49 protein-coding genes and 2 tRNA genes (2 of these 51 running past the window's edge) are annotated in these 56,570 nt (G+C 68.3%); 22 read left to right on the top strand and 29 right to left on the bottom strand.

Features of this window, described 5'->3' with window-relative positions; all coding sequences use genetic code 11:
- Positions 1 to 545 carry the 5' portion of a 3-oxoacid CoA-transferase subunit B gene (locus BV908_RS02715; protein ID WP_103737144.1) on the bottom strand. 109 nt of this gene lie to the left of the window's left edge, so only the first 545 of its 654 coding nucleotides appear in the window; the start codon lies at positions 543 to 545; its stop codon lies beyond the left edge, outside the window.
- 27 nt (positions 546 to 572) lie between these two features.
- Complete coding sequence (locus BV908_RS02720) at positions 573 to 1,268, bottom strand: 3-oxoacid CoA-transferase subunit A (protein WP_103737145.1); 696 nt, start codon at positions 1,266 to 1,268, stop codon at positions 573 to 575.
- A gap of 115 nt (positions 1,269 to 1,383) precedes the next feature.
- Between BV908_RS02720 and BV908_RS02725 the strand changes: the two genes are divergently transcribed.
- The gene (locus tag BV908_RS02725; protein ID WP_047349744.1) at positions 1,384 to 2,187 is read left to right on the top strand and encodes an IclR family transcriptional regulator; all 804 of its coding nucleotides are present in this window, start codon (positions 1,384 to 1,386) and stop codon (positions 2,185 to 2,187) included.
- 66 nt (positions 2,188 to 2,253) lie between these two features.
- Here the strand turns inward: BV908_RS02725 and BV908_RS02730 are convergent, their stop codons facing one another.
- Positions 2,254 to 2,475, bottom strand: coding sequence for a hypothetical protein (locus tag BV908_RS02730; protein ID WP_015914177.1), 222 nt, complete (start codon positions 2,473 to 2,475; stop codon positions 2,254 to 2,256).
- Between the two features lie 151 nt (positions 2,476 to 2,626).
- Here BV908_RS02730 and BV908_RS02735 point away from each other — a divergent pair, with 151 nt between their 5' ends.
- Positions 2,627 to 3,061: a DUF1841 family protein gene (locus tag BV908_RS02735; protein ID WP_041836092.1), complete on the top strand. Its 435-nt coding sequence runs from the start codon at positions 2,627 to 2,629 to the stop codon at positions 3,059 to 3,061.
- On the opposite strand, the gene BV908_RS02740 is transcribed toward BV908_RS02735, so the two are convergent.
- Positions 3,022 to 3,924 carry a universal stress protein gene (locus tag BV908_RS02740; protein WP_103737146.1) on the bottom strand — a complete coding sequence of 301 codons (903 nt, stop codon included), beginning with the start codon at positions 3,922 to 3,924 and terminating at the stop codon, positions 3,022 to 3,024. The genes BV908_RS02735 and BV908_RS02740 overlap by 40 nt on opposite strands.
- Before the next feature lie 460 nt (positions 3,925 to 4,384).
- Complete coding sequence (locus BV908_RS02745) at positions 4,385 to 5,044, bottom strand: c-type cytochrome (RefSeq protein ID WP_103737147.1); 660 nt, start codon at positions 5,042 to 5,044, stop codon at positions 4,385 to 4,387.
- Positions 5,045 to 5,152: 108 nt separating this feature from the next.
- On the opposite strand from BV908_RS02745, the gene BV908_RS02750 reads away from it, so the two are divergent.
- The 7 genes from BV908_RS02750 (at position 5,153) to BV908_RS02780 (ending at position 14,402) form a co-directional block, all read left to right on the top strand.
- Complete coding sequence (locus BV908_RS02750) at positions 5,153 to 5,995, top strand: MoxR family ATPase (protein WP_015914181.1); 843 nt, start codon at positions 5,153 to 5,155, stop codon at positions 5,993 to 5,995.
- Positions 5,996 to 6,008: 13 nt separating this feature from the next.
- Entirely contained in the window at positions 6,009 to 6,236 is a 228-nt protein-coding gene (locus BV908_RS02755) for a hypothetical protein (protein WP_011806654.1), read from the top strand.
- 17 nt (positions 6,237 to 6,253) lie between these two features.
- Positions 6,254 to 6,856 (top strand): GNAT family protein, encoded by a 603-nt coding sequence (locus tag BV908_RS02760; RefSeq protein WP_103737211.1) that lies wholly within the window; start codon positions 6,254 to 6,256, stop codon positions 6,854 to 6,856.
- 18 nt (positions 6,857 to 6,874) lie between these two features.
- Positions 6,875 to 8,062, top strand: a complete 1,188-nt coding sequence (locus tag BV908_RS02765) for a VWA domain-containing protein (RefSeq protein ID WP_103737148.1) — start codon at positions 6,875 to 6,877, stop codon at positions 8,060 to 8,062.
- A 5-nt stretch (positions 8,063 to 8,067) separates the two neighbouring features.
- Entirely contained in the window at positions 8,068 to 9,972 is a 1,905-nt protein-coding gene (locus BV908_RS02770; RefSeq protein WP_103737149.1) for a BamA/TamA family outer membrane protein, read from the top strand.
- Between the two features lie 107 nt (positions 9,973 to 10,079).
- Positions 10,080 to 14,222, top strand: a complete 4,143-nt coding sequence (locus BV908_RS02775) for a translocation/assembly module TamB domain-containing protein (protein ID WP_103737150.1) — start codon at positions 10,080 to 10,082, stop codon at positions 14,220 to 14,222.
- Between the two features lie 105 nt (positions 14,223 to 14,327).
- Positions 14,328 to 14,402 (top strand) — tRNA-Arg (locus BV908_RS02780).
- Positions 14,403 to 14,429: 27 nt separating this feature from the next.
- Here the strand turns inward: BV908_RS02780 and BV908_RS02785 are convergent.
- The 4 genes from BV908_RS02785 to BV908_RS02800 all read right to left on the bottom strand — a co-directional run bounded on the left by BV908_RS02785 (position 14,430) and on the right by BV908_RS02800 (position 18,877).
- Positions 14,430 to 14,792: a hypothetical protein gene (locus BV908_RS02785; protein WP_011806659.1), complete on the bottom strand. Its 363-nt coding sequence runs from the start codon at positions 14,790 to 14,792 to the stop codon at positions 14,430 to 14,432.
- 290 nt (positions 14,793 to 15,082) lie between these two features.
- The gene (locus BV908_RS02790) at positions 15,083 to 16,486 is read right to left on the bottom strand and encodes a phospholipase D-like domain-containing protein (protein ID WP_103737151.1); all 1,404 of its coding nucleotides are present in this window, start codon (positions 16,484 to 16,486) and stop codon (positions 15,083 to 15,085) included.
- Between the two features lie 330 nt (positions 16,487 to 16,816).
- Positions 16,817 to 17,173, bottom strand: a complete 357-nt coding sequence (gene arsC, locus BV908_RS02795; protein ID WP_103737212.1) for an arsenate reductase (glutaredoxin) — start codon at positions 17,171 to 17,173, stop codon at positions 16,817 to 16,819.
- A 69-nt stretch (positions 17,174 to 17,242) separates the two neighbouring features.
- Entirely contained in the window at positions 17,243 to 18,877 is a 1,635-nt protein-coding gene (locus tag BV908_RS02800; RefSeq protein WP_210433984.1) for an iron ABC transporter permease, read from the bottom strand.
- Positions 18,878 to 19,122: 245 nt separating this feature from the next.
- Here BV908_RS02800 and BV908_RS02805 point away from each other — a divergent pair, with 245 nt between their 5' ends.
- Positions 19,123 to 20,199, top strand: coding sequence for an ABC transporter ATP-binding protein (locus BV908_RS02805; protein ID WP_103737152.1), 1,077 nt, complete (start codon positions 19,123 to 19,125; stop codon positions 20,197 to 20,199).
- Positions 20,200 to 20,243: 44 nt separating this feature from the next.
- On the opposite strand, the gene BV908_RS02810 is transcribed toward BV908_RS02805, so the two are convergent.
- The 13 genes from BV908_RS02810 to BV908_RS02870 form a co-directional block, all read right to left on the bottom strand.
- Positions 20,244 to 21,470: a Yip1 family protein gene (locus tag BV908_RS02810; protein ID WP_011806664.1), complete on the bottom strand. Its 1,227-nt coding sequence runs from the start codon at positions 21,468 to 21,470 to the stop codon at positions 20,244 to 20,246.
- Positions 21,471 to 21,600: 130 nt separating this feature from the next.
- Positions 21,601 to 22,341 carry a lysophospholipid acyltransferase family protein gene (locus BV908_RS02815; protein ID WP_011806665.1) on the bottom strand — a complete coding sequence of 247 codons (741 nt, stop codon included), beginning with the start codon at positions 22,339 to 22,341 and terminating at the stop codon, positions 21,601 to 21,603.
- 19 nt (positions 22,342 to 22,360) lie between these two features.
- Positions 22,361 to 23,656 carry a dihydroorotase gene (locus BV908_RS02820; RefSeq protein WP_011806666.1) on the bottom strand — a complete coding sequence of 432 codons (1,296 nt, stop codon included), beginning with the start codon at positions 23,654 to 23,656 and terminating at the stop codon, positions 22,361 to 22,363.
- A gap of 212 nt (positions 23,657 to 23,868) precedes the next feature.
- Positions 23,869 to 24,831, bottom strand: a complete 963-nt coding sequence (locus BV908_RS02825) for an aspartate carbamoyltransferase catalytic subunit (RefSeq protein WP_011806667.1) — start codon at positions 24,829 to 24,831, stop codon at positions 23,869 to 23,871.
- Positions 24,832 to 24,833: 2 nt separating this feature from the next.
- Positions 24,834 to 25,367 carry a bifunctional pyr operon transcriptional regulator/uracil phosphoribosyltransferase PyrR gene (pyrR, locus tag BV908_RS02830; RefSeq protein WP_011806668.1) on the bottom strand — a complete coding sequence of 178 codons (534 nt, stop codon included), beginning with the start codon at positions 25,365 to 25,367 and terminating at the stop codon, positions 24,834 to 24,836.
- Positions 25,364 to 25,783: a Holliday junction resolvase RuvX gene (ruvX, locus tag BV908_RS02835; RefSeq protein WP_015914192.1), complete on the bottom strand. Its 420-nt coding sequence runs from the start codon at positions 25,781 to 25,783 to the stop codon at positions 25,364 to 25,366. The genes pyrR and ruvX overlap by 4 nt, the downstream gene beginning before the upstream one ends.
- Positions 25,780 to 26,379 carry a YqgE/AlgH family protein gene (locus BV908_RS02840; protein WP_011806670.1) on the bottom strand — a complete coding sequence of 200 codons (600 nt, stop codon included), beginning with the start codon at positions 26,377 to 26,379 and terminating at the stop codon, positions 25,780 to 25,782. The genes ruvX and BV908_RS02840 overlap by 4 nt, the downstream gene beginning before the upstream one ends.
- Before the next feature lie 125 nt (positions 26,380 to 26,504).
- The gene (locus tag BV908_RS02845) at positions 26,505 to 32,639 is read right to left on the bottom strand and encodes an Hpt domain-containing protein (protein WP_103737153.1); all 6,135 of its coding nucleotides are present in this window, start codon (positions 32,637 to 32,639) and stop codon (positions 26,505 to 26,507) included.
- Positions 32,640 to 32,685: 46 nt separating this feature from the next.
- Positions 32,686 to 34,950, bottom strand: coding sequence for a methyl-accepting chemotaxis protein (locus tag BV908_RS02850; protein ID WP_103737154.1), 2,265 nt, complete (start codon positions 34,948 to 34,950; stop codon positions 32,686 to 32,688).
- Between the two features lie 21 nt (positions 34,951 to 34,971).
- Positions 34,972 to 35,499, bottom strand: coding sequence for a chemotaxis protein CheW (locus BV908_RS02855; RefSeq protein ID WP_011806673.1), 528 nt, complete (start codon positions 35,497 to 35,499; stop codon positions 34,972 to 34,974).
- Between the two features lie 16 nt (positions 35,500 to 35,515).
- Positions 35,516 to 35,881: a response regulator gene (locus tag BV908_RS02860; RefSeq protein ID WP_011806674.1), complete on the bottom strand. Its 366-nt coding sequence runs from the start codon at positions 35,879 to 35,881 to the stop codon at positions 35,516 to 35,518.
- Positions 35,882 to 35,892: 11 nt separating this feature from the next.
- Complete coding sequence (locus tag BV908_RS02865; RefSeq protein WP_015914196.1) at positions 35,893 to 36,285, bottom strand: response regulator; 393 nt, start codon at positions 36,283 to 36,285, stop codon at positions 35,893 to 35,895.
- 51 nt (positions 36,286 to 36,336) lie between these two features.
- Positions 36,337 to 36,489, bottom strand: a complete 153-nt coding sequence (locus tag BV908_RS02870) for a rubredoxin (protein WP_011806676.1) — start codon at positions 36,487 to 36,489, stop codon at positions 36,337 to 36,339.
- A 115-nt stretch (positions 36,490 to 36,604) separates the two neighbouring features.
- Here BV908_RS02870 and BV908_RS02875 point away from each other — a divergent pair, with 115 nt between their 5' ends.
- The 3 genes from BV908_RS02875 (at position 36,605) to BV908_RS02885 (ending at position 40,780) form a co-directional block, all read left to right on the top strand.
- On the top strand, positions 36,605 to 37,549 hold the full coding sequence (locus tag BV908_RS02875) for a bifunctional hydroxymethylpyrimidine kinase/phosphomethylpyrimidine kinase (protein WP_011806677.1): 945 nt from the start codon (positions 36,605 to 36,607) through the stop codon (positions 37,547 to 37,549).
- Entirely contained in the window at positions 37,533 to 38,837 is a 1,305-nt protein-coding gene (gene hemL, locus BV908_RS02880) for a glutamate-1-semialdehyde 2,1-aminomutase (protein WP_103737155.1), read from the top strand. Before BV908_RS02875 ends, hemL begins: the two co-directional genes overlap by 17 nt.
- A 182-nt stretch (positions 38,838 to 39,019) precedes the next feature.
- Positions 39,020 to 40,780, top strand: a complete 1,761-nt coding sequence (locus BV908_RS02885) for an alkaline phosphatase D family protein (protein WP_103737156.1) — start codon at positions 39,020 to 39,022, stop codon at positions 40,778 to 40,780.
- Positions 40,781 to 40,865: 85 nt separating this feature from the next.
- Here the strand turns inward: BV908_RS02885 and BV908_RS02890 are convergent, their stop codons facing one another.
- The 4 genes from BV908_RS02890 to dusB form a co-directional block, all read right to left on the bottom strand.
- Entirely contained in the window at positions 40,866 to 41,333 is a 468-nt protein-coding gene (locus tag BV908_RS02890; RefSeq protein ID WP_103737157.1) for a c-type cytochrome, read from the bottom strand.
- A gap of 19 nt (positions 41,334 to 41,352) precedes the next feature.
- Entirely contained in the window at positions 41,353 to 42,954 is a 1,602-nt protein-coding gene (purH, locus tag BV908_RS02895) for a bifunctional phosphoribosylaminoimidazolecarboxamide formyltransferase/IMP cyclohydrolase (protein WP_103737158.1), read from the bottom strand.
- An 82-nt stretch (positions 42,955 to 43,036) separates the two neighbouring features.
- Positions 43,037 to 43,270: a Fis family transcriptional regulator gene (locus tag BV908_RS02900; RefSeq protein WP_011806682.1), complete on the bottom strand. Its 234-nt coding sequence runs from the start codon at positions 43,268 to 43,270 to the stop codon at positions 43,037 to 43,039.
- On the bottom strand, positions 43,251 to 44,312 hold the full coding sequence (dusB, locus tag BV908_RS02905) for a tRNA dihydrouridine synthase DusB (protein ID WP_103737159.1): 1,062 nt from the start codon (positions 44,310 to 44,312) through the stop codon (positions 43,251 to 43,253). The genes BV908_RS02900 and dusB overlap by 20 nt, the downstream gene beginning before the upstream one ends.
- 167 nt (positions 44,313 to 44,479) lie before the next feature.
- On the opposite strand from dusB, the gene BV908_RS02910 reads away from it, so the two are divergent.
- Positions 44,480 to 45,013 (top strand): YqaA family protein, encoded by a 534-nt coding sequence (locus BV908_RS02910; RefSeq protein ID WP_103737160.1) that lies wholly within the window; start codon positions 44,480 to 44,482, stop codon positions 45,011 to 45,013.
- A gap of 187 nt (positions 45,014 to 45,200) precedes the next feature.
- On the opposite strand, the gene ychF is transcribed toward BV908_RS02910, so the two are convergent.
- Complete coding sequence (gene ychF, locus BV908_RS02915) at positions 45,201 to 46,295, bottom strand: redox-regulated ATPase YchF (RefSeq protein ID WP_011806713.1); 1,095 nt, start codon at positions 46,293 to 46,295, stop codon at positions 45,201 to 45,203.
- A 121-nt stretch (positions 46,296 to 46,416) separates the two neighbouring features.
- Positions 46,417 to 47,286 carry an MOSC N-terminal beta barrel domain-containing protein gene (locus BV908_RS02920; RefSeq protein ID WP_011806714.1) on the bottom strand — a complete coding sequence of 290 codons (870 nt, stop codon included), beginning with the start codon at positions 47,284 to 47,286 and terminating at the stop codon, positions 46,417 to 46,419.
- A gap of 101 nt (positions 47,287 to 47,387) precedes the next feature.
- On the opposite strand from BV908_RS02920, the gene BV908_RS02925 reads away from it, so the two are divergent.
- The 7 genes from BV908_RS02925 to miaB all read left to right on the top strand — a co-directional run bounded on the left by BV908_RS02925 (position 47,388) and on the right by miaB (position 54,200).
- A complete protein-coding gene (locus BV908_RS02925) occupies positions 47,388 to 48,527 on the top strand; it encodes an FAD-dependent monooxygenase (RefSeq protein ID WP_011806715.1) in 1,140 nt (379 codons plus the stop codon).
- Positions 48,528 to 48,571: 44 nt separating this feature from the next.
- A complete protein-coding gene (locus BV908_RS02930) occupies positions 48,572 to 49,282 on the top strand; it encodes a DsbC family protein (RefSeq protein WP_103737161.1) in 711 nt (236 codons plus the stop codon).
- Positions 49,283 to 49,449: 167 nt separating this feature from the next.
- Positions 49,450 to 51,231 (top strand): M61 family metallopeptidase, encoded by a 1,782-nt coding sequence (locus BV908_RS02935; protein WP_103737162.1) that lies wholly within the window; start codon positions 49,450 to 49,452, stop codon positions 51,229 to 51,231.
- Between the two features lie 50 nt (positions 51,232 to 51,281).
- Entirely contained in the window at positions 51,282 to 52,061 is a 780-nt protein-coding gene (locus BV908_RS02940) for an enoyl-CoA hydratase (RefSeq protein WP_015914224.1), read from the top strand.
- A gap of 26 nt (positions 52,062 to 52,087) precedes the next feature.
- A tRNA-Met gene (locus BV908_RS02945) sits at positions 52,088 to 52,164 on the top strand.
- A 102-nt stretch (positions 52,165 to 52,266) separates the two neighbouring features.
- A complete protein-coding gene (locus BV908_RS02950) occupies positions 52,267 to 52,716 on the top strand; it encodes a hypothetical protein (protein ID WP_015914225.1) in 450 nt (149 codons plus the stop codon).
- A gap of 137 nt (positions 52,717 to 52,853) precedes the next feature.
- Complete coding sequence (miaB, locus tag BV908_RS02955; protein WP_047350673.1) at positions 52,854 to 54,200, top strand: tRNA (N6-isopentenyl adenosine(37)-C2)-methylthiotransferase MiaB; 1,347 nt, start codon at positions 52,854 to 52,856, stop codon at positions 54,198 to 54,200.
- A gap of 121 nt (positions 54,201 to 54,321) precedes the next feature.
- Here the strand turns inward: miaB and ffh are convergent, their stop codons facing one another.
- Positions 54,322 to 55,701 (bottom strand): signal recognition particle protein, encoded by a 1,380-nt coding sequence (ffh, locus tag BV908_RS02960; protein WP_103737163.1) that lies wholly within the window; start codon positions 55,699 to 55,701, stop codon positions 54,322 to 54,324.
- Between the two features lie 91 nt (positions 55,702 to 55,792).
- Here ffh and ccsA point away from each other — a divergent pair, with 91 nt between their 5' ends.
- A protein-coding gene (ccsA, locus tag BV908_RS02965; RefSeq protein WP_011806722.1) for a cytochrome c biogenesis protein CcsA crosses the window boundary here: on the top strand, positions 55,793 to 56,570 show its 5' portion. Its footprint extends 23 nt past the window's final position; 778 of the gene's 801 nt are visible here — the first part of the coding sequence; it begins with the start codon at positions 55,793 to 55,795; the stop codon falls past the right edge of the window.

Genomic DNA, 56,570 nt, shown 5'->3' on the forward strand with positions numbered 1-56,570 from the left:
GTGCACAGGTCGGTGTAGATGCGCTTGACGCAGGCCAGGCCCGTCAGGGGGTAGCTGCAGGCCTGGACCACCTTGCATTCGCCGGTCTTGCTGACCAGATCCATCATCACCCAGGTGGACTTGGCGCCCACGGCCAGATCCATGGCGCCGCCCACGGAAGGAATGGCGCCGGGCTCGCCGGTGCTCCAGTTGGCCAGGTCGCCCGTGGCCGACACCTGGAAGGCGCCCAGCACGCAGATATCCAGATGGCCGCCGCGCATCATGGCGAAGCTGTCGGCATGGTGAAAGTAGCAGCCGCCGGGCAGCAGCGTGACGGGCTGCTTGCCGGCGTTGGTCAGGTCGTAGTCTTCCTGGCCCTTGGCGGGCGCGGGGCCCATGCCCAGGATGCCGTTCTCGGAATGCAGCACCACCTCGCGGCCTGCGGGGATGTGGTTGGCCACCAGGGTCGGCTGGCCGATGCCCAGGTTCACATAGGCACCGTCGAAGATGTCCTGTGCCACTCGGGCGGCCAGTTCGTCCTTGGTTCGTTTTTGATAGCTGCTCACGCTGTATCTCCTTGGGCTGAACGGGCTTTACTTCTTGAATCCACCGGCCTGGGTGGCCACGCGCGGCACCTTGACGACCTTGCTCACGTAGATGCCGGGGGTGACCACGGCTTCGGGGTCCATCTCGCCCAGCTCCACCAGCTCATGCACGGTGGCCACGGTGTACTTGGCCGCCATGGCGCACACGGGGCCGAAGTTGCGCGCCGACATGCGGTAGGTCAGGTTGCCCCAGCGGTCGCCGCGCTCGGCCTTGACCAGCGCCACGTCGCCGTAGATGGGGTACTCCAGCACGTAGTGCTTGCCGTTGATCTCGCGGGTTTCCTTACCCTCGGCCAGCTGCGTGCCGTAGGCCGTGGGGCAGAAGAAGGCGCCGATGCCAGCGCCCGCGGCGCGCATGCGCTCGGCCAGGTTGCCCTGGGGCACCAGCTCCAGCTCGATCTTGCCGCTGCGGTACAGCTCGTCGAACACATAGCTGTCCACCTGGCGCGGGAAGCTGCAGATGATCTTGCGTACCTGCCCGCTTTTGAGCAGCGCGGCCAGGCCGGCATCGCCGTTGCCGGCGTTGTTGTTGACCACGGTGAGGTCGCGCGCGCCTTGGGCGATCAGGCCGTTGATCAGTTCAATGGGGTTGCCCGAAGTGCCAAAGCCGCCAATCAGTACGGTGGCGCCGTCCTGCACGCCCGCGAGCGCCTCGGCAACGGAATCCGCAATCTTGTTGATCATGTGTTGCTGGTCCAGTGAGGGGAAAAGGAGCCGGCCCGGGCCGGCTTTCGTGATCGTGTCACTTTGTTCGTATATAGAACAAATGTTCGTATAATGAATTTTAGGACGAACTGCCATGGATGACACCCCCCTTTCCGTAAGTAATACCCACAAGCCGGGGGATAGCTACGTGCAGTCGTTTGCACGCGGGCTGGAGGTGATCCGTTCGTTCAGCGCGGCGGCGCCGCAGCAGACCCTGAGCGAAGTGGCGGCACGTACCGGCCTGACGCGCGCAGGCGCGCGCCGCATCTTGCTGACGCTGCAGACGCTCGGGTATCTAGAGAGCGATGGCCGGCTGTTCCGCCTCACGCCGCGCATCCTGGACCTGGGCTTTGCCTACCTCAGTTCCATGCCCATCTGGGACCTGGCCGAGCCGCTGATGGAGGCCCTCACCGACCGCGTGCATGAGTCCTGCTCCGCCGCCGTGCTGGACGGGCTGGACATCGTCTATGTGCTGCGCGTACACACCCACAAGATCATGAGCACCAACCTGGCCGTGGGCTCACGCCTGCCGGCGTTCTGGACGTCGCTGGGCCGCGTGCTGCTGGCCGAGCTGCCCGAGCAGGACCTGCGCGCCCGGCTGTCCGCGCTGCCGCGCCAGCAGTTCACGCGCCACACGGTGCTGGACGATGCGACGCTGCTCGCGCGCATCGCCCAGGCACGCGCCCAGGGCTGGTGCCTGGTGGATCAGGAACTGGAAGAGGGTTTGATTTCGGTGGCAGCGCCACTCAAGAACCGGGCGGGCCAGGTGGTGGCGGCCCTGAACATCAGCGGCCAGGCCAATCGCACCAGCACCGAAATGCTGCGCGAGCAGTTGCTGCCCGAACTGCTGGCCACGGCCCAGACCATCTCGCGCATGCTGGGCACGCGCCGGCCCTGACGCACGTAGGACCTGGGCCAACGCCCGCGCGCACGGCGCGAACCGTGCGCGGCCATGGAACCTGCGTCAGGGCTTGCGCATGCTGAGCACCAGCACCAGGGCGCCCACGGCGATCGCGCCAATGCTGAGCCATTGCGGCACATTGACGGATTCTTTTTCCTTCACCGACAGCTCCAGCGGCCCGATGCGGGCCTGCGTGGTTTCCTTGGTGAAGCTGAAGCCCCCGGTGAAGAACCCGGCCAGGCCCAGAATCAGCAAGATCACGCCCAGAATGCGCATGCCCGTCATGGTGTCCACCTCTTTTTTATGTTGGTCGTAGGGTCGGCAACCGCCAGCGGCGCCCGCCGCTACTGTAGAGCTGGGCGTAACCCCGCCGGCGTAGGAGGCCACCGCGACATCCCGCGGCAGAGCCGCCACGTTGCATGCTACTCTGGAATCCATGTTCAATCCCACCCAAGCCGACGTACGCCGCTTCTTCTGCGCCACGCATGCCAAGCAGCAGGCCGGCCAGCCCATGGAGGCCATCGAGACGCTGGCCGGCCTGTGGATCGCGGAGCACCCCGAGTACCAGCCCGAGCTGGCCGATGTAGATACCGCCCTAGCGCGCAACTACGACGAGACGCCGGACCGCACCAACCCCTTCCTGCACCTGTCGATGCACCTCTCGATCAGCGAGCAGTGCAGCATCGACCAGCCGCGCGGCATCCGCCAGGCCGTGGAACTGCTGGCCGCGCGCCTGGGGTCGTTGCACGACGCGCACCACGCCGCCATGGAGTGCCTGGGCACCATGCTGTGGGAGGCCCAGCGCGCGGGTCGGGCACCCGACGGCGACGCCTATATCGCCTGCGTCCAGCGGCGCGCCACGCGGGGCTGAGACGTGGTGCCGCGCGGTGCGGCGCCAGCGTAGTCGTGCGGGTACACCAGCACGTCGCAGCCCACGTCCCCCAGCAGCCGCTGGGCTACGCCGCCCAGCAGCAGATCCAGCATCCATCCCCGGCGCCGGTGCGTCAGCGCCACCAGCTCCGCGCCCGAGCGCTCCTGCTGCACGGCCACCTGCCGCGCCACATCGCCCATGCCGACGGTCATTCCCACACGATTGCGCCGCGCCTCGAAGGCATCGGACAGCCGCACCAGCCGGTCGTGCGCATGCCGCTGCATTTGCGCGCGCCACGCGCGCACGGCCTGGGCCGATGCCTCGGCACTGCGCAGCTTGGCCTCATCGCGCAGGTCTACGGCATGGAACAGCTCCACCGCAGCGGCAGTGTCCAGCCCGCTCGCGTAGCGCACCATGGCATCGGCCGCCGGCGAAAAATCCACGGCCAGCAGCACATGCGCATAAGCCTCGCGCGCCGCACGCTGCACCACCAGCACGGGGCACGGACTGCGCCGCAGGATCTGGCTCAACGTGCCACCGCGCCACAACTGCTCCACGCCCTGGTGCGCGCGCTTGTCCAGCACCAGCAGGTCGGCGCCCTCGGCCGCGCGCAAGACCTCATCCACCACGCCGGCGCCGCGGTACGCCAGGGCCTTGACCGGCAGGTCGTGGCGGCGCGCCAGTTGGCGCGCGCGCTGCTCCAGCCGCGCCTGCGGGTCGACGAACTTCGGGTCCGGCTGCTCCGCACCAAACAGAAGATGCAGGCGCGCCTTGTGCTCGGCAGCCAACAGCGCGGCACGGTCAAGCGCATGCTCCGCCGCGGTCGAGAAATCGGTGAGGGCCACAATGGTCTGAAGGCGCATGGTCAAAACTCCTGGTCAACAAGCGGGAACAACGGCGCACAAAGCGACCGTCAGCGGCGCGTCATCGGCGGGAAGAAGGTGCGCATCCGGGGTGCCGCACGGCGGGGCGCGCGGCAAGCAGGCCCCAGCGCACCGGAGCTGGCTGCCCGGCGGTACGCGTGACGCTTGGATGAAAGGAGTGGAGAACCGCCGGGCCTAGTGATCTGCGGCCGGCGAAGCTGGTTTCAGAACACCCATCCTGCGCATGGCGCGCGCCATCACGACGGCTGCAGATGCAAGCCGCGCGATACGGACGCACGGGGTGGAAACCAGGAAACGCATAGTGCCGATTGTAGGAAGTCCCTCCCTCCGGGGCAACCATTCCGTACCTGGGCGTGCCAGATAAGGGAACCCGGCCCGCGTGCCTCACCCGGGCGTAAAAAAACCCGCGCTGGCGGGCTTCTTCGGGTGCGTGCCACGGTCAGCGAAAGCGCGGCTGCGGAACGACCTGCAGGTCTCCATCGAGCGAACCCAGGTAACCCGCCAGCGCCTTCAGCTCGGCGTTGGAAAACTGCTTGGCGATACCGGCCATCACGCCGTTGCTGCGGCCCACGTATGCGCCCTTGTCGGTCTTGTATGACTTGAGCGCCACGAACAGGTAGTCCGCATGCTGGCCCGCGATCTTGGGATAGGACGGGTCGATGGGCTTGGCGAAGTTCTCGCCGTGGCAGGACACGCAAGCGCCCTTTTGCAGCAGCTGCGCCACCTGGGCATTGGGTTCGCGCGAGGGCTTGGCGGGTGCCCCGGCGCTCGTGCCGTGCTCGGCATAGTAGGCCGACACATCGGTGATGTCCTGCTCGGACAGCGAATCGGCGATGCCGCGCATGGTGGGATGCTTGCGATCGCCCTTCTTGTAGGCGTCGAGTGCGGAGGCGATGTACTTGGCACCCTGGCCGGAAATCATCGGCACCTTGTGCACTTCGGGGAAGCTGGCCTGGTAGCCCGGGATGCCGTGGCACCCGATGCACATGGCGATCTTTTGCGCCCCAGCTTTGGCATCTCCCTTGATCTCCTCGGCATGGAGAAAACCGGTCGCACAAGCGACAGACAGGCCGAATATCGTGGTCAGTGTCTTCTTCATTTTGCGCGCACAATCAGGCGATTGGTTGTCTCCGCGTTCTAGTTCGTGGACGATTATAGCCAGCGCTTGTCAAGCCCTTTCATCAACGATTTCCCTATTCCCAGGCCCATGAAATTCCAAGGATCCCAGAATTACGTTGCCACCCAGGACCTGATGCTCGCGGTGAATGCAGCCATCACACTGCAGCGCCCGCTGCTGGTCAAGGGCGAGCCCGGCACGGGCAAGACCATGCTGGCCGAGGAAGTGTCGCAGGCGCTGGACATGCCGCTCTTGCAGTGGCACATCAAGTCCACCACCAAGGCGCAGCAGGGCCTGTACGAATATGACGCGGTGAGCCGCCTGCGCGACTCGCAACTGGGCGACGAGCGCGTCAAGGACATCCACAATTACATCGTCAAGGGCGTGCTGTGGCAGGCCTTCACGGCCGACAAGCCGGTGGCCCTGCTGATCGACGAGATCGACAAAGCCGACATCGAATTCCCCAATGACCTGCTGCGCGAACTCGACCGCATGGAGTTCTACTGCTACGAAACGCGCGAGATGATCCGGGCCAAGCACCGCCCGCTGGTGTTCATCACCTCCAACAACGAGAAGGAGCTGCCCGACGCTTTCCTGCGCCGCTGCTTCTTCCACTACATCAAGTTCCCCGAGGCCGAGACGATGAAGAAGATCGTCGACGTGCACTTCCCCACGCTCAAGAGCGAACTGCTCACCGTGGCGATGAAGACCTTCTACGACGTGCGCAACCTGCCCGGCCTGAAGAAGAAGCCCTCGACCAGCGAACTCATCGACTGGCTCAAGCTGCTGGTGGCCGAGGAGATCCCGCTCGAAGCCCTGCAAAGCGCCGACAACAAGGTGGCCGTGCCGCCGCTGGTGGGCGCGCTGCTCAAGAACGAGCAGGACGTGAGCCTGTTCGAGAAGCTGGTCTTCATGAACCAGCGCAACCGCTGAGCCAGAGCCCGTCATGAGCACTGCACAGCGGCTTCTGATGGAAGGTGCGTCCGACGCGATAGGGTTCGTGGGCGGCGCGCTCGCGGGCTATGGCGTGGGCCTGCTGCTGGGGATGGATATCTTCAGCGAGGGCTACGGGGCGGCCAGCATTGCAGGCATCGCCTTGGTGGGCATTGGGGGCGGGCTGGGCCTGCACCTGGCACGGCGCTGGCGCGCGGCCCGCAGCGCACGGAAAGAATGAGCAAGGAGCAACAGTCCATGGCCTTCGTCGAGCCCGTCACCCTGCGCCAGAGCGGCGTGCGGCTGGAGCCCCTGGCCCTGGCGCATGAAGCCGGCCTCGCCGCCGCCGCGGCCGACGGCGAGCTGTGGAGACTGCGCGTCACCAGCGTGCCCGAGCCGCAGGACACGCGCGCCTACATCGAGACGGCGCTGCGCATGCGCGACGAAGGCAACCGTTTCGCGTTTGCCGTGCTCGACGATGCCACCGGCCGCGTGCTGGGCACGACGAGCTACCACGACATCCTGCCCGCCGTGAAGCGGGTGGAGATCGGCTACACCTGGTATCGCCAGAGCGTGCAGCGCACGCATGTGAACACCACTGCCAAGCTGCTGATGATGGGCCATGCCTTCGACACGCTGGGCTGCCACGTGGTGGGCTGGCGCACGGACAACTTCAACTTTGCATCGCAGCGCGCCATCGAACGCCTGGGCGCGAAGAAGGACGGCGTGATCCGCGGCCATGCGCTGCGCCGCGACGGCACCATCCGCGACACGGTGATGTACAGCATGCGCAGCGGCGAATGGCCCGAAGCGCGCGCGCAGTTGCTATACCTTCTGCAGCGCCATGCGCCCGCTGAATAAGCGCTGGAGGCCTGTTTCATGTTGATCGACTTCTTCTACACCCTGCGCGCCGGCAAGCTGCCGGTGTCCGTGAAGGAATTCCTCACGCTGCTGGAGGCGCTGCAGGCCGGCGTGGTCGGCCCCAAGTCCGACGACGCCTGGAGCCTGGACGACTTCTACTACCTCGCGCGCACCGCGCTGGTGAAGGACGAAAAGCACTTCGACAAGTTCGACCGCGCGTTCGCTGCCTACTTCAAGGGCGTGGAGATGCTGGCCGACTTCCGCAAGGAGATCCCCGCCGACTGGCTGCGCAAGATGCTGGAGCGCGAGCTGACGCCCGAGCAGAAGGCCGCCATCGAGAAGATGGGCTGGGACGAGCTGATGGAGACGCTCAGGAAGCGCCTGGAGGAGCAGAAGGAGCGCCACGAAGGCGGCAACAAGTGGATCGGCACGGGCGGCACCAGCCCCTTCGGCCACGGCGGCTACAACCCGCAGGGCATCCGCATCGGCGGCGCGGGCAAGAACAAGAGCGCCGTGAAGGTGTGGGAGCAGCGCGCCTACCGCGACTACGACGACACGCAGGAGCTGGGCACGCGCAACATCAAGGTGGCGCTGCGCCGCCTGCGCAAGTTCGCGCGCGAGGGGCATGAGCTGGAGCTGGACCTGCCGGACACCATCCGCGCCACGGCGGCCAACGCGGGCTGGCTGGACATCAAGATGGTGCCCGAGCGCCACAACAACGTGAAGGTGCTGCTGCTGATGGACGTGGGCGGCACCATGGACGAGCACATCCAGCGCGTGGAGGAACTCTTTTCTGCCGTGAAGAGCGAGTTCAAGCACCTGGAGTTCTACTACTTCCACAACTGCGTTTACGACTTCATGTGGAAGAACAACCGCCGCCGCTTCGCGGAGAAGTTCCCGACCTGGGACATCATCCGCAAGTACAACAAGGACTACAAACTCATCTTCGTGGGCGACGCCACCATGAGCCCGTACGAGATCCTGCAGCCCGGCGGCAGCGTGGAATACAACAACGAGGAGCCCGGCGCCGAGTGGTTGCAGCGCCTCACGCACGCCTTCCCCCGGTTCGCGTGGATCAACCCCGAACCCCAGGGCGTGTGGCAGTACCGCCAGAGCATTGGCATCATCCAGCAGCTCATGGGCGATCGCATGTACCCTTTGTCACTCAAAGGCCTCGAAGAAACGATGCGGCTTTTGTCAAAATAGCCCGCATGACCAAGCCAAGCTCAGCGCCGGCCCGGCGGCCGGCGTTGCTGTTTCTGCTGATCGGCCTGGCCCTCTTGCAGGGCTGCAGCCTGCTGCAGCGCCCCTCCCCCGCGCCGCACGACGCACCCTCTTCCATCACCTCCGAGGCGGGCCCGGACTCCGGCCCCGATGCGTTCGCGCTGGATGTGCAGGTGGAGGACGACACCCTGCGCGAGTACCTCACGCGCCATCTGGAGCTGCAGCGCTTTCGCCAACTGCCCGACCTGCAGGCGCATGAACTCACGCGGCTGCTGGGTTCGGCCGACGCGAACGCCCGCGACCTGCTGGCCACGCAGGGCTACTTCAGTCCCGAGATCACCATCGAGCTGCGCGAGCAGGCCACCGACGCCGACGCGCCGCCGCGCACCGTGCTGGTCAGCGTGTCGCCCGGCCCGCGCACCCACATCGCCAGCGCCGACATCACGCTGATGGGCGAGGACGGCCACGGTGCCGACGCGACCGAGCTCGCGCGCCGCCAGGCCCGGTTGCAGCGCGGCTGGTCGCTGCCGCCCGGCGAGCCGTTCACGCAGGAGGGCTGGGACAGTGCCAAGAACCAGGGCCTGCGCGATCTGCAGGCGCGCCGCTACCCCACGGCGCGCATCGCCAGCAGCCGCGCCGAGGTGGACGCCGACCGCGCCGAGGCCAAGCTGCAGGTGGCCTACGCGCCTGGCCCGGCTTACCGTTTTGGCACCCTGCAGATCCAGGGGGGCGAGCGTTACGACAACGAGGGCATGCGCCGCATTGCGCGCCTGCCCACGGGCGAGGACTACAGCGAGGCGCGCCTGCTGGACACCCAGCAGCGCCTGGCCAGCAGCGGCTATTACGACGCGGTGTTCCTCACGCTGGACACCGAGCACGGCGATCCGCAGTCCGCGCCCGTGATTGCCCAGGTGCGCGACGCGCCGCTGCAAAAAATGGTCTTCGGCGTCGGTATCTCCACCGACAGCGGACCGCGCCTGTCCATGGACCACACGCACAACCGCCTGCCGGGCTTGGGCTGGCGCGCCGTGAGCAAGGTGGCGGTGGACAACAAGCGCAAGCTGCTGTCCACCGACTGGACCGGGCTGCCGCATGCGAACGGCTGGCGCTGGTTCACCGGCCTGCAGCTGCAGCGCGAGGCCACGGGCAGCTACGACGTGGACAGCTCGCGGCTGCGCGCCGGGCGCACCAAGAGCACGGACCGCATCGACCGCAGCTACTTCCTGCAGCACGACACGGCCAAGAACCGCGGCGAGGACGCGCCGCCATCCAGCAGCGCGATTTCCGCCAACTACGGCTGGACGGGGCGCTACTTCAACAGCAATACCAACCCCACGCGCGGCTGGGGCCTGGCGGCCGAGCTGGGCGTGGGCACCACGCTGCGCCCGGAGCGCGACCCCTTCGTGCGCACCCTGCTGCGCTGGCAGTCCTTCGTCGGGCTGGGCCGCGTGGACCTGGGGAACAACGTGCGCCGCGGCAGCCGCCTGTCGCTGCGCCTGGAGGGCGGCGCGGTGCTGGCGCGCGACGGCGCCGACATCCCCGTCACCCAGCTGTTCCTCACCGGCGGCGACACCACGGTGCGCGGCTACGGCTACCGCAGCATCGGCGCGCGCACCGATGCGGACAAGCTCTTCGGCGGGCGCTACATGGCCGTGGGCAGCGCGGAATGGCAGCGCCCCATCACCGTGCGCGGCAACCGCACCGACTTTGAGAGCGCCCTGTTCATCGACGCCGGCGCCGTGGCGGACAAGCCCGGTGAGCTGACCGCGCGCGTGGGCGTGGGCGCCGGCCTGCGTTGGCGCAGCCCGGTGGGCCCGCTGCAGGCAGACCTGGCCTACGGCCTGCACACGCACCAGGTACGGCTGCACCTGCGGCTGGGCTACACGTTCTGACATGCAAAAAAGTGAGCTGCCAGCGCTTGATACACAAGGGATTCTGATGGTTTTCATTCCGAATTCCTTTTCTGGCAAGCGCTAGCAGCTATTGTTTTTAAACCTCCATGACCCACCCCTCCAGCCACCAGCCCTACGCCGCAGGCGCGACGCCCACGCCGCGGCCGCCGCCGCGCCGCCGCGTCGGGCGCTGGGTGCTGGCTGCGCTGGGGGGCCTGCTCATGGCGGCGCTGGTGCTGCTGGGCGGGCTGTGGTGGTGGGCCGGCAGCAACACCTCGCTGGCCAGCGCACTGGCACGCGCGGCGCAATACCTGCCCGAGGGGCAGAGCCTGCAGGCGCGCGACGTGAGCGGCTCGCTGCGCTCGGGCGGCACGATTGGCTGGCTGCGCTGGAGCAGCCCCACGCTGGCCGTGGAGGTGCACGACGCGCGCATCGCCTGGAGCGTCGCGCCGCTGCTGCGCCGCCAACTGCGCCTGGGCGAGGTGCGGGCCGCGCAGGTGCTCATCACGCCGCAGGACGCGCCCGGCCCGCAGGAGCCGCCCACCCCGCCGCTGCAGCAACTGGTGCTGCCGCTGCGGATCGAGTTGCCCTTCCACGCGGACCGCATCGACTGGGCCGGCAACACCGTCGCCGAGCAACTGGAGGGCACCTACCGCTACGACGGCGAGCAACACCGCCTGGCGGTGGACCAGGTCACGCTGGCCCAGGGCCGCTACGCGCTGCTGGCCACGTTGCAGGCCCAGGCGCCCATGGCGCTCACCGCCACGCTCAACGGCACGCTGCGCACGCCGGTGCCCGGCAGCGCGCAACCCTTGCAGGCCCTGGCCCAGGCCAGCGCGCAGGGCACGCTGGCCGGCGCGGGCGCACAGATCCAGCTCACGGCCCAGCTGCGCGGCACCGATGGCGCAGGCCCCACCCATCCACCGCTGCGTGCCGACCTGCAAGCGCGCGTCGCCCCCTGGGCCGGTCAACCGCTGCTGCAGGCCGCGGCCGAGGTGCAGGCCCTGGACCTCGCCGCGCTGTGGCCGCAGGCGCCCGCCACCCAACTCAGCGGCACCGCCGCGCTGGAGCCCGCCGAGGCCAACGCGCCCGGCTGGCAGTTCCAGGCCGCGCTGCGCAACGCCCTGCCCGGCCCGTGGGACCAGCAGCGCCTGCCTGTCAACACACTGCAGGCCCGCGCCGCGTTCGACGGCGCCACCTGGACCGTGTCCGAATCGCTGGCGCGGGTGGGCAGCGGCAGCGTCGCACTGCAGGGCGCCTACACACCCGCCACGCGCGCACTGCAGGGTCAGGCCGAGGTGCGCGCCCTCAACCCTGCGGCGCTGCACACCCTGCTGGACGCTGCGCCCGTGAACGGCACCGCCAGCGCCGAAAGCCGCGATGCTGCCGAGGGCGGCGCCGTGCGCTTCAGCGCCGACCTGCGCGCCGCGGGCCGCCCCGCCCCCACGGCCGCGGCGAAGGCGGGCGCCCCCGCGCCGCTGCGCCTGGACCAGTTGACCGTGCAGGGCCAGTGGCAGGGCGATCGGATCGACATCGCCCGCCTGCAGCTGGACGCCCTGCGGGCGCAAGTGCGCGCCCAGGCGCTGCGCATCGACCTGGCGGGACCGGCCGTGCAAGGCGCGCTACAGGCCACGCTGCCCGGCGCCAGCGCGCAGTTCGACGGGCAACTCGCACCCCAGCGCGGCAACGGCACGCTGGACCTGCGCATGACGGACGCGCAACGCGCGCAGCGCTGGCTGCAGGGCCTGCCGGGCCTGCCCGCCGCATTGGCGGGCTGGAGCCTGGACGGCAACGCCACGCTGGCCGCCACCTGGCGCGGCGGCTGGCACGACCTGCAGCGCCAACTGCAGGCCGCGGGCCTGCCGGCAGGCACGGCCGTGGCCGCCGCAACCGCGCCGCAGCGCTTTGACCTGCAGGCCCAGCTGTCCGCGCCGCGCCTGCAGATCGCGCGCGCACCCCAGCCCGGCACGGACGCGGGCCCCCTCACGCTGGAACTGCGGCGCACCACCGCCACGCTGCAGGGCTCGTTGGCGCGCGCCGCGCTCGACTGGGATGGCGAGCTGCGCCACGGCCCGCAGCCTGACGAGGGCCCTTCCGCCCGCAGCGCCACCCTCACGGGCCAGCGTGCCCAGCTGCGCCTGCGCGCCACGGCGGCCAGCCGCGGCGCGGGCCAATGGCAGGCCCAGTTGGAATCCCTGCAGATGCAGGCCGACGCGGCCGGCCAGCCCGGCCCGTGGAAGCTGCGCCTGGCCGAGCCGGTGGCCATCCAGCTGCGCCAGTCCCCCCAGCTGGTGGTGGAGGCCGGCGCCGGCCAGGCCTTCGTCGAAGGGCCGCGACCCGGTCATCTGCAACTGCGCTGGCAACCCCTGCGCTATGCCCAGGGCGCGCAGGGTGCCCTGCAGCTGCGCAGCCAGGGCGAACTGAAGGGCCTGCCGCTGGACTGGGCCAACGCCTGGCGCATGGACGGCGACGGCATGCTGGAGCGGGCGGGCCTGGCGGGCGACCTGCTGCTGGACGGCACCTGGGACATCGACGCCGGCGACACGCTGCGCGCCAGCGCCAGCCTGCGGCGCAGCGGCGGCGACCTGCGCATCCTGACGCTGGATGCCGCGCCCACCACCGTGGTGCACAGCAGCGGCCAGGGCAAGGGCGCCCAGGCGGCCCAAGCCACGCCCACGCGCGGCACACCCGCCGGCGTGCGCCGGGCCGAACTCACGGTCAGCGCCGAAGGCCCGGCGTTGCGCGCCCGACTGGACTGGGACAGTGAGCGCGCCGGCCAATTGCACGCCGAAGGCAGCACCCAACTGGCGCGCACGCCCGACGGCTGGACCTGGCCCGCCGAGGCTCCGCTGGCCGCCACCGTGCGTGCCGAACTGCCCGACGTGGGCGTGTGGTCCGCCCTGGCGCCGCCGGGCTGGCGCGTGCGCGGCACGCTGAGCGCCGACGCGCGCCTGTCCGGCACGCGCACCGCGCCGCAGTGGAGCGGACAGCTGGCGGCGGACCAGTTCGCCATCCGCTCGCTGCTGGACGGCGTGGACCTGCAAGACGGGCGCCTGCGCGCCGCGCTGCAGGGCGACCGGCTCACCATCACCGAGCTGAGCCTGCACGGCGGCCAGGGCAGCCGCGCACGCATCGCGGGCTACAGCGGCAACCGCACCGCGGCGCCGCAGGACGGCGGCACGCTCACCGGCGGCGGCACCGTATCGTGGGGCGCGGCGGGCGCAGGCGGCGCCGGTATCCGCATGGACCTGCGCGCGCAGGCACGGGCGCTGCAGCTGCTGGTGCGCGCCGACCGGCAGGTCAGCGTCTCGGGCGACCTCACGGCGCGGCTGCAGGGCGGGCAATTCACGCTGCGCGGCCAGCTCACCACCGACCGCGCCACCATCATCCTGCCCGAGGCGGGCGCGCCCACGCTGGGCAGCGACGTGGTGGTGCGCTCCGCCGCATTGGACAAGCAAGCCGCCGCCAAGGCCGCGCGCGACGCGCAGCAGGCCCAGAAGGCCGAGGCCGGCGGGCAGGTGCAGGCCGCGCGCCCGCCCGACATCGCCGTCACGCTGGACCTGGGCAACGACTTCGCCCTGCAGGGCCACGGCATCACCACACGCCTGACGGGGCAGCTGGACATCCGCAGCAGCGGCACGGCCGGCGCCCCGCCGCGCGTGACCGGCGAGGTGCGCACCGTGCAGGGCCGCTACCGCGCCTGGGGCCAGGCGCTGGACGTGGAAACGGGCTTGCTGCGCTTCAACGGCCCCTACGACAACCCGTCGCTGGACGTGCTGGCCATCCGGCCCAACATCAGCGTGCGCGCCGGCGTGCAGGTCACCGGCACGGCCCAGTCGCCGCGCGTGCGCCTGTATGCCGACCCCGACCTGCCGGATGCCGAGAAGCTCTCGTGGGTGGTGCTGGGCCGCAGCGCCGCCAGCGGCGGCGCCGAGGCCGCGCTGCTGCAGCAGGCCGCGCTGGCTCTGCTGGGCGGGGGCTCCGGCAGCGGCACCGGCGGTATCGCCAAGCGCGTAGGTCTGGACGAGATCGGCTTCAAGGGCCCCGGCACGGGCGAGGACGCGAGCGCCGCTGCCCTCACCTTCGGCAAACGCCTGTCCAAGGACCTGTACGTGACCTACGAGCGCAGCCTCTCGGGCGTGCTGGGCACGCTGTACATCTTCTACGACCTGTCGCAGCACCTTACCCTGCGCGGCCAGACGGGCATGCAAAGCGCGGTGGACCTGATCTACACGGTGCGCTACGACTGAAGTTCTATGCCAAAAATCGGCCGTAACGCTTTCCCTTCAAGCGCATGCAGCTATTAAATAAATAGCATAAGGGCGGCATGGCACCGCCCTTACAATCTTGCCTCACTCTCCGTAGTTCAATGGATAGAACGAGCGCCTCCTAAGCGCTAGATACAGGTTCGATTCCTGTCGGAGGGACCACTTTCCGGGCAAATGCCGGCGCAGGAACTAGCGCTCGCCGTCCGTCCCAGCCTTGGTGTCGGTTTCCGGTGCCGTGGGGTCGGTGTCCACCAGCCGGCCCGCCGCAGCGCCGCCCAGCGCCCCCGCCACACTGCCCGCCAGGGTGCCCACAAAGACGCCCACCGGCCCCGCCGTGGCAGCGCCTACGGCCGCGCCGGCAGCTGCGCCCGCCATCGCGCCGCCGCCCATCAGCACCGATTTGGATTCGCGCTCCTGGTCTTCGGGCGGCAGGGGCTGCTGTGCCTGCGGCTCCGGGTCTTGCGACGGCACGCCGTGGCCGGGTCGTGCCTGTTCGGCCAGGTCGGGGTCGATGGGTGGGTTTTGGGGAAATCGCGGATCGGTGGCGTTCATGGCGCACTCCTTAAAACAGTGGTGGACGCACGCTGCGTGCGCCCGATACCCCCGTTGTAGTGTGGCGGTGGCTGCGGGCGTGCCCGCCAGCCGGCCGCAGGCGTGTCGGACGAGGGCGCCATCGCATCACTGCACGGCCCCGATCGCGCATCCCACGCCCCATGGGTCCGAAGGGACGTGCGGCGCACCTGTGCCGGGCAACCCGGGCACCACGACTACCCATCGCCGCCGCGCCGCCCAACAGCGAACGCACCGGCCTACCCTTCGCCCTGCACGGGCGCGACAGCCGCCTAGAGCTGAAAGCCCACCGAGCGCACCACGCCTTCGATGACGTCGCGCAGCCAGGAGGGCGCACGCGCGTGGTAGGGGCGCGCGCGGGCCAGCAGCTGGTCGCTCCACTGCGCCAGCCAGTGCAGTTCCTGCGGGCCGTAGAACACGGTCATGGCCTCGTAGTTCAGGAACAGGCTGCGCGCGTCCAGGTTGAGCGAGCCGACGAGAGCCAGTTCGTCGTCGATGAGCACCGCCTTGGCATGCACCATGGCCGGGGACAGCCATACCCGCGCACCCGCGGCGGCCAGCTGGCGCAGCGCGCGCTCGCGGGCCAGGTCCGCCAGGCGGTGGTTGGAGCGCGCCGGCACCACCACGCTGACCTGCACGCCGCGCCGGCAGGCCAGGCACCAGGCGTCCAGCAGCGCGTCGTCGGGCACGAAGTACGGCGTGACGGCCACGATGCGCCGCTGGGCATGGTAGGCAGCCGCCAGCAGCAGCGCATGCACGGTGTCGTCGGCATGGTCGGGACCGCTGGGCAGCCACTGCGCCAACGGGCCGTGTGCGGGCGGCGCGGGCAGCGCCGGCGCGGCGGTGCTCCGCGCCTTGCGGCGGCGGCGCAGCACCAGGCCGCGCGCCACACGCCAGTCGGTGGCGAACTGGGCCTGCGCCTGCGCGGCCAGCGGGCCATGGACCTCGTAGCTCAAGTCCGCCCAGGCGGGGTGGCCCGGCCGGTCGATGAAGTACTCGCAGGCCAGGTTGCGCCCGCCGCTCCACAGCCGCTCGCCGTCGGCCACGACCAGCTTGCGGTGGTTGCGCAGGTTGGTGCGCCCGTGCAGCGGGTTGTGCAGCAGCGGCATGAAGCGGCGCACCTGCAGGCCCTGGCGCCGCAGCGCGCGCAGCATGCCGGGCGGCGTGCGCATGCTGCCCAAGGCGTCCACCAGCAGGCGCACGCGCACGCCGCGGTGCACGCAGTCCAGCAGCGCGCGCGCCACCTCTCGCCCCACCTCGTCGTAGGCAAACACGTAGGTGCACAGGTCCAGCCGGTGGCGGGCCGACGCAATGGTGGCCAGCAGCCCCTGCAGCGCCTGCGTGCCGTCGGCATGCAGCACCACCCGCGCATTGCGCACGGCGGGCGCCAGCTCCAGGCTGGCCAGCAGCCGCGTTGCCCAGGGCGGCCCGCCTTCCGTTGCCTCCAGCGGCGGGCCGTGCGGGCGACGTGCGGGCCGCGCGAACTTGCGCGTGCCGAACAAGAGGAACAGCGGTACGACCAGATAGGGAAACGTGACGATGCCCAGCACCCAGCCCATGGCGGCCGAGGGATGGCGGCGCTGGTGGCCGATGCGCGTGCCCATCACGTACACCAGCAGCCCCACGGCCACGAAGATCGCGTGGCCCAGGCCCGAGAGTACGGCCACGCGGATCATGCGCGGGGGTGGAGCACGCGGCGAGGGCCCGCCGACGACCGTTGCTGCACAGCGCGCGCCGCGGCCGCACGGCCAGCGACCGCATGCATGGGCCCCGCATGCGGGGCGCATTCTTCTGGCGGTACGGGTGGTGTCATGGCGCTCTCCCACGGCCCGGAACAGGCAGCATGCCGCCCAGCATATCGGCCCGGCGCCGCGCGCGACTGTAGGAAAGCGGCGCGGCGCCAGGGAATGGGTCTTTTTGCTATTTATTTAATAGCTATTAGCGCTTTAAACATAAGCGTTACAGGCCAATTTAACCGAAATACCCGAAATTCCGATGGCCCGGTATCAGAGCAACTCCAGCACCCGCTCGGGCGGGCGGCACAGCAGGGCACCGCGCGGCGTCACGACGATGGGGCGGTTGAGCAGCACCGGGTGCGCGGCGATGGCGGCGATGAGCTCGGCATCGGTGCGGCCCGGGTCGGCCAGATCCAGCGCGGTGTAGGCGGCCTCCTTGGTGCGCATGACTTCGCGCACGGGCACGCCCAGGCGCGCCACCAAGGCGGTGAGCTGGACGGCATCCAGCGGCTGGGCGAGATAGTCCACGACGGTGGGCTCGATGCCGCGCTCGCGCAGCAGCGCCAAGGCGCCGCGCGAATTGCTGCAGCGGGCGTTGTGGTAGATGGTGATGTCGGCAGGGGTCATGCGCGCAGTGTAGGCCGCCACGCTGGGCCGTACCGGGGCCACCTCGGTGCCCAATGAGGCGGCGCCGGGTCAGCGCGACGACGCGCGCAGCGTGCGGCTCAGCAGGATCACCGGCACCAGCCCCACGGCCACCAGCGCCAGCGAGGGCAGCGCGGCCTCGCCCAGGCGCTCGTCGCGGGCCAGCTGGTAGGCCACCACGGCCAGGGTGTCGCTGTTGAAGGGGCGCAGCACCATGGTGGCCGGCAGCTCCTTCATCACGTCCACGAACACCAGCAGCGCCGCCGCCGCGGTGGAGCGCTTGAGCAGCGGCCAATGCACGCGCGTGAGCACGCCCAGGCTGCCCACGCCCAGCATGCGCGCCGAGTCGTCCAGGCTGGGCGAGACGCGCGCGTAGCCGCTTTGCACCGACTGCAGCGCTACCGCGCAAAAACGCACCAGGTAGGCCCAGACGATGCCCACGGCCGTGGCGGTGATGATCGCGGGTAGCCCCCAGCCGGGCGCCGCGGCCTGCATCCAGCCCACGGGCAGCAGCAGACCCACGACGATCACGGCACCGGGCACGGCGTAGCCCAGGCTGACCAGCTGCACCACGCCACGCGTGAGCGCATCGCGCCGGCGGCGCACGGCAAACGCCAGCACCAGGGCAATGCCCACGGCCAGCACGGCCGTAATACCCCCCAGCCGCACGCTGTTGCCCGCCCATTCGATGAAACGCGACCAGGGCAGCACCGACCAGTCGGCCGCCAGCGGCCGCAGCATGAACAGCACCGGCGCGACGAAGCCCATCAGTACTGGCAGGGCGCACACCAGCCACGCCGCCACGGCGCTTGCACCGCGCAGCCGCGTGGGCTGCGCCTCGGTCGAGCCGGCGCGGCCCACGCCGCCCGTGGCAAAGCGCATGCGCCGCTGCGCGCGCAGCTCCAGCTGCAGCAGCAGCACCACCAGCACGAGGAGTACGGTGGCCAACTGCGCCGCGGCGAGCCGGTCGTCCATGGACAGCCAGGCCTTGTAGATGCCCGTGGTGAAGGTCTGGATGCCGAAGTACGCCGCGACGCCGAAGTCGGCCAGCGTCTCCATGAGCACCAGCGCCACGCCCGCGGCCACCGCCGGGCGTGCCAGCGGCAGCGCCACGCTACGGATGCGCCGCGCGGGCGATGCGCCCAGCAGACGCGCCGCCTCCATGAGGTGCGCCGCACGCTCGCCCAGCGCCGTGCGCGCCAGCAGGTACACGTAGGGGTAGAGCGAAAAGATGAACACCCACACCGCACCACCCAGGCTGCGCACCTCGGGCAGCAGGCGGCCCTCCAGCCCGAACGTGGCGCGCAGCCAGACCTGCAGCGGGCCGCTGAACTGCAGGAAGTCGGTATACGCGTAGGCCGTCACATAGGCCGGCATGGCCAGGGGCAGCAGCAGCAGCCACTCCAGCGAGCGCCGGCCACGGAAGTCGAACAGCGTGACCGCCGCAGCGCAGGCCGTGCCCACCACGGCCGCGCCCACGGCCACGGCGAGACCCAGCCACAGCGTGGTCCACAGGTACCCCGGCAGCACCGTGGTGGCCATGGCGCGCAGGATGGCGCCGGACTGCGCGCCGCCCTCGCCCCAGGGCAGCCACGCCCCCAGCACGGCCAGCAGGGGCAGCGTGAGCAGCAAGGCCAACAGGATCAGTGAAGTGGAGCGCAGGGCGCGGCGGATTCGTGGCAGCAAGGGACGGCCGGTAGCGAGGTGCGAGGCGATGAGAGCGCATCCACCGCCTACCCGGTGAACCTTGGCGGCTGTGATGCAATTGGGAACAATTCTACGCAACCGCGGGCCGCAGGTCGGCCGCGCCCCCGCCGGCATGTGGGCCCTGGGGCGGCGCGCCCCAGGCGGCGCAGCGCGGGGCCACGCCTGCACAGTACGGCGCTGCGGCGTGGGGTCATTCAGGGCGGGACACGCCCTAAACTCACGCCATGTTTCTGGAAGTGTCTCAATTGGACGTGCGGTACGCCAACCGCCCGCAAGCCGCCGTGCGCGGCGTGACCCTGGGCCTGGCCGCCGGCGAGATCGGTGTGCTCATCGGCCCCTCGGGCTGCGGCAAGACCACCCTGCTGCGCGCGGTGGCGGGGCTGGAACCCGTCGCCGAAGGAGCCATCCGCCTGGGGGGCGAGGTGGTGGGCGCACCGGGGCGCAGCATGCCCCCCGAGCAGCGGCGCATGGGCATGGTGTTCCAGGACTATGCGCTGTTTCCGCACCTCAGCGTCGGGCGCAACGTGGCCTTCGGCATTCACGCACTCCCCCGCGCGGAGCAGGTCGAACGCGTGCGCGAGTCCCTGGCCCTGGTGGGTCTGGAGGGCAGCGAGGCGCGCTTTCCGCACGAGCTCTCGGGCGGCCAGCAGCAGCGCGTGGCATTGGCGCGCGCGCTGGCACCGCGCCCGCGGCTGATGCTGCTGGACGAGCCGTTTTCCAATCTGGATGTGGACTTGCGCGAGCGGCTGGCCCACGAGGTGCGCAGCATCCTCAAGACCGCCGGCGCCACGGCACTGTTCGTCACGCACGACCAGTTGGAGGCCTTCGCCATCGGCGACCGCATCGGCGTGCTGGAGGGCGGCCACCTGCACCAGTGGGACGATGCCTACTCCCTCTACCACCGCCCCGCCACGCGCTTCGTGGCCGACTTCATCGGCCATGGCGTGTTCGCCCCCGCCACGCTGGTGCAGCAGGGCAGCCATGTGGTGGCGCGCACCCCGCTGGGCGACCTGACCGACATCGACGGCTGCCTGCTGCCGGCAAGCTACCCCGGCGGCGAATGCGACGTGCTGCTGCGTGCCGACGACGTGGTGCATGACGACAGCTCACCCGTGCGGGCGCGCATCGTGCGCAAGGCCTTTCGCGGCTCGGAATTTCTGTACACGCTGGAACTGGCCAACGGCCTCACCGTGATGGCCCACGTGCCCAGCCACCATGACCATGCCATGGGCGAATGGATCGGCATTCGCACGCAGGTCGACCACGTGGTGGCGTTCGCACGGGAGAGCGCCGCACGCTGACCGCGGCTCCCTCAAGCGCCCCTGCCGTCGGGGGGGCGCCAGGCTCAGGACTTGTCCTTGCGCGGCAGGTTCTCCAGCGCGGCCAGGTCGATCTGGCCCATGAAGCCCTGCACGTCCTTCAACGGCAGGTTCTCGGCCTCCACCGTGACCACCACGCCGTTCTTGAGCACCGCGCGCAGTTCCGCCTGGCTGCCGTCCTTGGCGTAGCTGTGGTGCAACGTGCGGCCATTCTCCTGCCAGGTCTTTTCCACGATGCCGTCGCTCTCGCGCTCGCCCTGCACCATGCCTGCCAGTTGGGCCAACTGGCCGAATGCACCCGCATCCACGACCGAAATGCGCACAACCTTGTCACCGTTGCCGTACTCGGCCTCCGCCTGGCTGGTCGGCAGGCCTGTGGCAGCGCCGTCGTGAACCTCATAGCTGGTGCGTTCCAGCGAACCCAGCTTGGCGGGCAGCGCGGCCTTGAGCGCATCGACCCCCACCGTCTGGTGCTTGGCACCTCCCATGGCCGCCGCCATCGCCTGGCCTGCGGCTTCGGTCATCTGTTGGGTATCGCCGCTCTTGTGCGCCTGCTCCATGCGGCGGGCAGCCTCTTCCATCTTCTTGCCGGCCTCTTCCAGCTTGGCGGTATCCAGCGTGACCTGCCCACGCGGCGTGTCGATGACCACGGCCGGGCCGCCCGCACTGCCCCACATGGCGGGGCCATGCGGCATGAACAGCGAACCGATGGCCGCAATGACGATGCCCAGCACGATGGCCACCACCACGACCACCGCCGTGTAGGGCACGGCGCGCGCAGCCGGGCTGCGCATCAGCAGCGGCAGGCCCAGGTACAGCAGGTACAGCGAATACAGCGCCGCCACCAGGCCCAGGATGGCCAGCGCCGGCAACAGGCTGAACACGCCGCCCAGCATGGCGGCCGTGCTGGCGTAGACCGCGACCTTGAGCGCCTGTCCCTGGTTCTGGGTGCCGCCGAACGTGGGTGCCAACGCATTGATGACCAGCGCCAGCACATACACGCCGACCAGGCTCAACACATAGGACACGGCCATGTTGGCCAGCCCGGCGAGCACCGGTACGCGCATGCTGAAGCCAAAGCCTCCCATGCCGATCAGCGACATGCCGATGAATCCGCAGACGGCCGGAATGGCCGCGAGGATCATCAGGTAACCCGTGAACAGGCGTGCCGTATCGGCAGGCTCCCCATCAATGGCGGCCCAGGTCTCGCGGGGCTTGAGCAAAATCCCCTTCACGCGCTCCATCAGTTGCATGCATCCCTCCCTCGGTTATTGGCAAAGAGGCGCACCATACTGCAGGCGCATGTCGATGCGATGGATGTAAACAGACCGTTACAGTCCCGTTGCACACACATGTGCACTTTTGGCGACAGCAGGAGGCTATTCAGCGCTGGCGCAGATCGTCCACTGCGGCATGCAATGCCTGGCCCCACACCCGGCGGTCGCGCCCCTGCGCACGCTCGGGCATGCCGAAATGCGCCACCGCCGTGATGGGCGGCGCGGTGAGCGTGCGCCAGATGGAGCCCACCAGCGTTTCGTCGCCGATGTAGCTCGGGGCGTGGGTGGTCTGGCCGCTTGCGCGGTCCACGAAGCGCAGGCCGATGGGCTGCACGGGCACGTCCGCCTGCAGCGCAGCCTGCAGCAAGTTGGGGTGAAAGGGCAGCAGCGTGCGCCCGTCGCCGGTCGTGCCTTCGGGAAACACCGCCAGTATTTCGCCCCGCAACAGGGCATCCCGCATGCTGCCCACCATGCGCAGGGCATCGCGCCGCGACGCGCGCTCGATGTACAGCGTGCCCGCTGCCGTGGCGAGCGTGCCGACGATGGGCCAAGCCTGCACGTCGGACTTGGAGATGAAGCGGCAGTAGCGCGCCGCATGCATCACCGGGATGTCGAGCCAGGACAGATGGTTGGCCACCAGCAGCACCGGCCCCTGGCTCGGCGGGGTGCCGCGCACCTCCAGCGTGACCCCCGCGCAGGCCAGCAGGCCCAGCGCCCACGCCTGCACCCGCGCCTGCTGCTGCTCCACCGATAGGCGGGGGAAGCGCCACGCCACCACCAGCAGCCCCTGTGCAGCGTGCAGCACCAGCCGCAACACCCGCCAGCAGGCCCGTAATCCCCGCAGCATGTGCGTGTGCCGGCGTCGCTCAGCCGCGCTCGAACGCGACCTGGCCGCCCACCAGGGTGCAGCGCACCCGGCCCGGCAGTTCATAGGTCGAGAACGGCGTGTGCTTGCCCTGGCTGGCCAGTGCGTCGGCCTGCACGGTCCAATGCGCCGCAGGGTCCAGCACGCACAGGTCGCCCACCCCGCCTTCGATAATGCGGCCCACGCTGGCCTGCAGCGTGCCCAGCGACGTGCCCAGCACCCGCGCGGGCTCTGCGGTGACCACGGCCAGCGCACGCTGCAGCGGCGCGCCGCCTTCCTGCGACCACTTGAGCGCCACGGACAGAAGCAACTCCAGCCCCGTCGCGCCGGGCTCGGCCTCGGCAAATGGCAAAGCTTTGGCATCCTCGTCCACCGGCGTGTGGTCGGACACCAACGCGTCGATGGTGCCATCCAGCAGCGCCGCGGCCAGCGCATCGCGGTCGCGCTGCTGGCGCAGCGGCGGCGTGAGGCGTGCGCGGCTGTCGAAGTAGCCGATGTCCGCATCGGTGAGCATGAGCGAATTGATGCTCACGTCGCAGCTCACCGGCAGGCCGGCCGCCTTGGCCTGCCGCACCAGATCCACGCCCGCGCTGCTGGACAGGCGGCACAGGTGCACGCGCGCGCCCGTGGTTTTGAGCAACTCGAAGATGGTGTGCAGTGCGATCGTCTCCGCTGCCACGGGCACGCCCGACAGGCCCAACCGTGTGGCCAGCGGGCCGCTGGCGGCCACGCCCTTGCCCAGGTGCAGTTCCTGCGGGCGCAGCCAGACGGTGTAGCCGTAGGTCGCGGCGTACTGCAGCGCGCGCTGCAGCACCTGGGTGCTGGTCAGCGGCACCTCGGCCTGGCTGAAGCCCACGCAGCCGGACTCCGTCAGCTCGGCCATCTCGGTCAGCACCTCGCCGGCCAGCCCACGCGTGACTGCGCCCAAGGGGAACAGCCGCGCCTGGTGCAGCTTCTCGGCGCGGAACTTGAGCATCTGCACCAGGCCAGGCTCGTCGAGCACCGGGTCGGTGTCGGGCGGGCAGACCAGGCTGGTCACGCCACCCGCGACGGCCGCCGCCATCTCGGACTCCAGCATGCCCTCATGCTCATGCCCCGGCTCGCGCAGGCGCGCCGCCAGGTCCACCAGACCCGGCAGCACCAGGCAGCCGCTGGCATCGATCACGCGGGTGGGCGTGAAACCCTGGGGCTCGCGGTCCACCGCGATGATGCGGCCCGCCGCCAGCGCCACGTTGCACACCTTGTCGAGGCCGCTGGCGGGGTCGATGACGCGGCCGTTCTGGATGAGGATTTTCATGGTTCTAAGCCAAATTGGCCGTTAGCGCCCGTCCCACAAGCGCTAGCAGCTATCAACACAATAGCAAATGAGTCATCCGGGTGATCCATGGCGCCGTGCGCCACCCACACCCCATGAAACTGGGGCAACCCAGGTCAGGGCCACCGTGCAAGGGCCGCCCCGCCGCGTTCGCGGCGTCCCCCGGGGGGATTGCGCGAAGCGGCTCAGCGAGGTCATGCTTCATTCCCTGCCACGATGGACATGACCGCCATGCGCACCGCGATGCCGAAGGTAACCTGCGGCAGGATCACGGCCTGCGGACCGTCCACCACGGCGGAGTCGATCTCCACGCCGCGGTTGATGGGGCCTGGGTGCATGACGATGGCATCGGGTTTGGCCAGCCGCAGCTTCTCGGGCGTGAGTCCGAAGCTCTTGAAGTACTCTTGGCTGGAAGGCAGCAGCGCACCGCTCATGCGCTCGTTCTGCAGGCGCAGCGTGATCACCACGTCGCAGCCTTTGATGCCTTCCTCCAGGTTGTGGAACACGCGCACGCCCATCTGCGCCATGTCGGAAGGCACCAGCGTGCGTGGGCCCACCACGCGCACCTCGGCCGCGCCCAGGGTGGTCAGGGCATGGATGTCCGATCGCGCCACGCGCGAATGCAGCACGTCGCCCACGATGGCCACCGTGAGGTTGGAGAAGTCCTTCTTGTAATGGCGGATGGTGTACATGTCCAGCAGCCCCTGCGTGGGGTGCGAGTGCCGGCCGTCCCCGGCGTTCACCACGTGCACGTGCGGCGCCACATGCTGTGCGATCAGGTAGGGCGCGCCCGATTCACTGTGGCGCACGACGAAGATGTCCGCCGCCATGGCGCTCAGGTTGTCGATGGTGTCCAGCAGCGTCTCGCCCTTGGCGGTGGAGCTGCGCGCGATATCCAGATTGAACACGTCGGCAGACAGGCGCTTGGCCGCGATCTCGAACGTGGTGCGCGTGCGCGTGCTGTTCTCGAAGAACAGGTTGAACACGCTCTTGCCGCGCAGCAGCGGCACCTTCTTGACCTCGCGCTCCTGGACGCTGACGAAGTTGGTGGCCGTGTCCAGGATGTGCGTGACGATGTCCTTGGGCAGGCCCTCGATCGACAGCAGGTGGATCAGCTCGCCGTTCTTGTTGAGTTGGGGGTTGCGCTTGTACAGCACCGTCAGACCTCTTTGACGTCGAAATGGAAAGCGCCGGCCTCGCTGCGGGCCAGTGCCAGCGATTGCGTGGGCGGCAGCGCCACGCGCGCCGCAGCGAACTCGGCGGCCACCGGCAGCTCGCGGCCGCCGCGGTCCACCAGCACCGCCAGGCGCACGCGCGCCGGGCGGCCGTAGTCGAACAGCTCATTGAGTACGGCGCGGATGGTGCGGCCGGTGTAGAGCACATCGTCCAGCACCAGGATGTCCGCACCATTCACGTCGAACGGCAGCGTGGTCTGCGCGCTGGAGGCCAGGCCCCGCTGGGAGAAATCGTCGCGGTGCATGGCGGACGACAGCACCCCGGCCTGGCCCGGCAAGCCCAGGTCCTTTTGCAGACGCTCGGCCAGCCAAGCACCGCCCGAGGCGATGCCCGCCAAGTAGGTGTCAGATTCGCGCAGCATGCGCACGCCGCGCAGCAGCTCGGCGTACAGCGCCTCGGCATCCAGCGTGAGATGGCCCGGGCGCGTGGCACCCGGCGGGGTCGTAGCAGAACTCATGGCAGGTTCCTCAAAAACTGTTCCAGGATGATGCAGGCCGACGCGGCGTCGGCATCAGCCGCGCCCGCAGAAAGGGCCTCGGTGGTGCTGTAGCGCTCGTCCACCTCGAAGACCGGCAGGCCGAAGCGCCCGCGCAGCTGGCGCGCGAACTTGAGCGCACGGGCGGTGTTCTCATGGGCAGCCCCGTCGGGATGCAGCGGCACGCCCACCACCAGGGCATCGGGCTGCCACTCGCGGATGCGCTCGGCCACCTGGGCGAAGCGGGCATCGCCCTCCGCGCGGATCGTGCCCTGGGGCGTGGCGCTGCGCAGCATGCGCGTACCCACGGCGACGCCGGTGCGCTTGAGCCCGTAATCGAAAGCCAGAAAGGATTGGAAATGCGCGGGGACGACGGCTGGAGCAGGCTGGCCGCTCATGCATGCCCCGCTTCGGGCGACAGCATCCACGACTGCAGGCCCAGCAACCCCAGAGCACGGTCATAGCGCTCTTGCACAGGCGTTTCGAAGATGACCGACACGTCCGCACCCACGGTGAGCCAGCTGTTTTCGGCCAATTCGGACTCCAGTTGGCCTTCGCCCCAGGCCGAGTAGCCCAGCGTCACGAGGACGCGCCGTGGGCCCGCACCATGGGCCAGCGCCTCCAGCACATCCTTGGAAGTGGTCATTTCCAGCCCGCCGGGGATGGTCATCGTGGAGGCGTAGGGCGACTCGTCCTCGCTCTCTTGCGGGCCGCGCATGGCCTCGTGCAGCACGAAGCCGCGCTCGGTCTGTACCGGGCCGCCCTGGAATACCGGCTGCAGCGTGAGATCCTCTCGCCCGAGGGACAGGTCCACCTTCTCGAACAGCCCTTCCAGGCTGATAGGCGTGGGTTTGTTGATGATCAACCCCAGCGCGCCGCGCTCGCTGTGCTCACACAAATACACCACACTGCGCGAAAAAGAGGCATCTTCCACGCCCGGCATGGCGATCAGGAAGTGGTGCGTCAGATTCATGGGCGCGGTATCGGCAGGCATGCGGCAATTTTACGGCCAACCACCGCATCGGCCCGTTATCCGAGGGCATCGCCCCGGCGCACAAAAGACAAGGCCCGGCAGGCGCGCAGCCTGCCGGGCCTGGGTGACACTGGACTGCGTCGCCGTCAGGCGGTCACTGCCTCCGTGTTCAGGCTGGCGTAGTGGCGCACCAGGCTCATCAGTTCCTCGTCGGAGTAGGGCTTGCCCAGGTAGTGGTTCACGCCGAGTTCCATCGCATGGTCGCGGTGCTTCTGCGCAATGCGCGAAGTGATCATGATGATCGGCAGGTCCTGCAGCGCAGCGTCGGAGCGGATGTTGCGCGCGAGATCAAAACCGTCCATGCGCGGCATCTCGATGTCGGACAACACGACCGCGGGGCGCTCTTCCTGCAGGCGCTCCAGCGCCTGCAGGCCGTCGGCCGCCAGGGCCACTCGGTAGCCTTCGCGCTGCAGCAGGCGCTGCGTGACGCGGCGCACGGTGATCGAGTCGTCCACCACCAGGATCAAGGGCACCTGCTGCACCGGCACCAGCAGCGAAGCGGCGGGCGTGCCGCCCTCGGCAGCCACCACCGCGCCGGCTTGGTCCACCGCCGGTGCGTGCGTGGCCGCGCGCACCTGGTCGCCGTACACCGTGGCCAGCGCCACCGGGTTGTAGATCAGCACCACGGTGCCCGAAGCCAGCACGGACATGCCCGCGAGGCCTGGCAGACGCGACAGCTGCGGCCCCAGGTTCTTCACCACGACTTCCTGGTTGCCCAGCACTTCGTCCACGTGCATCGCGACGCGCTGAGACGCGCTGCGCAGGATCACCACGGGGCGGCTCTTGCCCGTGACCTCCGTGCTGCGCGAGGACGACTGGAGCAATGCACCCGCCCAGTAGAAGGGCAGATCCTCCAGGCCATCCGAGAAGGTATGGCTGGCGTAGGCAGCGTCGAGCTCCGTGCCGGAACTACGGCGCACGATCTCCACCAGGTTGGCTGGCACGCCGATGGTCAGGTTGCCCGCGCGCAGCATCACCACCTGGGTCACCGCTGTCGTGAGCGGCAGCACCATGCGGAAGGACGTTCCCTTGCCCGCCTCGGTGGAGGTCTCGATGCGGCCACCCAGGGCATTCACCTCCGAGCGCACCACGTCCATGCCGATACCACGGCCGGAAAGGCCCGTGATCTCCGACGCCGTGGAGAAGCCCGGCATGAAGATCAGGTTGGCCGCCTCGCCATCGCTCAGCTGCGCATCGGGGGCAATCAACCCTTGCGCCACGGCCTTGTCCCGGATGCGGGCGATGTTCAGGCCTGCCCCGTCGTCGCGGAACGCCACCGACACGTCGTTGCCCTCGTGCCGCAAGTCGATGGAGATCGAACCCACAGGAGCCTTGCCGGCAGCGGCACGCATCTCGGGTTCCTCGATGCCGTGCCCCACGCAGTTGCGCAGCAGGTGCTCGAACGCAGGGGTCATGCGGTCCAGCACGCCGCGGTCCATCTCGATGGAACCACCCGAAATGTCCAGCTTGATCTGCTTGCCGGTTTCCTTGGATGCCTGGCGCACCACCGCATAGAGGCGTTCCGAGATGCCCTCGAACTCCACCATGCGCGTGCGCAGCAGATCGCGTTGCAACTCACGTGCCTGGCGGCCCTGGGCGATCAGATCGTCTTCGGCGTCTTCCATCGCACGCTGCATGTTGCGCTGCACGGTGGCCACGTCGTTGACCGACTCCGCCATCATGCGTGTCAGTTCCTGAACGCGGGTGAAGCGGTCGAATTCCAGCGGGTCGAAGCCCGCCGCCATGTCCTTGGACAGTGCCAAGCGGGACTGCATCTGCGATTCCGCCTGTACCTCGATGTCACGCAACTGCTGGCGCAGGCGCTCCAAGTTGCCCGACAAATCGGTCAGCGAACTGCGCAGTTGCGACATGCGCACGTCCAGCCGCGAACGCGCGATCATCACTTCGCCCGCCTGGTTCACCAGCCGGTCGAGCAGTTGCGAACGCACGCGCACGGAATGCCCACCTGCCGCACGCAGGGGGGCCGGCGCAGGGGCTGCACCCAACGGCGCACGCAACGCAACGGGCGGAGCGAGCGGCTGGGAAAGCCCTGGCGCGGGAGCGGATTGGACCACCTCTGCGTCCTGTCCATGCTCAGCGGCCGGTGCCACCGGCTCCGCTCCAGTTGCGCGCAGCGCGTCGAAACTCGCCTGCAATGCGTCGAAGTTGACCAGCAAGGGCTCAATGTCTGCGGCCGCCACGGTTTCCGTGTCGATCTGCTCCACGGCCGTTTCCATGCGGTGCGCCATTTCGCCAAGCCGCATCGCGCCTGCCAGGCGCGCACTGCCCTTGAGGGTGTGCAGGGCGCGCAGCAGTTCGCTGCGTGCGCCCAGGTTCTCCGGCCGGGACGACCACTGGCGCAACGCCCCACCCAGCGTGGGCAGCAGTTCAACCGCTTCCTCCTCGAAAATGGGGAACAGATCGGGGTCGATGTTGTCCATCGCATCGATGTCGTCATCGATATCGACGGTGGTCGACACGGCAGGCGCGACAGTATCGCCAATCACGCGGTCGCGGCCTACGGGGAGCGTAGGCGCCACCACGGGCGATGGGGCAGTCGGCTCGTCGACGGCCGTCGCATGCGCCGTGCCCTGAGGCGTTGCCGGAGCCGGCTCCAGCGTCTCAAATGCCTGTGCCTGTGCCTGTGCCTGTGCCTCTGCCTGTGCCTGTGCCTGTGCCTGTGCCTGTGCCTCTGCCTCGGCGAAAGCACGGTCTTCCAGCGACACCATGCCGCTGATCACTTCGGTCTGCAGGATCTCGTTGAGCTGTTCCAGCACCGAGGCGCTGGGCTCCTTCAGGAAGCCTGCGGCGAATTGGTGCAGCAACCTCCGGATGTCCTCGGCAGCGGCGTTGAATGCCTGCGCATGCTCGGGGAGACCCTGCTGCAGCAGTTGAACATGCTGCAGCGTATGTTCCAGGGTACGCGCAAGATTGGACAGTGCCGAGAACCCGACAGTGGCAGAGCTGCCTGCCAGCGAGTGCGCCAGCGCCACCGCGCTGTCCGGCAGCGGCTGGTGCAATTCCAGCGACCATTCCTGCAACGCAGTCACGAGGCGGCGCGACCATTCGTCGGCCTCGTTGAGGTACACGTTGTACAGCGGTATGCCGATGCGCAGGTGCTCGATGACCTTGACCGCTTCGTCGACCGCTTCCTCCACCGGACCGTCCGTCCCAACCGCGGTTTCGGCGGCTTGCGCAGACGGTACGTCCGCCGCTGGCTCCTCGTCCAGGATGAACTCGGGTTGGACGCCATCCGTGCCGATAAAGAATGTCTCGTCCTGCCGCACCGCGGATGCGTTATCCGCCGGCTCCGCCACCGTGTCAGCCGCTACTGTTGAAGCGGGTTGGCCGACCTCCTGCGCTGGCGCATCGGTGGCTTGCAGCGCAGCCTCGAACAGGGAGAAATCCACCTCCTCCGTCACCGTCTCGGGAGCTGCGGGCACCTCCTCCACCGGCAACACGGCCTGGTCGGCCTCATCCGCATCGATGAAGGTGTCGACAAAGTCGCCGCCCACTTCCTCATGGCCCGCCGTCGCGTCCTGAGACGGCACGTCGACATCCGGCAGCACCAGATCAAACTCCAGCGCGGCAGCGTTGGCGTGGGCGTCAACCGCTTCGAGCGGTGCAGGCGGTTCAATGGCAAATGCTTGTGGTTCGGCCGCGGGCTCCGGAAGGTCTGGCACCGACAACACGGGCTCGTCAGGCAGCAGCGGTTCTGCGGGCACTTGCGGCGCCAAGGCCGCAGTGGTGTCCGCGGAGTCGGATGAGGGCACGCCCAGTGGCAGCAGCGTGCCATCCGTGCGCATCGCATCCGCCGCAACCCGGAAGGCTTCGGCCTTCCACGGGTCCGCAGCTCCTGCTGCGATGTCATCGGCCCATCGACCAAAGGCGCCCAACGCCTCGGAGGAGAGTTGCAGCAGCGCGTCCTTGATGGGTTTTTGCTCGGCCAGCCAGGCATTGAGCGTCTGCTCCATGGACCACGCGGCTTCACCAAATTCGTTCAGTCCCACCATGCGCGAGCTACCCTTGAGGGTATGGAAGGCTCGCCGCAGCGTGGTCTGCTCGCTCAGGTCGCCCGGTGCAGCACGCAGCGCGTCGATGGCCGACAAGCCGGTGGCGACAACTTCGCGCGCCTCTTCCAGGAAGATGTCGAGCAGTTCATCCTCGCCATCGTCCTCCGGCAGGGCTGCGGCAGCGACGTTGCTCGAAGGAACCACTGGAAGCGCGGGCTCTTCCGGAGCGGCCACCGCCGAAACGGCGCCTTCCGACGTCGCCACGTCCACGTCAAGCAGCGAAAAATCAATGTCCGCCAGTGCAGACGGCGTGGCGCTCTCGACCACAGCCGCAGCCGCGGGTTCGGGTGCGTCGGGGAATGGGAGCTCCAACGCGGGCACGGCTGGCGCTTCCTGATCATGCGCGCCCGGATGAGGCAGTTGCGCACGCGCCCGCCCCATGAGGACACGCAACTCGCCCAGCTCTTCGTCGTAAACGAAGAGCTTGCGCGCCATGGCACGCTGATAGCTCAGCATGTCGATGAGAAAGCCCAGCGCTCCCAGGCTGTTGCCCAGTTTCTCGAAAACCTGCGGGCGCTCTTCCTCGGGCAGGTCGTTGGTCAGCATGCGCTCGACCGTGTCGCGCATGCGCACCACGGCCAAGGAGGCCTGATCCAGTCCCAGCACGGACAGCACGCCGCGCATCTGCTGCAAGCTGCCAGGCACGGAGGCAAGCAGGGTCATGTCTTCCGGGCTGCGGAAGAACTGGTCCATGGACTTCTCTGCCTCTGCCAGAGTCGCACGCAGTTCACCGACCACGCTACCCATGGTCTGGTGGTCACTGACGCGGCGATACAGCTCTTCCATCCAGGGTTCAAGAGGTTGCGATTCCCCGCCGGCAACCACGCTGTCCAGTCGCTCGGACAGCCGCGCAGCTCGCTCCGCCATGTACTGCTGGGCGGCATCCAGCTCCTCGAAGGACGCCTGCAGATACAGCACAGAGGTGGCCACTTCCATGGCCAGCGCTGCCGAAGGAGGCTCGCCCGACCGTGTGGTGGCCTCCAGGGCACGCGTCAGGGCCAGTGCCAGGCTTTCGCTGTCCGGGTGCAGTTTGCGCAATGAATCGCACACCAGGCTGAACTGGTCCGCTGCCGGTTTGAGCTTGTTGCGGTCTCCACCCGCAAGTGCGGACCAGGTTTCCGTGGCCGCGGCAATGCGCTTGCGCGCCTGCGCAAGAATGGCAGGGTCGAAAAGACCGAAGCGCGGCTGGTCATAGTCCACCGGCTGGTAGCGATTCAAATCAAACGCGCGCCGCACGGCCGTCAGTACCGGCATGCGGGAAGCTGCATCCGCCGTCGCAGGCACCACGGCCTGGGCGCAGAAGAACAGAAGATCCTGCACCAGACGGTCGCTGATCGCCGTGTCCCCCTTGGCCAAGGTGGCGTATTGCATCAGCACGCGCGAAGCGACGCGCTTGGCATACAGGTCCGGATTGAGTGCCTGCTGCGCCAACGCCTCGAAAAAGCCTGCACAGATCTTCCAGAAAGCGCGAGCCTGGCGGTCGGTCTGCGCCGCAGCGAAGCCCAGGCAGGTTGTCTGCATGTCTGCAGCGGCGCCCGGGTCCGCATTCTTCACCAGCCGCAGTACCGCGCTGTCCAGCCGCGCACGCGCTTCCGATCCATAGGGCAGCGGCGCAGCGGCAACCGGCACGTCAGGATCATGGAAGCGCCGCTCCACGGGCCACAAGTCCGCTGGATGCACCCGCTCGCCCCCCGCCAGCGTCTGCGCCTCGCGGTACTGGGGAAACAGCGCCACCGGCGACACGGACTTGCCTGCGAGCACATGCTCCAGGTATTCGATTAAGGCAAAGCTGGCGCGCTCGATGACGGCCGCTGCATCATCGCTGCAGGTCTCCGGCCGCTGAACGAACCGCTGGACCGCCGTTTCCATGGCGCGCAACACCAGGGCCGGAGGCGCCATGCCCACCATCTCCAGCGCGCCGCTGGCCTGGTGGAGTTGCTGGCGTGCGATGCGCAAGGGCCCCGCGTCCAGTGAGGCGAGATCGGACTCCCGCGCTATCTCGGCATCGCGCACGAAACGGCGCATGGCCTTGACGGCACCATCCAAGGATTTGCGCAGTTCATCGAGCACCCATGCGAGCGGCCCAAGATCCTGCTCGCCCTGGGCCCAATCGGCGCCCTGTGCGTTTGCGGCGTCAACAGATGACATGGATTCGTCCCCGGCTGATCCGGAGCAAGTTCGTTAATGGAAGACGTCAGGCAATCTTGAATCGCGCCACCGACTGGCGCAGTTCCTCGGCCACGTGAGACAGTTCACGCACCTGCTGCGCAGTCGTACGGGTACCTTCTCCGGTCTGCTCCGTCACCGCAAAAATATGCTGGATGTTGTCTGCCACGCCGTTGGCGAGGTCCGCTTCGCGGGAGGCTGACGATGAGATCTGCTCAATCAGCTCGGCCAGCCGCCGCGACACGCGGTCGATCTCCGAAAGCGCCGTTCCTGCGCTGTCCGATAGACGCGCTCCTTCCACCACGCCCTGGGTGGAACGCTCCATAGCGGCCACCGCGTCCTGGGTGTCGGTCTGAATGGCCTTCACGAGCGCCGAGATCTGGCGCGTGGCGTCTGCGGAGCGCTCCGCGAGACGCTGCACTTCTTCCGCCACCACCGAGAAGCCGCGACCGGCTTCACCGGCAGAGGCAGCCTGGATGGCCGCGTTCAGAGCCAGCACGTTGGTCTGCTCGGTAATGTCCGAGATCAGCTCGGTGATTTCGCCAATCTCCTGGGATGACTCGCCCAGGCGCTTGATGCGCTTGGACGTATCCTGGATCTGGTCGCGGATGGCGTTCATACCACCGATGGCGTTTTGCACGGCCTGCAGACCCTGGTCGGCGGCCTGCAGCGACTGGCGGGCCACCGAGGCGGATTCCTGCGCTTGCGAAGACACGTCGTTAATACGCCTTGCCATCTCGAGCACCGAACGGCCCGTTTCACGGATTTCTCGCAGCTGCTCGGTGGACGCTGCGAGCAGCTCCGTGGAGGTGTTGTCCACCATGGCCGTCGTCTGCGCCACCCGGGTTGCCGTCTTCTGCACGCTGCCCACCAGTTGGCGCAGTTCTTCCACCGTGTAGTTCACCGAGTCGGCGATGGCGCCCGTGATGTCCTCCGTCACGGTGGCTTCCTGCGTCAGGTCCCCTTCAGCGACCGATTGCAGTTCGTTCATCAGTCGCAGAATGGCCGCCTGGTTGGCGTCGTTGATGCGCTTGGCTTCCTGTTCCTGGCGCTTGGCATCACGCTGCTGCGCTTCGGCCGTGGCTTGGCGGCTGCGGCTGTCCAGCAGCTGCACGCGCGAAATACCCACGCCGCACAGCAGCACGAAGATACCGGCCACGGCGAGCGCGGCGAACTGGCCCGCCCCCATGCCCGATTGTGCCGACAGCTTGCTTTGCAGACCTTCCAGTTGACGGCGCAGCGGTTCGCTGTCTGCCAGGATGGCCGACTGCGCCTCACGTGCGGATACCAGACCCTGGAGGTTGCCCAGGATGGCGCCGGCTTGCGTACGCATCTGCTCATACAGCTTGATGAGCGACTCCAGTTGCTCGCGGGTTTGGGCGTCGCGGGTGGCAGCCAGGCGGAGGTCGGCGCTACCGTCCAGCATGCCCTGTGCGATTTCCTTGAAGGAGTTCAAGTCCTTGCCCAGCAGGAACACCGCCTCGGGGCTCACGCCCTCCGTCGTTTGGAACTCGTTAGCCGACTTGCCGATACGCTGGGTCAACATCACCAGCTGGCCTGCGGCAGAAATCTCGGAGGCCGGCGCATTTTGCTGAAGCTTCAGGGACGAGACCGTCTCCGCGATCTCCAGCAGGTCCGAGGACTGGCGGTTGATGGTACGCAGAGCGTCGCCCACCTGCGTCAGGATCTTTTGCTGACCCATCACCACGCCCGCGTTGCGCTCGGCACGCTCCACCAACGGCGTGATGGCATCCAGTTCGGGGCGGAAAGGCTCACCCAGTGCCTGCACATCCAGTTCGTTGTCGCCGCCGTTGAGTGCGCGCACGTTGCGCGCCAGCACGCCCGAGCTCTCCACCACGTCGGGAAAGGCCTGGGGGCTGCCCACCAAGGCCTGCGACACGGACTTTGCAAGCCGCTGCGACTGCATCAGCGACTGGCCGGTCGCCGTGAGCTGCTGCGCCGAGCGGTTGGCTTGCTGCAGAACCCAACCGGCAATCAAGGCGAGCACCACCAAGCCAACACCCAGCAGCATCAGCAGGCGGCGCTGGTGGACGGCAGTGGTTGCGCGGCCCAGCAGAGGCAGCGAGACCAAGTCTTCATCCGCAAACTCCCCTTCGGGGTACTGCGCCGCATCGCCCGGATCGCCCTGCACGCTGGCCATGCCATCGGTCTGGTACGCATCGGCAAGCAGGCCGCCCGCCGGGTCCTGCGCCAAGTCAGCGGGGTTCAGCTCAGCATCCGGGTCGGCGGGCTTGCGGTTAAACAATTTTCCAAATGGATTGACGACGGACATGGTGCTGCCTTACAGAAATAATCAAGCGCTGATGCTGAGAAAAGCGGGATGCTGGGAAAGAGCGTGCAGGTTCAATTCCTGCCAACGCGTGCCCTGTGCATCAAGATAGGTGGTGCCGAAATAGGGGGGCGCATCGGCCTCCGGCGGCTCGGAGGCGACGAAGGCCTCCATTCCCCGCAGGCCGGACAGCCGGTCCACGAGCAAGGCGGCATTCACGTCCAGCGCACCATTGAAGGCCAGCAGGCTGGATTCTGCCAAGGCCTGCTCCGTGCGCATCTGCGCGGCGCCAAGGAGGCCCGCCAGATCCACCACGCCGGTGAGCGCGCCACGCAGGTTGGCCACGCCCAGGAACCACGGTTGGGTATACGGAACGGGCTGCACCCCGCCCCAAGGGAAGATCTCCCCCGATTGTCCAAGAGGGAGAAGGAAATAGCGTCCGGCAGACTCCACGGCCAACCAGGACGACACGGACACACCCTCGCCTCTGGCAGCCTGCAGCCGGGCGGCAAGTCGTGTCTGTAGCTCTTTCAGGGCTTCGCGGTTAGCCATGGGTATGCAGCCGGCCTCAGTTCAGCGCGTCGATCTTGGCCTGCAGTTCTGCAGGATCGACTGGCTTGGTGATGTAGCCGCGCGCGCCCTGGCGCATGCCCCACACGCGATCGGTTTCCTGGTTCTTGCTCGTGCACATGATGATGGGCACATCCGCATACTGCGGATCGCGGGTAATGGCACGGGTCAGCTGGAAACCGTTTTGGCCGGGCATGACCACGTCCATCAGGATCAGGTCCGGCTTTTCCTCGGCCAGACGGCGAAATGCCTCTTCGGCATTCTCGGCAGTACGCACTTGCATGCCCTTTTTCTGCAGCAAGTCGGTCAGAAACATCAACTCGGTCTTCGAGTCGTCCACGACCAAAACTTTCTGAATCGGCATTACAAAACTCCTTATTGGGCATTTCCAAATTGCTGCACAGCCTGCAGCAACTGGTCTTTGGTAAATGGTTTGGTCAGATATTCCTGGCAACCGACCATACGGCCGCGCGCCTTATCGAAAACCCCGTCCTTGGATGAAAGCATTACCACGGGCGTATCAGCAAAGCGCGCGTTGCGTTTGATGATGGCGCAGGTCTGATAACCATCCAGCTTGGGCATGAGGATGTCGCAGAAAATCAGCTGAGGCTGGTAATCATTGACTTTGGCCAAGGCATCGAAACCATCGTCGGCCAATAAAACCTCGTGCCCTCCCTGCTTGAGGAAAATTTCGGCGCTGCGCCGTATGGTATTGCTGTCGTCCACCACCAGGACACGGAAGGTGGGACCGGTCGTCGTCGTAGCCAATTTCTCACTGCTCCTGAGGAACGAAAAAACAACGCTGGCAGGAGCCGCGCCTCAAATCTCGACCATCTCGAAGTCTTCCTTGCGGGCGCCGCATTCGGGACAGGTCCAGTTCATGGGAACGTCTGCCCAGCGGGTGTTGGGGGCAATGCCGTGCTCGGGGCAGCCCGCAGCTTCGTCATATATCCAACCGCAAATCAAACACATCCAAGTTTTTGGGTCCGTCACAGCTTAAGGGGCCTTCACATAGAATGCAACGATTGTATCTAGTCATCACCGCCGGATGCAGCTTTCGTGCCACCGGTTACGCTGGCACCCACCCATGCAATCGAATACCCCTTCAGCACCCGACAGCCAAAGCTTGACGGCGGATGACAGCGAATCCACCGCCCCCACCATCTGCGTGATGGTTTTCAATGCAAACGACCCCAGCGGCGCCGGAGGATTGGCGGCCGATATTTCGGCGGTGTCCTCGGTCGGGGGGCATGTCGCGCCGGTGGTGACCGGGACCTATGTGCGTGACAGCGCCGAGATATTCGACCATTACGCCTTCGAAGACGAGACGGTCGCCGAACAGGCCCGCGCCGTGCTGGAAGACATGCCGCTGCACGCGATCAAGGTCGGCTTCGTGGGGAGCCCCGAGAACCTGAGCGCCATCTCCGAGATCGCCGCCGACTATGCGGACGTGCCCGTCATCGCCTTCATGCCAGACCTGTCGTGGTGGCAGGACGACCTGATCGACCAGTACCACGACGCCTTCCGCGAGCTGTTGCTGCCGCAGACATCGGTGTTGGTTGGAAACCACAGCACCCTGTGGCGCTGGCTGCTGCCGGACTGGGGCAGTGAGCGCCCACCCTCGGCACGCGACCTGGCCATGGCAGTCGCGGAGATAGGCGTGCCCTACCTATTGGTGACCGGCATTCCCGCGGCGGAGCGGCATATCGACAATGTGCTCGCCTCACCGCAAACGGTGCTGGGCAGCGGGCGCTTCGAACGCTTTGAAGTGACTTTCATCGGAGCGGGCGACACCCTGTCGGCCACCCTGGCGGCGCTCATTGCCACCGGCAGCGACCTGGGCGAGGCCACGAGCGAAGCGCTCACTTACCTGGACGGCTGCCTGCAGCACGGATTCCGCCCCGGCATGGGCCATGTGCTGCCCGACCGCATGTTCTGGGCCCAGCCCGACGACGAGGACACCGACGACGACGTATCTCCCTCCGCGGTCGTGGAGGGCTTCGATTTGCCACCCCATGACACACAACACTGACCTCAATCTCCCCCTTTTCGAACGCGCCAAGGCGCTCATCCCCGGCGGCGTGAATTCGCCGGTGCGCGCCTTCCGCGCCGTGGGCGGCACGCCCCGCTTCATCACGCGTGCCCAGGGCGCCTACATGTGGGACGCCAACGGCCAGCGCTTCATCGACTACATCGGCTCCTGGGGACCCATGATCCTGGGCCATGGCCACCCCGCCGTGCTGGAGTCCGTGCAGAAAGCAGCCCTGGAGGGCTTCAGCTTCGGCGCGCCGACCGAGCGTGAAGTGGAGCTGGCCGAAGAGATCATCCGCCACGTGCCTTCCATGGAGATGATCCGCCTGGTCAGCTCGGGCACCGAGGCCGGCATGAGCGCCATCCGCCTCGCGCGCGGCGCCACCCGGCGCAACAAGATCATCAAGTTCAACGGCTGCTACCACGGCCATGCCGACTCGCTGCTGGTCAAGGCCGGCTCGGGCCTGGCCACCTTCGGCCACGCCACCAGCGCCGGCGTGCCGCAAGAGGTGGTGCAGCACACCCTGGTGCTGGAATACAACGACGTGGCCCAACTGGAGGAGGCCTTCACGCTGCACGGCCCCGACGTCGCCTGCGTGATCATGGAGCCCATTGCCGGCAACATGAACTTCGTGCGCGCCAGCGTGCCCTTCATGCGCCGCGCGCGCGAGCTGTGCACGCAGCACGGCGCGTTGCTGGTCATCGACGAGGTCATGACCGGCTTTCGCGTGGCGCTGGGCGGGGCGCAAAGCCTGTACGCCCAGGTCATCCCGGACTTCAAGCCGGACATCACCGTGCTCGGCAAGGTCATCGGCGGCGGCATGCCGCTGGCGGCCTTCGGCGGCTCGCGCGCCGTGATGGAGCAGCTTGCGCCGCTGGGCCCGGTCTACCAGGCGGGCACGCTGTCGGGCAACCCGGTGGCCACGGCCTGCGGACTGGCCACGCTGCGCGAGATCGCCAAGCCCGGTTTCTACGACGCCCTGGGCGCCCGCACCCGCGCCCTGATCGACGGCCTCGCGGGCGCTGCCAGCGCTGCGGGTGTGCCGTTCTGCGGCGACACCCAGGGCGGCATGTTCGGCTTCTTCCTGCTGCCGCAACTGCCGCAGAACTACCCCGAGGTGCTCAACACCGACGGCATGCGCTTCAACACGCTGTTCCACGGCCTGCTGGACGGCGGCGTCTACATTGCCCCGGCGCTCTACGAAGCCGGCTTTGTGAGTGCCGCCCACACCGAGCAGGACATCGCCGACACCGTGGCCGTGGCGCGCGACGTGTTCCAAAAGCTATAGTTTTCATAGCTTCCAGCGCTTGATGGGAGGGCGCTGGAGGCATAAAACGTACTTACTCCCCCGCGACCATCCTTGCGGGTGACCGGCGGATGGGCGCACTGACGCGTGCGCGACGGTGGTTCATGAAACCGTCATCCCTTGCTGCGAGCCTTGGCGGGTTCATCACCTTTCACCCGCCCGCCATGCAGCGACACGACGATTCCAAGCCCCTCACCAACCTCCTGCAGGCTGCGCACGCCAGCACCCCGCCCGCCGCAGACGGCGGGCGCCGTCGTTTCGTGCGGCAGATCACGCTGGGCGCCGCCGCGCTGGGCACCCTGCCCCTGGCGGCCTGTGGCGGCGGCGACGATGACGCACCCGCCGTACAGTTCGCGCACGGCGTGGCCAGCGGCGACCCGCTGGCCGACCGCGTCATGCTCTGGACGCGCGTCACGCCGCCCGCCGACTTCAGCGCCGAGATCCCCGTGCAGTGGGAGGTGGCCAGCGACGCCGCCTTCGCCAGCATCGTGGCGCGCGGCGAGTTGCGCACCAGCGCCGCGCGCGACTACACGGTCAAGGTGGACGCCACGGGCCTGAAGCCCGCCACCGCCTACCACTACCGCTTCAAGGCTTTCGAGGCCATCTCGCCCACGGGACGCACCCGCACCCTGCCCACGGGCAGCGTGGCCCAGGTGAAGCTGGCCGTGTTCTCGTGCGCCAACTACCCGGCCGGCTACTTCAACGTGTACGCCGATGCCGCCCGGCGCGGCGACCTGGACGCCACCGTGCACCTGGGCGACTACCTCTACGAATACGGCCAGGGCGGCTACGCCTCGGGCAACGCGGCGGCGCTGAGCCGACTGTCCCAGCCGGCCAACGAGATCCTGAGCCTGGCCGACTACCGCACGCGCCATGCCCAGTACCGGACCGATGCCGACCTGCAGGCGCTGCACGCCGCCGCGCCCATGATCGCCGTGTGGGACGACCACGAGATCGCCAACGACACCTGGATGAACGGCGCGGAAAACCACCAAGCCGCCGAAGGCAGCTTCTCCGCGCGCAAGGCCGTGGCGCTGCAGGCCTACCACGAGTGGATGCCCACACGCAACGCGCAGCCGGACGTCATCTACCGCAGCTTCGCCTTCGGCAACCTGCTGGCGCTGCACATGCTGGACACGCGCGTGGTGGGACGCGATGCGCAGGTCGACTACACCGCCTTCTTCAAGCCCGGCGGCTTCGACGCAGCGGGCTTCACCGCGGCCGTGGGCAATCCCGCGCGCCAGTTGCTGGGCACCGCGCAGACGCAATGGCTACAGCAGCAGATGGCCGCCTCCAGCGCTACCTGGCAGGTACTGGGCCAGCAGGTGCTGATGGGCCGCATGAACATCCCCGCGCCCATCCTCATGGAAACGCTGCAGCCGGGCAGCGGCGTGACGGTGTCGCGCTACGCGGCCATCGTCGCCAAGGCGCGCACGGCGCCCGCCACGCTCACGCCGGAGGAGCAAGCCATCCTGGCGCAGCCCTCCATCCCCTACAACCTGGATGCGTGGGACGGCTACCAGGCCGCCCGCGAGACGGTGCTGGGCATGGCCCGCGCCATGAACAAGAACCTGGTGGTGCTGGCGGGCGACACGCACAATGCCTGGGCCAGCGAGCTGAACGACATGAACGGCAACCCCGTGGGCGTGGAGTTCGCCACCTCGTCGGTGAGCTCGCCCGGCTTCGAGGAATACCTGCCCAATGAAAACCCGGCCACGCTGTCGGCGGCGCTGCTGCAGCTGGTGGAGCCGCTCAAGTACTGCGACACCGCGCGCCGCGGCTACATGGTGGTGACCGCCACGGCCACCGAATGCCGTGCGCAGTGGGTGTACGTGAACACCATCACCAGCCGCCAGTTCACCACCAGCGCCGAGACCACGCTGGCCGTACAGGCCGGCACGCCGGGCCGCCTGCTGAAGGTGTGAGCGGGACGGCGCAAGCGGTGCCGCCGTCCACGCGAGGGTTTACAGCATTTTTTGACTCTAACGCCCGTCCAATAAGCGCCAACAGCTATTGATTCAATAGCGCACCACCCTCGGCGGGCGGCAGCGCCAGCAGCCACTGCGCCATCTGCAGGGCCTGTGCCTCGGTGATCTGGGGATGGCGCGGCATCAGCGTGCGGCCCCATACGCCCACGCTGCCCTCGCGGATCCTGCCGGCCAGGTACGCAGGCGCATCACTGCGGCCGGCGTAGCGCGCGGCGATCTGGCGAAAGCCCGGGCCCACGGCGTGCCGCTCCAGGCCGTGGCAGCGCAGGCAATCCGATGCCTCGACCAGCGCGCGGCCCGCGGCCCGTTCCGGGTGCACCTGCTGGGCGGCGTCCAGCGCCTGGGCTGCGGGCCCCGGCTGCAGGATGCGCCAGCCCACGTTGAGCACGCCCAGCACCACCAGCACCATGAACACCACCAGCGCCCAGCCCAGCCAGCGGGGCCGGGGCAGCGGTGTGTCGTCGTGCAGCGGGTCTGGGTCCACCGGCATGCGGCGTGGTCAGCGCGTGTCAGTGACGGAAGTGGCGCACGCCCGTGAAGACCATGGCCACGCCGCGCTCGTTGGCCGCGTCGATGACCTCCTGGTCGCGCATGGAGCCGCCGGGCTGAGCCACGCAGGTCGCGCCCGCGTCGACCACCACGTCCAGCCCATCGCGGAACGGGAAGAAGGCGTCGCTGGCCACCACGGTGTTCTGCAGGGACAGGCCCGCGGCCTGCGCCTTGATGCTGGCGATGCGCGCCGAGTCCAGCCGGCTCATCTGGCCCGCACCCACGCCCATGGTCATGCCGCCCTTCACGAACACAATGGCGTTGCTCTTGACGTACTTGGCCACCTTCCAGGCGAACAGCAGGTCCTGCATCTCTTCCTGCGTCGGCTGCTTGAGGGTCACCACCTTCACATCGGGCAGTTGCAACTCATGGTTGTCGGCGGTCTGCAACAGCAGGCCCGAGCCCACGCGCTTGGCGTCCATCAGGTTGCGCCCCTGCTCCCACGCCGTGGCACCGCCGGAGGCAGGCAACGCGATCTTCATCAGGCGCACATTGGCCTTGGCCTTGAACACCTCCAGCGCCTCGGGCGTGAAGTCGGGCGCCATCAGCACTTCGACGAACTGCTTGGCGATCTGCTGCGCGGCCGCGCCGTCCACGGGGCGGTTCAGCGCGATGATGCCGCCGAAGGCGCTCGTCGGGTCGGTCTGGAAGGCCTTGCTGTAGGCCTCCAGCGCGCTCGTGCCCACGGCCACGCCGCAGGGGTTGGCATGCTTGACGATCACGCAGGCCGGCAGCTTGAAGCTCTTGACGCATTCCCAGGCCGCGTCGGCGTCGGCGATGTTGTTGTACGAGAGTTCCTTGCCCTGCAGCTGCACGCCGGTGACGATGGAGCCGGGCGCGGGGTGCAGGTCGCGGTACAGCGCGGCCTGCTGGTGGCTGTTCTCGCCGTAGCGCAGGTCCTGGATCTTGGTGAAGATGCCGTTGCTCTGGCCGGGGAACAGCGCGCGTTCGGGCACGTAGCTCTCGGACAGCTTGGCCTCGTCGAACTGGATGGACGACAGGTAGTCGCTGATGGCGCCGTCGTACTGCGCAATGCGGTTGAACGCCGCCACCGACAGCGCGAAGCGCAGCTTGTCGGACAGCTTGCCCGCGGCCTTCAACTCGCCCAGCACGGCCTCGTACTGGTCGGCCGAGGTGACCACGCCCACGTCCTTCCAGTTCTTGGCGGCGCTGCGCACCATGGCGGGGCCGCCGATGTCGATGTTCTCGATGGCGTCGGCCAGCGTGCAGCCGGCCTTGGCCACCGTTGCCTCGAACGGGTACAGGTTGACCACCAGCAGGTCGATGGTGTCGATGCCGTGCTCCTTCAGCGCCGCCATGTGCGCAGGCAGCTCGCGGCGCGCCAGCAGGCCGCCGTGCACCTTGGGGTGCAGCGTCTTCACGCGGCCGTCCAGCATCTCGGGGAACTGCGTGACCTCGGCCACCTCGGTGACGGGCAGGCCGCTCTCGGCCAGCAGCTTGGCGGTGCCGCCGGTGGACAGCAACCGGATGCCCAGGGCATGCAGCGCCTGGGCAAATTCGACGATGCCGGTCTTGTCGGAGACGGAAAGGAGTGCATTCATGGGGGACTCGTGATGGTTTTGATGAAATCGGGCTGTAGCGCTTGATGGACAAGCGCCACCAGCTATTCTTTTAGAAGCAACGTCAAAGCAGCTTGTGCTCCACCAGCTTCTTGCGCAGCGTGTTGCGGTTCAGCCCCAGCCATTCGGCGGCGCGGGACTGGTTGTTGTCGGCGTGGCTCATCACCACCTCCAGCAGCGGCTTTTCCACCAGGCGCACGACCATGTCGTACACGCCGTCGGGCGTCTCGCCGCCCAGGTCGCGAAAGTAGCCCTGCAGGCTCTCGCGCACGCATTGTTCAATGTTGTTCCGGCTCATGCTCTGTTTCCCTCACGGGCGGGACCGCGTCGGCGCCGTCGTGTGCGGACGGCAGCCGGTCCATCTGCGCGCCCAGCGCGCTGAAGAAATCGGCCACCGCCTGCCACTGCGCCGCGCAGTCCTCGATGGTGTTGATGTGTTGTCGCAGTGCCTCGCCGCCCGGCAGCGCGCGCACATACCAGGCGATGTGCTTGCGCGCGCTGCGCACGCCGCTGGCCTCGCCGTACAGGCCGTAGTGGTCCTGCAGGTGCTCCAGCAGCAGGCGGCGCACCTCGGCCACCAGCGGCGGCGCGAGGTGCTCGCCAGTGGCGAGGTAGTGGCCGATCTCGCGGAAGATCCACGGCCGGCCCTGGGCCGCGCGCCCGATCATGACCGCGTCGGCGCCTGTGGCGGCCAGCACCGCCCGGGCTTTCTCGGGCGACGTGATGTCGCCATTGGCCACCACGGGCACGCGCACGGCGGCCTTCACGGCAGCGATGGTGTCGTACTCCGCCTGGCCCTTGTACCCCTGCTCGCGCGTGCGGCCGTGCACGGTCAGCATCTGGATGCCCACGTCCTCGAAGCGGCGCGCCAGCACCACGGCGTTCTTGTGCTGCTGGCACCAGCCGGTGCGCATCTTCAGCGTGACGGGCACGCCGCGCGGTGCGCAGGCGGCCACAACGGCCTGGGCGATCTCCACGGCCAGCGCCTCGTTCTGCATCAGGGCGGAGCCCGCCCACTTGTTGCAGACCTTCTTGGCGGGGCATCCCATGTTGATGTCGATGATCTGTGCGCCGCGGTCGATGTTGTAGAGCGCGGCCTCGGCCATCATGGCCGCGTCGGTGCCGGCGATCTGCACCGCGATCGGACCGGGCTCGCCCTCGTGGTTGGCGCGGCGGCTGGTCTTGAGGCTGTTCCACAGGTCCTTGCGCGAGGTCACCATCTCGCTGACCGCATAGCCCGCGCCCAGCCGCTTGCACAGCTGGCGAAACGGCCGGTCCGTCACGCCCGCCATGGGGGCGACGAACAGGCGGTTGGCCAAAGGAATGGGGCCGATCTGCATGGACGGTAGGGGCGGGCTGGGGGTGTGGGCGAAGGGGCGGATTCTACCTGCCCAAAATTTCAGCAACCGAAAAGCCAGCACTGCGATTGCGCATGTTGCGCCCGAGGGTGGCGACGCAGCCAGCGCACCGCTGCCCCTACACTCGCAGCCCTGCTATGGAAATCTGGATGCAACAACTGCTGGACCTGCTGGCTCTGCCCCAATTCGGCCTGAGTACGGTGTTCATCGTGGCCTTCATCTCCGCCACGCTGCTGCCCGTGGGCTCGGAGCCGGCGGTGTTCGGCCTGGTCAAGCTGAACCCCGAACTGCTCTGGCCCGCGATCCTGGTGGCCACGGCCGGCAACACGCTGGGCGGCGCGGTCAGCTGGTGGATGGGCCTGGGCGCGCACCGCGCCTGGGACGCCGCGCGCCGGCGCCGCCACGCGGGCCATGCCGATGCCCCCGCCAAGCCCGCCCGCGAACTGAGCCGCACCGAACGGCGCGCCCGCGTGTGGCTGCGCCGCTGGGGCCCCAAGACCTGCCTGCTGAGCTGGCTGCCCGTGGTGGGCGACCCGCTGTGCGCCGTGGCCGGCTGGCTGCGCATGCCGTTCTGGCCCTGCCTACTCTACATGGCGATTGGCAAGTTCTTCCGCTATGCCAGCATGACGGCCGGCCTGCTGTACCTGGTGCCGGGCGACTGGGTACGCTGGCTGTATCCCTGATCGCACGGCATACGGGCGCGGCACTCGCACCCGGCGCCGGGGGTCACGCGAGGGGACGCACGGCGCGCCACAGCTTCAGCAAGTGCGGCAGCGCGGGTGCTGGCTCCCCAGGCATGCACACCAGGCACCGTGGGCTTTCCTGGGCCTTTGTGCCCGTCAAGGCTGGCGCTGCCAGCCAAAGTGCGAGTCAGACGTTGAAGAGGAAGTTCATCACGTCGCCGTCCTTGACGACGTATTCCTTGCCTTCGGCGCGCATCTTGCCCGCGTCCTTGGCGCCCTGCTCGCCCTTGTACTGGATGAAATCCTCGAACGCGATGGTCTGCGCGCGGATGAAGCCGCGCTCGAAGTCGCCGTGGATCACGCCGGCGGCCTGCGGCGCGGTGTCGCCCACGTGGATGGTCCAGGCGCGCACTTCCTTCACGCCGGCCGTGAAGTAGGTCTGCAGGCCCAGCAGCTTGAAGCCCGCGCGGATCAGGCGGTTCAGGCCCGGCTCCTCCAGCCCCATTTCCTGCAGGAACATGTCGCGGTCCTCGTCGCCCATCTCGGCCATCTCGGCCTCGATCTTGGCGCAGATGGCGACCACGGGCGCGCCCTGGGCCTCGGCATAGGCCTTGAGCTTGTCCAGCAGGGGGTTGTTCTCGAAACCGTCCTCGGCCACGTTGCCCACGAACATCGCCGGCTTGGCGGTGATCAGGCAGAACTGCTTGAGCAGCGGCGCGTCTTCCTTGGACACGGGCACGGTGCGCGCCGGCTTGCCCTCATCCAGCGCAGCCTGGATGGGCGTGAGCAGTTGCACCAGCTTGGCGGCTTCCTTGTCGTTGCCGCTCTTGGCCGCCTTGCTATAGCGCTGCAGGGCCTTCTCGACGGTGGCCAGGTCGGCCAGGCACAGCTCGGTCTGGATGACCTCGATGTCGGCGATGGGGTCCACGCGGCCGGCCACGTGGATCACGTTCGGGTCCTCGAAGCAACGCACCACGTTGACGATGGCATCGGTCTCGCGGATGTGCGCCAAGAACTGGTTGCCCAGGCCTTCGCCCTTGGAGGCACCGGCCACCAGGCCCGCGATGTCCACGAACTCGACGATGGCGGGCACGATGCGCTCGGGATTGATGATCTCTGCCAGCTGCTGCAGGCGCGGATCGGGCACCTCCACCACGCCGGTGTTGGGCTCGATGGTGCAAAAAGGGTAGTTCTCGGCGGCAATGCCGGCCTTGGTGAGGGCGTTAAAGAGGGTGGACTTGCCGACGTTGGGCAGGCCCACGATGCCGCATTTCAGGCTCATGGCAGGGCTTTCGTAGGTTCGGGAGACAAACCCGCCATTTTACGGGAGGGGTATGAAGCGAGGCGCGCGCGCCAATGCCCCGCAGGGGCTCCCCTCGCCAGGCGCCCCCCGCAGGGCCCCCTCAGTCGAACCGCAGGTTGGCCGCCACGGGCTGGCCCACGCGCAGCACCGTGCCCGTGCCCTCGCGCACGATGGCATTCATGGCGAAGGTGATCGCGCCGTCCATGCGCGGGTCCTGGCGGTAGCGGCGCAGGGCCGTGCTGACGGCCGGGGTGCTCTCGGCCGTGGCGGGGTCGATGTTGGGGATGGGGCAGCGTGTGCACGGCTTGACGAGCTGCAGCCGCACCTCGCCTTCGCCCGTGCCGATGAACAGCTCGTCGATGCGGTCTTCGTCGTGCGCCTCGACCCCGGCAATCACCAGGTTGGGCCGAAAGCGCTCCATGCCCACCGCCCCCTCGCCCGCGGCCAGCAGCCGCTCGTTGAGGCCGTCCAGCGACCCCTGGCTCGCCACCAGCAGCGGAAAGCCGTCCGCGAACTGGGTGGGCGCCTCGATGCCGCCGGTCCACCGCAGACTGGACAGCCGGCGGTGCTCCGGGTCAAACCGCACCAGCCGGCAGCGCAGCCCCAAAAAGTCCGAAAACCACTGCGCGGCCAGGTCGCCCATGTCCCAGGCGGGCACGGTGTCGTCCCACACCTGCACGGTGGCCGGCTGCTCCACCCGGTCCAGCGCCACATGCAGCGCCAGCATGCCGGGCGCGCGCAGCACCAGGTCGTCGCTGCGCAACTGCGGGCGAATCAGCGCCATGCGCGGCAGCGTGCGCTGCGACAGGAACACGCCCTGCGCGTCGACCACCATCCAGGCGCGGTCCAGGTCCAGCCCGGTATCGGTCAGCAGAGCCTGCTGCACCTCGATGCCCGCGCAGGACTTCACGGGATGGATGAACAGCCGGGCCACGGTACCGGTCAAATCATGGTCTGCACGAAAGCTCACGCTGCTGCTCCTGTCGCTGGCGATGGATGAGGGGATTGGCCCGCGATTGTGCCGCCGCCCCACCCGGCGCAGGGGCGTAGCGCGGCTCCTACAATCCCGGGATGGCGCAGACATTTGACGTATGTATCCGCGGCGCGGGCGTGGTGGGCCGCACCTTGGCACTCTTGCTGGCGCGCGACCGCCTGCGCGTGGCGCTGGTGGGCCCGCCGGAGGGCTCCCCCTCCGACGGCGACGTGCGCGCCTACGCGCTCAACGCCGCCTCGCGCGCGCTGCTGGAATCCGTGCGCGGCTGGCCCGACGCGCAGCATGCGACGGCCGTGCTGCAGATGCAGGTGCACGCCGACCAGGACGGCCAGGTGCGCTTTGATGCGGCCCAGCAGGGCCACGACGCGCTGGCCTGGATCGTGGACGTGCCCGCGCTGGAGGCGCGCCTGGCAGATGCCGTGCGCTTTCAGCCGCTGGTGGAGCCGGTCGCCGCGCCCGTGGACGCCGCGCTCACCGTGGTGTGCGAAGGCCGCGCCAGCCGCACGCGCGCCGAGTTCGGTGCCGAATTCGACATCACCCCCTACGCCCAGCACGCGATCGCCACGCGGCTGGTGTGCGAGCGGCCCCACGGCCAGGTGGCGCGCCAGTGGTTCTTGCCCGACGGCAGCATCCTCGCCTTCTTGCCGCTGGACGGCGCCCAGGGGCGCGCCGTGGCCGTGGTGTGGTCGGTGCCGCAGGAGCAGGCTCCGCACTGGCTGCAGGCCGACGAGGGCAGCTTCACCCAGCGCCTGCGCGAAGCCAGCCGCGATGCGCTGGGCGCTTTGCAGCTCGCGGGCCCGCGCGCCAGCTGGCCGCTGCAGCAGGCCCAGGCGCGCCACTGGTGCGGCGCCCTGCCCGGCCAGTCCGCCCTGGGTGCGCGCCGCAGCTGGGCACTGGCCGGCGACGCCGCACACAACGTGCACCCCCTGGCCGGCCAGGGCCTGAACCTGGGCCTGGGCGACGCGCGCACGCTGGCGCGTGTGCTGCACGAGCGCGCGGCCTGGCGCAGCGTGGGCGATCTGCGCCTGCTGCGCAGCTACGAGCGCGAACGCAAGGCCGCGCTGCTGCCGATGGGCATGGCCATGGACGGCCTGCAGCAACTCTTCACCCGGCGCGAGGGCGCGCTGGCCGCGCTGCGCAACTGGGGCATGAAGGGCTTCGAGCGCAGCGGCCCGCTCAAGGCCTGGGTGGCCCGCCAGGCCATGGGCGCTGACTGATACGACGAGCCCCCTTTTTTCTGAGTAGAACGGAAACCAACGCAATGAAACTCCTCCCCACCTTGCTGGCCGCCACTGCCCTGTGCCTGGGCCTGAACGCATCGGCACAGGACGCAGCGATCCGCAAGGCGCTGGCCGAGCGCATCCCGCAGCTGCAGCAGATCGACGAAGTGCGCTCTACGCCCATGAAGGGGCTGTACGAGGTGCGCATCGGCACCGACCTGTTCTACACCGACGCCCAGGGCAACTACCTGATCCAGGGTGAGCTGATCGACACCAAGGCGCGGCGCAACCTCACCGAGGACCGCATCAACAAGCTGACGGCGGTGGACTTCAAGGCCTTGCCGCTGCAGGACGCCTTCACCCTGGTGCGCGGCAACGGCGAGCGCAAGCTGGCGGTGTTCGAGGACCCGAACTGCGGCTACTGCAAGCGCTTCGAGAAGGACATGCAGAACGTGGACAACGTGACGGTGTACCTGTTCCTCTACCCCATCCTCAGCCCCGACTCTGCCGAGAAGTCGCGCAACATCTGGTGCGCCAAGGACCGCGCGGCCGCGTGGGACGACCACATGCTGCGCGACAAGGCACCCGCAGCGGCCAGCTGCGACACGGCAGCGCTGCAGCGCAACCTGGCGTTCGGGCGCAAGCACAAGATCACCGGCACGCCCACGCTGATCTTTGCCGACGGCTCGCGCGTGCCCGGCGCCATCGGCGCGCAGGACGTGGAAAAGCGCCTGGCCGCTGCCGGGAAGTAAGGCGCCACTGCCGCCCACCGCGCATCCTTCACCGGCATGCGCTGCAAATATGAGAGCTGCTAGCGCTTGCTCACTGAGGACTTTCAATACATTTCATATTGAAACCCTTGTGCGGCAAGCGCGAGCAGCTATTTTTTTGATATCACTCCCTCTCGCTGCCTCCCGCCATGTCTTTTGCCGCCAGCACCGCCGCCGTCCACTACCGCATCGACCCCACGCAGACCCACGCCCACCTGTACCGCGTCACGCTCACCGTGGCGGTACCGGCGGCGCAGCAGGAGCTGTCGCTGCCGGTGTGGATTCCGGGCAGCTACCTGGTGCGCGAGTTCTCCAAGAACCTGCAGTCGCTGCAGGCGCAGCAGGGCGGCGCCCCCGTGCCCCTGCAGCAGCTGGACAAGCACCGCTGGCGCGCGCAGTGCACGGCGGGCACGCCGCTGGTGCTGAGTTACGAGGTGGCCGCCTACGACACCTCGGTGCGCACCGCCTGGCTGGACGCCATGCGGGGCTTCTTCAACGGCACCAGCCTGTGCCTGCGCGTGCACGGGCAAGAGGAGGCGCCGCACACGCTGGAGGTCGCGTGCCCGCCCGCGCTGGCCGGCTGGTCGCTGGCCACGGGGCTGGAGCCGGTGGCGGTCGCACCGTCCGGCTTCGGGCTGTACCGCGCACGCAACTATGACGAACTGGTCGACTGCCCCGTGGAGATGGGCCCGTTCTGGAGCGCCCAATTCACCGCCTGCGGCGTGACGCACGAGCTGGTGGTGGCGGGCGCCGCGCCGTCGTTGGATGGCGAACGCCTGCTGCGCGACGTGCAGCGCATCTGCGAGGAGGCCATCCGCTTTTGGCATGGCGCGCAGCAGCCGCCGTTCACACGCTACGTGTTCCTGCTCAACGTGGTGCACGACGGCTACGGCGGGCTGGAACACGGCAACTCCACCGCCCTCATCTGCGGCCGGCGCGACCTGCCGCGCGTGGGCGAGGCCGCCACGCCCGAGGGCTACACCACCCTGCTCGGCCTCATCAGCCACGAATACTTCCACACCTGGAACGTCAAGCGCCTGCGCCCCGCCGAGTTCGCGCGCTACGACTACGCGTGCGAGAACTACACCGAGCTGCTGTGGTTTTTCGAAGGCTTCACCAGCTATTACGACGACCTGCTGCTGCGCCGCGCGGGCCTGGTGGACCACGCCACCTACCTGCGTCTGCTGACCAAGAACATCAACCAGATGCTGCAGACGCCGGGCCGCCAGGTGCAGTCGGTGGCGCAGGCCAGCTTCGACGCCTGGGTCAAGTACTACCGCCAGGATGAGAACACGCCCAACAGCACCGTGAGCTACTACACCAAGGGCGCGCTGGTCGGCCTGTGCCTGGACCTCGCGCTGCGCCGCGAAGGCCGCACCACGCTGGACGACGTGATGCGCGCGTTGTGGCAGCGCACCGGCGGCGGCCCCATGGCCGAGGCCGACCTGCTGGCCGTTTTGCAGGAGTTGTCGGGGCGCGACTGGTCCGGCGAGATCGGGCAGTGGGCGCACGGCACGGCGGAGCTGCCGCTGGCCGAGCTGCTGGCCGCCCATGGCATCCGGCTGCAGGCGGAGCCCGCGCAGATCGCCCAGCGCCTGGGCCTGCGCGTGAACGAGAACCACGGCGTGCACATCAAGACCGTGCTGCGCGGCGGTGCGGCAGAGGCGGCCGGCTTCATGGCCGGCGACGAATGGCTGGCGCTGGAAACGCCGGGCCAGGCCTGGCGCTTGCACAAGTTGGACGATGTGCCGCTGTACGCCGCCAGCGCCACCCAGATCACGGCCCTGGTGGCGCGCGACCAGCGTCTGATGCGCCTGGCGCTCACTCTGCCAGGCGCCGGCGCGGCCTCTGACACGGTGCGCCTGGACGTGCAGGACGCCGCCGCGGCCCAGCGCTGGCTGGGGCCGGCCCAGCCGGGCCCACAGGCATGAAGGCTTGGGTATATTCCCGGCATCCCACCCACTACAAACAGGAGATCACCTTGGCCTACGAATGCATCGAAGTCCGCACCGAAGCGGACAAGGTCGGCATCATCACGCTCGCCCGTCCCAAGCAGCTCAACGCGCTCAACGACCAGCTCATGACCGAGCTGGGCGAGGCCCTCAAGGCGTTCGACGCCGACGAGAAGATCGGCTGCATCATCCTGACGGGCAGCGAGAAGGCCTTCGCCGCGGGCGCCGACATCGGCGCCATGGCCAAGTACAGCTTTGCCGATGCCTACAAGGGCGACTACATCACGCGCAACTGGGAGCAGATCCGCAGCATCCGCAAGCCCGTCATCGCGGCGGTGAGCGGCTACGCCTTGGGCGGCGGCTGCGAGCTGGCGATGATGTGCGACTTCATCATCGCGGCGGACAATGCCAAGTTCGGACAGCCCGAAATCAAGCTGGGCGTGATCCCCGGCGCGGGCGGCACGCAGCGCCTGCCGCGCGCCGTGGGCAAGGCCAAGGCCATGGACATGGCCCTCACCGGCCGCATGATGGACGCCACGGAAGCCGAGCGCTCCGGCCTCGTCAGCCGCGTGGTGCCGCTGGACAAGCTGATGGAAGAAGCCCTGGGCGCGGCCCTCGTCATCAGCGGTTTCTCGCAGATCGCCGTGATGGCCGCCAAGGAATCGGTGAACCGCGCCTTCGAAGGGACTTTGAGCGATGGCGTGATGTTCGAGCGCCGCCTGTTCCATGCGCTGTTCGCCACCCAGGACCAGAAGGAAGGCATGGACGCCTTCGTGAACAAGCGCGCAGCAGTCTTCACGCACCAATAAATTTTTGTTCTATAATTCGGGGCTTCGGTGGTATAGCTCAGTTGGTTAGAGCGCAGCATTCATAATGCTGATGTCCCAGGTTCAAGTCCCGGTACCACCACCAGATACAACCCGCAGCGCCCCAGGTGCTGCGGGTTTTTCTTTAGCCGCGTGGCGGGCCGGCGCCTGCCACTAGAATTTTCGTTTCAGCCCCTGGATGTACACCATGAATCGCTGCAACACCCGCACCTTCGCGTCCACCCGCACCCGCGGCGCCTGGCTGGCGACCCTCGCATGCCTGGCACTGCTGGGCGGCGCCGCGTCCACGGCCGCCACGGCCCAGACGGTGGCGGCCACCGGCCTTGCGCGCACCTTCCCCGCCAATGCGCTGCGCGGCACGCTGAACTTCCAAGACCGCACGACGGCCCTGCTCAACGGCAATGCCATCCAGGTGGCGCCGGGCATGCGCCTGTTCAGCCCGCAGAACGCGCTGGTCATGACCCACACCGTGCAGGGCAAGCCCCTGAAGGTGAACTACGTGACCGAGGCCAGCACGGGCATGCTGCTCACCGCCTGGATCCTCACGCCCGCCGAGGCCGCCTTGCCCCGCAAGGGCAGCGACACCGAAACCAACGTGCGTTTCGAGTGGGACACCAAGCCCGCCGCGCTGCGCTGACACACCCGCGCTGATCCACCGCGCTGAAGCCCGGCGCGCGTTCGCGTTTCGCCGGCCCCGCTGGCCAGCCCGCAACCGCCCCGCTGCCGCCTGCGCCGCGGCGGCTGGTCTTTCGCGAGATTGAAGAGACACAAGCCATGTCCAAGAAAGTTTTCATCAAGACCTTCGGCTGCCAAATGAACGAGTACGACTCGGACAAGATGGCCGATGTGCTGGGCGCCGCCCAGGGCTATGAGCCCACCGACGACCCGGAGCAAGCCGACCTGATCCTGTTCAACACCTGCTCGGTGCGCGAGAAAGCGCAGGAGAAGGTGTTCAGCGACCTCGGCCGCGTCAAGCACCTCAAGGACAAGGGCGTGCTCATCGGCGTGGGCGGCTGCGTGGCCAGCCAGGAGGGCGAGGAGATCATCAAGCGCGCCCCGTTCGTGGATGTGGTCTTCGGCCCGCAGACGCTGCACCGCCTGCCCGAGCTGCTCAACGCCCGTGCCGCCAAGGCCAGGCCGCAGGTGGATATTTCCTTCCCTGAGATCGAGAAGTTCGACCACCTGCCGCCCGCGCGCGTGGAGGGCGCCAGCGCGTTCGTGTCGATCATGGAAGGCTGCTCCAAGTACTGCAGCTACTGCGTGGTGCCCTACACGCGCGGCGAAGAGGTCAGCCGCCCGTTCGAGGACGTGTTGGTGGAGGTCGCCGGCCTGGCCGACCAGGGCGTGCGCGAAGTCACGCTGCTGGGCCAGAACGTGAACGCCTATCTGGGCGCCATGGGCGACACGGCGGAGAAAGCCGACTTTGCGCTGCTGCTGGAGTACGTGGCCGAGATTCCCGGTATCGAGCGCATCCGCTTCACCACCAGCCATCCCAACGAGTTCACGCCGCGCCTGATCGAGGCCTACGCCAAGATCCCGAAGCTGGTGAGCCACCTGCACCTGCCCGTGCAGCACGGCAGCGACCGCATCCTGATGGCCATGAAGCGTGGCTACACGGCCATGGAATACAAGAGCACCATCCGCAAGCTGCGCGCCATCCGCCCCGACATGGCGATGAGCAGCGACTTCATCGTGGGCTTCCCGGGCGAGACCGAGGAAGACTTCCAGAAGATGATGAAGCTGATCGACGACGTGCGCTTCGACAATTCCTTCAGCTTCATCTTCAGCCCGCGCCCCGGCACGCCCGCCGCCAACCTGCACGACGACACGCCGCATGAGGTGAAACTGCGCCGCCTGCAGGAGCTGCAGGCCGTGATCAACCGCAACATCCTGGAGATCAGCCAGGAGCGCGTGGGCACGGTGCAGCGTCTGCTGGTGGAGGGCGTATCCAAGCGCGACGGCAGCGAGCTGATGGGCCGCACCGAATGCAACCGCGTGGTCAACTTCCCCGGCCACGAGCGGCTGATCGGCCAGATGATCGACGTGAAGATCACCGAGGCGCGTACCTACACGCTGCGCGGCGAGGTGGTGATGGGCGAGGTCACGACCGCGGTCGGATGACCCTCAAAAACCATAGCTACCAGCGCTTGCTACCTCTGGATTTCCAATGTTTTTCCGCCTGAAACCCTTGAAATACCAGCGCGAGCAGCTCTATTTATAGGAGCGGTCACCGCTCCCCTGTTCAGAACCGCGGCATGCCTCCGATGCCCGGCAGGCCGCCCTTCATGCCGCCCATCTTCTTCATGAGCTTCATGAGGCCGCCGCCCTTCATCTTCTTCATCATGCCCTGCATCTGCTCGAACTCGTTGAGCAGGCGATTGACCTCCTGCACCTGCACGCCGGCGCCCTGGGCGATGCGCTTCTTGCGTGTGGCCTTGATGAGCTCGGGCTTGCGGCGCTCCAGCGCCGTCATGCTGCAGATGATGCCCTCCTTGCGGCGGATGTCGCGCTCGGCCTTGTCCATGTCCACCTGACCGGCCTTGGCCGTGAGCTGCGCGGGCAGCTTGTCCATGAGGCTGGACAGGCCGCCCATCTGCTTCATCTGCTGCAACTGGGCCAGGAAGTCGTTCAGATCGAACCCGTCGCCGCTCTTGACCTTGGCGGCGAGCTTTTGCGCCGCCTCCATGTCCACGCCGGCCGTGACCTGCTCGACCAGCGCGACGATGTCGCCCATGCCCAGGATGCGGCCCGCGTGGCGCTCGGCGTCGAACACCTCCAGGCCGTCGATCTTTTCGGACACGCCGGCAAACTTGATCGGCGCGCCCGTCACCTGGCGCACCGACAGCGCCGCACCGCCGCGCGAGTCACCGTCCAATTTTGTGAGCACGATGCCCGTGAGCGGCAGCGCTTCCTTGAAAGCCTTGGCGGTGTTCGCCGCGTCCTGGCCCTGCATGGCATCGACGACAAACAGCGTCTCCACCGGGTTCAGCACGGCATGCAGGTCCTTGATTTCCTGCATCAGCACCTCGTCGATGGCCAGGCGGCCGGCCGTGTCCACCAGCAGCACGTCGAAGAAGTGCTTCTTGGCGTAGTCCAGCGCTCCAAGGGCGATGTCGCGCGGCTTCTGGTCGGGCGTGCTGGGGAACCACTCGGCGCCGGCCTGCTTGGTCACGGTCTTGAGCTGCTCGATGGCGGCGGGGCGGTACACGTCGCCCGAGACGGTCAGCACCTTCTTCTTGCGCTTTTCGATCAGGTGCTTGGCCAGCTTGGCCGTGGTGGTGGTCTTGCCCGCGCCCTGCAGGCCGGCCATCAGGATCACCGCCGGCGGCTGCGCGTTGAGGTTGATGTCCGCCACGCCCTCGCCCATGGTCGCGGCCAGCTCCTTGTTCACGATGCCCACCAGCGCCTGGCCGGGCTTCAGGCTACCCAGCACCTCCTGGCCCAGGGCTTTTTCCTTCACGCGGGCGATGAAGTCGCGCACCACGGGCAGCGCCACGTCGGCCTCCAGCAGGGCCATGCGCACCTCGCGCAGCATGTCCTGCACATTGGCTTCGGTGATGCGGGCCTGGCCGCGCATCTCCTTGACGAGACGGGTGAGTTTTTCGGTGAGTGCGGAGGCCATGGCCAAATGCTCCAGATGCACCGGCCCGGGCGTAATGCCGGCCGATGGCACAGCCCCGACGACCAGGGGCGAAAGGCTAAACTGCGAACCCATGATTTTACCCAGTGCTTCCCCGCTCGGCTGGCTGCTCGCCCTGGCCACCGCCGCCGCCTACGCGCTGGCGGCGGCCCTGGCGCCGCGCACCTCCACAGGTCGCGGCCAACTGGCCATCATGGCCCCTGCCTGGATGCTGCATGGCGCCGCGCTGGTCTGGGGCCTGCTGGGCAGCACGCCCCATTTCGGCTTTGCCGCTGCCTTGTCGATGACGGCCTGGCTGGTACTGACCACCTACGCCGTTGAGCGGCAGCTGTTTCCGCAGATGCGCGCGCGCTGGGTGCTGTGCGCACTGGGCGGCGCGGCCGTGTTGGTGGCAGCGCTGTTTCCGGGCCGGCCACTGCACGTATCCGCCTCGCCCTGGCTGCCGCTGCACCTCACGCTGGGCATTGCATGCTATGGCCTGTTTGCAGCAGCGGTGGTGCACGCCTGGCTCATGAGCCGTGCCGAGCGCCAGATGCGCCTGGCAGCCGATTCGCACAGCGGCATGCCGCTGCTGACGCTGGAGCGGCTCACGTTCCGCTTCGTGACGGCGGGCTTTGTGCTGCTCTCGGCCACGCTGGTGGCGGGCTGGCTGTTCAGCGAGCAGCTCTACGGCCGCGCCTGGCTGTGGGACCACAAGGCCGTGTTCTCGCTGCTGGCCTGGATCACATTCGCAGTGCTGCTGCTGGGCCGCTCGCGCTTTGGCTGGCGCGGCCGCAGCGCCGTGCGCGTGCTGTATGCAGGCACGGCACTGCTGCTGCTGGCCTACGTGGGCTCGCGCTTCGTGATGGAAG

Source organism: Diaphorobacter sp. LR2014-1 (assembly GCF_002916785.1).
In the GTDB taxonomy this organism is placed as follows: Bacteria; Pseudomonadota; Gammaproteobacteria; order Burkholderiales; family Burkholderiaceae_C; genus Diaphorobacter; species Diaphorobacter nitroreducens.

Coding starts and splice junctions, on each gene's coding strand:
- BV908_RS02720 (WP_103737145.1), bottom strand. CDS start 1,268: ATGATCAACAAGATTGCGGATTCCGTTGCCGAGGCGCTCGCGGGCGTG.
- BV908_RS02725 (WP_047349744.1), top strand. CDS start 1,384: ATGGATGACACCCCCCTTTCCGTAAGTAATACCCACAAGCCGGGGGAT.
- BV908_RS02730 (WP_015914177.1), bottom strand. CDS start 2,475: ATGACGGGCATGCGCATTCTGGGCGTGATCTTGCTGATTCTGGGCCTG.
- BV908_RS02735 (WP_041836092.1), top strand. CDS start 2,627: ATGTTCAATCCCACCCAAGCCGACGTACGCCGCTTCTTCTGCGCCACG.
- BV908_RS02740 (WP_103737146.1), bottom strand. CDS start 3,924: ATGCGCCTTCAGACCATTGTGGCCCTCACCGATTTCTCGACCGCGGCG.
- BV908_RS02745 (WP_103737147.1), bottom strand. CDS start 5,044: ATGAAGAAGACACTGACCACGATATTCGGCCTGTCTGTCGCTTGTGCG.
- BV908_RS02750 (WP_015914181.1), top strand. CDS start 5,153: ATGAAATTCCAAGGATCCCAGAATTACGTTGCCACCCAGGACCTGATG.
- BV908_RS02755 (WP_011806654.1), top strand. CDS start 6,009: ATGAGCACTGCACAGCGGCTTCTGATGGAAGGTGCGTCCGACGCGATA.
- BV908_RS02760 (WP_103737211.1), top strand. CDS start 6,254: ATGGCCTTCGTCGAGCCCGTCACCCTGCGCCAGAGCGGCGTGCGGCTG.
- BV908_RS02765 (WP_103737148.1), top strand. CDS start 6,875: ATGTTGATCGACTTCTTCTACACCCTGCGCGCCGGCAAGCTGCCGGTG.
- BV908_RS02770 (WP_103737149.1), top strand. CDS start 8,068: ATGACCAAGCCAAGCTCAGCGCCGGCCCGGCGGCCGGCGTTGCTGTTT.
- BV908_RS02775 (WP_103737150.1), top strand. CDS start 10,080: ATGACCCACCCCTCCAGCCACCAGCCCTACGCCGCAGGCGCGACGCCC.
- BV908_RS02785 (WP_011806659.1), bottom strand. CDS start 14,792: ATGAACGCCACCGATCCGCGATTTCCCCAAAACCCACCCATCGACCCC.
- BV908_RS02790 (WP_103737151.1), bottom strand. CDS start 16,486: ATGATCCGCGTGGCCGTACTCTCGGGCCTGGGCCACGCGATCTTCGTG.
- arsC (WP_103737212.1), bottom strand. CDS start 17,173: ATGACCCCTGCCGACATCACCATCTACCACAACGCCCGCTGCAGCAAT.
- BV908_RS02805 (WP_103737152.1), top strand. CDS start 19,123: ATGTTTCTGGAAGTGTCTCAATTGGACGTGCGGTACGCCAACCGCCCG.
- BV908_RS02810 (WP_011806664.1), bottom strand. CDS start 21,470: ATGCAACTGATGGAGCGCGTGAAGGGGATTTTGCTCAAGCCCCGCGAG.
- BV908_RS02815 (WP_011806665.1), bottom strand. CDS start 22,341: ATGCTGCGGGGATTACGGGCCTGCTGGCGGGTGTTGCGGCTGGTGCTG.
- BV908_RS02820 (WP_011806666.1), bottom strand. CDS start 23,656: ATGAAAATCCTCATCCAGAACGGCCGCGTCATCGACCCCGCCAGCGGC.
- pyrR (WP_011806668.1), bottom strand. CDS start 25,367: ATGAGTTCTGCTACGACCCCGCCGGGTGCCACGCGCCCGGGCCATCTC.
- ruvX (WP_015914192.1), bottom strand. CDS start 25,783: ATGAGCGGCCAGCCTGCTCCAGCCGTCGTCCCCGCGCATTTCCAATCC.
- BV908_RS02840 (WP_011806670.1), bottom strand. CDS start 26,379: ATGCCTGCCGATACCGCGCCCATGAATCTGACGCACCACTTCCTGATC.
- BV908_RS02845 (WP_103737153.1), bottom strand. CDS start 32,639: ATGTCATCTGTTGACGCCGCAAACGCACAGGGCGCCGATTGGGCCCAG.
- BV908_RS02850 (WP_103737154.1), bottom strand. CDS start 34,950: ATGTCCGTCGTCAATCCATTTGGAAAATTGTTTAACCGCAAGCCCGCC.
- BV908_RS02855 (WP_011806673.1), bottom strand. CDS start 35,499: ATGGCTAACCGCGAAGCCCTGAAAGAGCTACAGACACGACTTGCCGCC.
- BV908_RS02860 (WP_011806674.1), bottom strand. CDS start 35,881: ATGCCGATTCAGAAAGTTTTGGTCGTGGACGACTCGAAGACCGAGTTG.
- BV908_RS02870 (WP_011806676.1), bottom strand. CDS start 36,489: ATGTGTTTGATTTGCGGTTGGATATATGACGAAGCTGCGGGCTGCCCC.
- BV908_RS02875 (WP_011806677.1), top strand. CDS start 36,605: ATGCAATCGAATACCCCTTCAGCACCCGACAGCCAAAGCTTGACGGCG.
- hemL (WP_103737155.1), top strand. CDS start 37,533: ATGACACACAACACTGACCTCAATCTCCCCCTTTTCGAACGCGCCAAG.
- BV908_RS02885 (WP_103737156.1), top strand. CDS start 39,020: ATGCAGCGACACGACGATTCCAAGCCCCTCACCAACCTCCTGCAGGCT.
- BV908_RS02890 (WP_103737157.1), bottom strand. CDS start 41,333: ATGCCGGTGGACCCAGACCCGCTGCACGACGACACACCGCTGCCCCGG.
- purH (WP_103737158.1), bottom strand. CDS start 42,954: ATGAATGCACTCCTTTCCGTCTCCGACAAGACCGGCATCGTCGAATTT.
- BV908_RS02900 (WP_011806682.1), bottom strand. CDS start 43,270: ATGAGCCGGAACAACATTGAACAATGCGTGCGCGAGAGCCTGCAGGGC.
- dusB (WP_103737159.1), bottom strand. CDS start 44,312: ATGCAGATCGGCCCCATTCCTTTGGCCAACCGCCTGTTCGTCGCCCCC.
- BV908_RS02910 (WP_103737160.1), top strand. CDS start 44,480: ATGCAACAACTGCTGGACCTGCTGGCTCTGCCCCAATTCGGCCTGAGT.
- ychF (WP_011806713.1), bottom strand. CDS start 46,295: ATGAGCCTGAAATGCGGCATCGTGGGCCTGCCCAACGTCGGCAAGTCC.
- BV908_RS02925 (WP_011806715.1), top strand. CDS start 47,388: ATGGCGCAGACATTTGACGTATGTATCCGCGGCGCGGGCGTGGTGGGC.
- BV908_RS02930 (WP_103737161.1), top strand. CDS start 48,572: ATGAAACTCCTCCCCACCTTGCTGGCCGCCACTGCCCTGTGCCTGGGC.
- BV908_RS02935 (WP_103737162.1), top strand. CDS start 49,450: ATGTCTTTTGCCGCCAGCACCGCCGCCGTCCACTACCGCATCGACCCC.
- BV908_RS02950 (WP_015914225.1), top strand. CDS start 52,267: ATGAATCGCTGCAACACCCGCACCTTCGCGTCCACCCGCACCCGCGGC.
- miaB (WP_047350673.1), top strand. CDS start 52,854: ATGTCCAAGAAAGTTTTCATCAAGACCTTCGGCTGCCAAATGAACGAG.
- ffh (WP_103737163.1), bottom strand. CDS start 55,701: ATGGCCTCCGCACTCACCGAAAAACTCACCCGTCTCGTCAAGGAGATG.